This window comes from Pseudomonas helleri, from assembly GCF_009600315.1.
GTDB lineage: Bacteria > Pseudomonadota > Gammaproteobacteria > Pseudomonadales > Pseudomonadaceae > Aquipseudomonas > Aquipseudomonas helleri_A.
On record NZ_WIWC01000016.1, the window covers coordinates 1 to 57,142 of the forward strand.

The window sequence follows — 57,142 nt, forward strand, 5'->3', positions numbered from 1 at the left end:
CAGAAAGCCTTGGCTATGCAATATGATGCTCCTGCGTCAATTCAATAACCGTGTTGCACTCAGCTCCTGCAACCGCCTTGGTCCGCAGGCGACTTATGGCTTTCTCCAGGGCTCTTAGATCATGAAAAGCTATGGTGGAGGCCAGCGCTTTCAGAATGTGTTCATAACCCATCACATGGTGTGGCGCGCTCAGCAAGGTGTCGATAATCATCATTTCGGTGTGTGTGAGTTCGAGTGTGATTGTGGCGCTGCACAAGCGTAACTTTGTGCGGTCCAGCCTTAGCTGAAGAGGGGGGTGGTTCCAGCGAGATTCTTCAAGCGTGCGCACTAATAAGTTTGTTTTATCCTGTACATTACCCGGTAACTTTATGCAGTAATCAGCACCGGCAATATGATAGTCAACGCTTGATAACGCGCTGGGGCGCGTCACCAGTACAAAGATGCAGGCACCTTGATTGACGGTGCGCACCTGTTTAATTAGCCCAAGACTGTCGTGAATACCCGCTTCGATAAAAACGGCTTTGACACCGTTCAAATCATCGTCCGTCCCCGTGATTCTATTAAAAGCACCCAACGGCATAATGTCTGGGCTGATAGCTTCTTCAAGGTGATTAAGCAGTGCTTCGCTTTGCACGAAACTGATCACCGGGGGCGGGGATATGCCGGTTCGGTATATTGAAAAAAGCATAGATCTCACCTCACATACCGAGAGGCGGCCCTGTCTGGCATTTCCGCCTGCGCTGAATCAATGAATGGCGAGAATGTAATATCATATTTCATGGCTGGGCAGAAAGGTTGTTGTCTGCCGCACGGACCTTGTTTATGGCTGTTATAAGCGTCCGTATTTATCCTCAAATCGAACGATGTCATCTTCGCCCAAGTAAGAACCCGATTGAACTTCAATGAGTTCCAGTGGGGTCAGGCCCGGATTTTCCAGTGCGTGCACCTGTCCAATGGGTATATAGGTCGACTGGTTCTCACCAATAAGGTAGGTTTGCTCGCCATTGGTCACTCTGGCTGTACCGCTGACCACGATCCAGTGCTCGGCCCGGTGTCGGTGCATTTGCACGGACAGTTTGGCACCCGGTTTTACGGTGATGCGCTTGACCTGATAGTGATGCCCATTGGCCACGCACTCATACAGACCCCACGGGCGGTACACGGTGCGCTGGTTTATGTGCTCGGTGCGTGAGCTACTTTTGAGTTGCTCGACGATGTGCTTCACCTCTTGCACATTCTTCTTGTGGGCCACCAACACCGCATCAGGTGTTTCAACAATCACCAGGTCATCTAGACCCACTGCCGCGACCAGCCTGCTGTTTGCATGCACATAGGTGTTGCGCGACTGCTGATTCAGTACGTCACCCGTGAACACATTGCCTTGGTCGTCCTTGTCGCTGACCTCCCAGAGCGCCGTCCAGGAACCGATGTCGCTCCATCCGGCATTGAGCGGGACGACCACCGCGTTAGCGGTTTTTTCCATCACGGCATAATCAATCGAGTCATCCGGGCAGGCCATAAATGCGGATTCATCGACCCGTGTGAAGTGCATATCGCGCGTGCTCCCTGCCAGCGCTGCTCGACACGCGGCCAGAATGTCCGGGCGATAACGTTCGAGCTCTTGCAAGTAACGTTTGGCATGAAACATGAACAGACCGCTGTTCCACAAATAACCGCCGTGGGTCAAGTACTCGCGTGCTGTCTCCAGGTCGGGCTTTTCTACAAAGCGCTTTACGCTAAAACCTCCCGCACCCGTGGTTTCGCCTTGTTCGATATAGCCGTAGCCGGTTTCAGGATGGGTGGGAACAATCCCGAACGTCACCAGTTTGCCCGCGTGCGCCAAAGGCAAAGCGCTTTGAATGCTGGCCTCAAAGGCGGGCACATCTTTAATCAGGTGGTCCGCCGGCAGTACCAGCAAAATGGGGTCTGCATGCTCATTGCACGCTTGCAGGGCCGCCAGCGCAATGGCCGGCGCGGTATTGCGGCCCACCGGCTCCAGCAAAATATTGGCCTGCTCAAGCCCCATCTGGCGCAGTTGCTCGGCTGCAATAAAGCGGTGTTGCTCGTTGCAGATCAGTTGTGGCACTGCGGTGTTGAGCCCCCGTAATCGCTCAAGGGTGACTTGCAGCATCGACAGTTCTCCCGTCAAGGGCAGAAACTGCTTGGGGGTGAGTTGGCGTGAGAGGGGCCAGAGCCTGGAGCCTGAGCCTCCAGACAGAATGACAGGCAAAATTTGGGTCATCATTTAGAGCGTCCTGAGCCGGAAAAAATCCAAGGACTTTTCTTCCACGAATACGTTGGTCTGAATGAAGTCAACAGCACTTATCAGGCTGTCGAACAGTCAGCGGCGCTCAGTTGAACTCAAATCCATTTTTTTTTACAGGGCCTTGTACACAAAGGCCGCCTGTCAGAATACCTGTCAGAAGAATTGACCAGATGCGTCCTACAAAGTTAACTGTATATTCATACAGTTAACTGAAGGGCGCGTATCATGAGCTTCACTCTTTTGGGTCCTCTTGCAAGTGGGGGGATTCGCTTGCCGCTGTGTGGGTTCAAGATTCCTGCCGGATTTCCATCGCCCGCGGCGGATCATATGGAGAAGCAGATCTCGCTGGATGAAGTGCTTAACGTTCGCGCCCCGCATGTTTATCTGGTGACCATCGACGGTGACAGCATGCAGGGGGTGGGTATTTTTGCCGGTGATCTGGCGGTGGTTGATCGCTCAATCGAACCGGCACATGGTCATGTCGTCGTGGCGCTGCTCAATAATGATCCGCTGTGCAAGCGCCTGTGCCTGCGCGGCAAGAGCGTCATTTTATGCTCGGAGAACCCCAGATACCCCGACCGCCATGTGATGGAAGGGGACGACCTGTCGATTTGGGGGGTCATTACCTACAGCGTGCGCAGCCATGGACATTAAGACGACGCCAGTGTTTGCCCTGATCGACTGCAACAGTTTTTATGCCTCCTGTGAGCGAGTGTTCCGGCCTGATTTGCGCAAAACGCCAATAGTGGTGCTCAGCAACAACGACGGGTGTGTGATTGCCCGCAGCTACGACGCCAAGCCGTTTGTGAAGATGGGTGAGCCGTACTTCCAAATCAAACACAAACTCAAGCAGCATGGCATCGTGGCCTTCTCGTCGAACTATGCGCTGTACGGCGACATGAGCCTGCGCGTGATGAGCGTGATCGAGTCGCTTGTCCCTGCTGTTGAGGTATACAGCATTGATGAAGCCTTTGCGGATCTGGCCGGCGTGCCAGGTGACATCGAAGCGCTCGGGCGGCAAATCCGTGCCCAGGTGTATCGCAGCACTGGTATCCCGGTCGGTGTTGGTATCGCCGGCACGAAAACGCTCAGCAAACTCGCGAATCACTCGGCCAAGAAATGGCAAGCGCAGACCGGAGGTGTCGTTGATCTCCGTGACCAAACCAAGCGCGATTGGGTGCTGAAAAAATGCTCAGTTTCAGATGTTTGGGGAGTGGGGCGCAAGATGACGCTTCATCTGGAAGGTATGGGTATCAAGTCCGCTTGGGATCTCTCACAGGCTGATGCTTGGATGCTTCGAAAGAAATTTAGCGTGGTCATCGAGAAAACAGCTCGTGAGCTAGCCGGAACCCCATGCCTTGAACTCGACGAGCCTGATCCACCTAAACAGGAAATTTGCTGCAGCCGGATGTTCGGAAAGCGGTTGTCCCACATTGCGCCTATCAAAGAAGCTGTAGCCACCTACATGCAGCGTGCTACGGAGAAACTCCGGGCGCAGAAATCGCTGTGTAAGAAAGTCCGGGTGAGCATTCGCACCGGGATGTTTAATCCTGAGGAAGCGAAATATGCCAATGGCGTATTGGTTGAACTGCCTTATCCGACTGACGATGTGCGATTGATGACCAAGGCTGCTGTAGACGCGGTGGACAGGATCTTTCGACCAGGCTTCAAATACAGCAAAGCAGAGGTTCTCCTTGTAAATCTCTGCCAGAAGGGTGAATACACCGACGACCTTTTCTCTGGTTCTCAACCTGAAGCTACCGAGAAAGTCATGAGCGTGTTGAATGCAATTAACGGTAGGTGGGGCAGGGGGACACTACGTGTTGCCAGCGTGCCCTCGGATCCTGATTGGGGCATGCGCAGGGAAATGATGAGTCAGAGTTTCACTACGCGTGCTGACCAGCTTTGGACGGTGTATTGCAAATGAGGCAACGGAAACGAACGGGCAAAATACCGTCTGAAAGGAATCACCGCTGAGCTATTCGAGTCAGGGATCAAGCGTTCAAGTGAGCAGTTTATTGAACAGCCATTCACGATTGCGTACCCGATTTTCCGCCATTGACGCGGTTGAACCGCCGATGTTTGGAACGACTCGCTACGCCTGAAAGTCTACCTGTCTCTACTCATTGGTAAGGTACAGCGCAATGGATAAGACAATAACCGTCGATCAACTGGCTACAACCGACCTTAGATCAATTAACGAGATATGGCTTGGCGGAACTCATACCCAATTATGCCTATGGCGTGGCGAACAAGTCTTCACACACGAGATGATGAGCGAGGGTACCCACGATCAGAATGTCCGACGCTTGTGCTTACAGTTGGTTAACCCTGACGAACAAGCTGCAGTGGCCCGCGTTGAGAAAATGGTGCGCGAACGGCTGAAAAAGATAGGTAAGGAAGGCGAGTTTTATCCCGCAGAGGAGACGGATACTCATCAATAAAATAAGGCGCACCATTAAGAGGGAGTCAATCCAACACCTATTGTCGTTTTGAAGTAGAGGCTCATAAGGTGATCTTGGAACGGTTGCCTTTCAAAAGCGAACCAGCGTCGGCGGGCAATGGGAGGGGCCGACGTTGAGAGCTAATTCCAGAGCCCAGGTAGATGAACTTCACGCGGCTGGTTTAGCCTGCGCAAGCTCAGACGCGGGTATACCCGGCATTCGAGAGGTATATGCCACCGATTTATATGTCGGCTGCCGGGCACCCTCGTGATCCTATCGGGAACAAAGTCCCTGTTTTCTTTAAAGACTATGACAGGATAAATGGGCGCGCCAGCATAAGACCCTCATCTCGCTTTCGTAACCGCAAGGGATTCATGCCACTCAGAATAGGGCGTGTTTTCAACGTGACGCTGATTGAAGTCGGGGGAACCATCGACCCACCACACTGGGCCGCGCTCACCCAGCTGAACCTTGACCTTTTGTACATTGGCCCTCGCGCGCTTCAATTGGCCCGGATCACCTGACGCTTTAGCGGTCTTTACCTCACGACGTGCGGCCATCAGTTCGTTAACAAAGTTTTGCCGAACGTCTGCAGGTAGTGAAGGGTTACTGCACCGCCAGAGTTTGCCATTGACTACGAAATAGCGGCCATCGGGTGTAGTTGGATACATCAGTGCAGCTCCTGAGGCCTTGCTACGCGGTCGGACACGTCCTTCGCGTCAGTTTGGATGGGTGCAAAATGGCAGCGCAGGCCGAGCTGATAGGTATTTCCAGCGAACGCTAGGTTGAACGAGTGGGTGGTGTCGACGTGCAATTCGTAATATCCCCCACAACATGGAAAGTACTATGGACATCCACGCGGTGATGATGCTGAAAATTGTCATTGCAAGGCTCATAAGCTCTCCCGTTGCTTTGTCGACTTCTAATAGTGACCTTGCTCCCTTACGTGGAATTCAATTTATTAGTCTGGGCGTTCGTCAACAGATCCATCAGTTCATTAATGTGTCTTATGGACTGTGCTAAGGGCTTCGCCCGTCGATGGCACCTACAACATGATCATGGCATCCGAGTGCCAGTGGAATGACTGCCTGCGCGTAGTTATCACTGGCCGAAGCTATCGAGGGGGCGAGAATAGTGCTCAATATGCGGTTCTTGTCAGAATCTTACCTGACGCGTCGAGTGCTCAGCGCCGTTGACCAGAGGTTATGACCGCATCGTAAGCAGCGTGCTTCTTGTTCCTTATCGATAGATTGCACGAAACCGCACTTCACGCAGCAGTAGAGTGTTGATGCGGGCATTTTCAGAAATTCAGGTCGATGCTCTTCAGGGAGGACTGACAGTCCAGGGCAGAGGTCTTTCTCGTCAAAGAAATAAAGACTGATGTCCCCATCAGTTTCTACTAACCCTAATCTCACTTGTCCTAAATGTTCGACGCCTTGCTGTCTAAGCTCCATCAATAATTCGCTATTTGACATGTTGAGCGTTTCGAATGCCTTCATTTCGAACATTCCATTGCTAATGACGGTAACAGGCGAACCATCGATCCAGGCTTCAAATTTCTTGCTCTTGGTCATGGCCAGAACAATCAGGCGGTAAAGCAGCAAAAGAGTGAGGAAGACTACTGCAACCGGTAAAAGGGGCACGTCATGATAGAAAGATACATCTCCCGCAGCTGAACCCAGCGTCAGAATAACAACTAGCTCAAACAGTGATAGTTGCCTAATGCCTCGTCTGCCACTTGATTTTAGAAAAAGAAACACTGCTAAAAAAGCAAAAGTAGCCCGGAAGCCTACTTCAAGCAAATAAGACAGTGGGAATTCGTCTATCAACATTCGCTGTATATCAAAAGGGGACATATTTACCTCTGTTTTATTTTTGTGAACGGCCAGTATCGCCTTACAGTTTCCCTAAAACAGCTGCTTGGATAGCCAGTGTGGAGGGGATGTTCTTCCTGTGCATGAAAGAGTTCGTCGTATAGGAATTTCTGACCTTCAAGCCATCCGACCGCAGTCAGGAGTTCGGGGGCTAAAGAGTATTTTCCATCAAGAAAAAAACCTGGAAAATTACGAGTTCGCTGTGCGCTCTCGATTAAATATCGTTCCCCTGGTTTCATGCCGGTTGCTGACTCGATCATGATCACATCCTCCCTTCACTGGTTTGCAGTAGAGGAAGGGCTCTTACTGATCGTTCAATCGAAGTGAACGGGAGGTCGCCAATCTTCGCGATCACTGATTATGGGCAATGAAGTTAGTGCTGATGCGGTGTATGCGTCGGATCCGTTATCTGGAAAACCTTACCCTGACTCCACGCATCCGCTCCAGGTGCAACGACGGGCGTCGGTATGTCGGCGCGAGCTTTCTTCTTCTGCGCGCTATCTATACCGAATCGACGATCCCGATCTGCAATCATCTTTGGGTCGGCCTGCCCATCTGCCGTGAATCCCATCATTAGCTGAGGCACGCCAAGGGGCAGGTCTTTATTGAGGTCGGAATGCCAGGTATGCCATGTCTTGCCATAGGTATGAACGAGTTTTTCCATCAAAGCATGCTCGGCTACCTCTGGGATGCCAGGAGCCACGAGCTGACCTGACTTCACTTCGTGAACATGACTGTGCCAGAGTGCCTGCTCGGCTTTGGGCAGGCCAGCGAACAATTGTTCGCTAATAATGTACTCGACCCCCATCAACTTGGCGTCCTTACGATTGCCATCGTAGATCACGCACTGGATGACTTCCTCGTTGAGAATCGCGCAGTAGTGGTGGGCCTCCATCTGAGCATTCATGTGGCCGTTGTAAAAATGAAAGCCATCCAGGTAGGCACTCAACGCGTCTATCGGCGGACGTGATTGAAGGAGTGCAGCACCGGCCTCAAGTGATTGCGTGGCTGGGGATTTGGCATCGCCAGGCGTGATTACGTTAGAGGGCGAATTATTACCCGCACAGGCGGCGAGTAGTTGAGCTAACAACACCATGCTCATCGTTTTAACCCCGTAGGATATGCGTATTCCACTCATCGAAAGTCCCTTAAGTCGATATGATTTAATGCGTGCGTTGTCACTTCAATAGCTTTTTCAGCACGCCCTACAGTGGCAGCGATATGGATATCCGCGGAGCAAGGTAAGTTTATATCCGCGCGGAATTTCCGACGATAGGAGCTATTTCAATCATTTTTCGTGCGCTTTATACCGCCGGTCGCGACAGAAAAATCTTATTAAACTATTGTGCCGCGCAGTGTTTCAGATGATCGTGGATGTCGCATTGGGTGAGTTATCGAATGAGTATCGATGCCTGTCAGGCCTGAGGAGAATCGTCATGTTCGTAGATAACAAACGACTTCAATACATCGTTCGAGTTGCCCAATCTAATCCTGGGTCAGGTCGACGCCGTTCTCTACAACGGAGGAAGTAGTGCCTGAACCATCGACACCACCCGACACATCCTCACGAAACTGGCTGAAGCGTGCATCCCGTCAGGGATGGGCGGGAGCTGTGTTCTGGACTTCGACTTTAGCTCTAACGCTGCTGCTGCTGGTGAGCGGGTACAGCGCTATCGTCAAAGCCGATGCATCTAACCTGCGCTTTGCCCTGCTTGGCGGGCTCAGTGGGTTTGGAGCAACGGCCTTGGGCGCCCTGGCAGCGATAGCGCTTCGCGATATCAGCTCTCGCAAGCAAGACATCATGCTCGGCTTTGCGGCAGGAATGATGCTTGCCGCCAGCTCCTTTTCCTTGATTCTTCCGGGTATTGAAGCGGCACAGGCCATCACGGGTAGTCAGTTATGGGCTGCCTGCGTCGTAGTTTTGGGACTAGGGCTAGGAGTCGCGTTGATGGTAGGTCTTGACCGATTCGTTCCACATGAACATGCAGAAATCGGACGTAAGGGGCCAGAGACTGAGCGCTTCAACCGCGTTTGGTTATTTGTACTCGCGATCACATTGCACAATCTCCCAGAGGGCATGGCCATCGGCGTCAGCTTTGCCAATGGCGATCTACGCGTCGGCATGCCCCTGACTACAGCGATTGCAATCCAGGACATACCTGAGGGTTTGGCGGTAGCCTTGGCCTTACGAGTCACTGGCATCTCTGCAATTCGCGCCGTACTGATAGCGATAGGGTCAGGGCTAATGGAGCCATTGGGGGCTGTGGTGGGGCTTGGCATATCAAGCGGGTTTGCCCTAGGTTATCCAATCGCTTTAGGACTAGCAGCAGGAGCAATGATATTTGTCGTCTCACATGAGGTGATTCCGGAGACACATCGAAACGGTCACGAAACGCCAGCGACCTTGGGATTGATGATCGGCTTTGCTGTAATGATGTTTCTAGATACCGCTCTGGGCTAGGCGTCGCGAACGAAACTCACCCGCTCAAAATTTTGACCGGTAGGCGGGGTTATTCGGTAACCAGTGATGGGGTTCGAGCTTAAGTGTCTTCAGGTGACTTACCTGCTGGCGAGTGCCTTTCATCAAAGCATCACGCACGGGCAGTCACACTACTAACGCTCGTGGGTTCAGGAAAAATCGGCACGGTAGCCAGGCTTCCGGATAAGTGGCGACTACTGACTCTGAAAATTCTTTTTAAACCCACGCAGGTTCATCGAGCAAAGGCAGATCTGCAGAACGATCAACGCGTAAGCCTCAGCATGAGCACCCCAAATAACCCACAAGATATTGCTGAGAATGAAACAGCAAAACCCCACCATCCTTCTTGCGGGCCGCAGAGACCCGATCAGCCAGGCCGCGATCACTGTGACGACCATGGCAGGCCACTGAACCCAATCCAGATAACTCAAGGCAACCCTCTAAATCTCCCAGCGATAAAGAAGAGAGAGATTCAAGGAGGATTAATTCAGTTTTTTTGAAGGGTTTTGGCGTCTGGCTGTGGGCATCAGAACGGCAATGGATCTGGCGCGCGCGGACCCACTCGGCTGGACCCGTTATGGCGGGTTCGTGAGTGCCCCTCAGGGGACTGTAAAGTTAGGTAAACGTTTGCCTGCTGCGGCGTAGGCGTTGGTATAAGGGCGACGTTTTTTCAGTTGAAAGTGAGTACGCAGTAATGATGTTGAAGTCTTTGGTTAAAGCCCTGGTTGTAGCGATGGCGGTGTCGTCGTTGTCGGGCTGCTGGATGTTTATGCCGCCAGGTGGTCATGGCCACGGTGGTGGTGGTGGTGGTGGTGGTGGTGGTGGTGGACACTTCGGTGGTGGCGGTGGCGGTGGCGGTGGCGGTGGCGGTCAGCGCTAATAAGGAGTCTGTGGCGGGCTCTGCAAGGCAGATGAGTCGGTAATCCGGGATGCACCGTGCCAGCAATCCGCGCCGGCAAGAGCGGTAGCTCGCTTGCATGGTGCAATCCGTATAAGAGTGCTTTACTCAAACCGCCTGTTCCACCGTCCTATGCCAGTAGCCTTTATACGAGGGCTTTACATGTCCGCTACGCCCGCCACGCTGTTGATCGTTGATGACGATGTGAATGTTCGCCAAGTGCTCGAGGCTTCCTTGCAGAGCCAAGGTTACCTGACCTTAACAGCTCGCTCGGGCGAAGAAGCGCTGGTGACGGTCGCACAGCAAACGCCGGATTTGATCCTGCTCGATATCATGATGCCGGGCTTGAGCGGCTACGAAGTGGCCCGCCAGCTCAAAGGCAATTCATCCACCGCACCTATCCCGATCATCATGCTCTCGGGCCTGGGCGACCCCGGTGCCCGCATTCTGGGGCTTGAAGCAGGCGCCGAAGACTTCCTCAATAAACCAGTGGGCAGTGATGAGCTCTGGCTAAGGGTACGTAACCTGTTAAGGCTCAAAGCCTTTGGTGATTATCAGAGCGATCACACCTTGCTGCTGGGCGACCAGCGCGTCGATCAGGAAAGGACACGTTTGGCTCTGGAGTCCGAGCAGCAGCGGCTGCAAATGGCCCACTACGACACGTTGACCGGCCTGCCTAATCGGACCCTGTTTTACACCACCTTGCACATGGGGCTGACACAGGCGGAACTTCGAGGCTGGCATTTGGCTGTGGTCACGGTCAGTCTCAACGAATACAAGCCGGTCAGCGAGACATGGGGGCCACTCGAAGTCGATCAGATGCTGCTGGAGCTGAGCCATCGCCTGGTCAACTGCCTGAATGTCAGTGATACGCTGGGCCGTATGGACGGTGACGAATTCGCCATGATCCTGATAATCCGCGAAGGCCAGCCTGACGCGCAGCAGATGGTTGATCGAATCCGTGAGGCGCTGCGCCAACCCTTTGATGTGCATGGTCATGATGTGCCCATGACGGCCAGCCTCGGTATTGCCTTGTTCCCCAATGACGGCGCTGATGCCCATCATCTGGTCAAACAGGCCCATACCGCTCTGAGCCGGGCCAAGGAGGTGGGCAGGGACACGTACCGTTTCTACACCCCGCAAATGAACGTCGAGGCCTTGGCACGCCAAGAGTTGGAAAACATGCTGCGTGCTGCGGTATACAAACAAGCGTTCGAGTTGTTCTATCAGCCGAAGATTGGCCTGGCGGACGGCCAGATATGTGGCGTTGAGGCGCTGTTGCGTTGGAACCGGCCGGGGATGGCGCCGATTTCTCCGGCGCTGTTCGTGCCCGTTCTTGAAAGCCTGGGGCTTATTGCAAAAGTAGGCCGCTGGGTCATCGACACCGCCTGCCGCCAAATCGCTGATTGGCAGCGTTCAGGCCTGGGGCTGGTGCAAGTGGCTGTCAATGTCTCGGCACTGCAACTCGCGCAAGACGATCTGATCCAGGAGATTGAACGCTCGCTTAATGAACATCAGGTAGAGGGTCAATGGCTTGAGCTGGAGCTGACTGAAAGCTCATTGATGGTCAGTACGCCGCATACCATTGCCAGTTTGCTGGCGTTGAAAGACATCGGGGTCAAGATCTCGATTGATGACTTCGGCACGGGCTATTCGAGCCTCGCATATCTGAGCCGTTTTCCGATCGACAAACTGAAAATCGACATCGCATTTATCAAAATGGTGACCGAAAATCCTCAGGACGCTGCTATTGCCCGAACCATCATTGAGCTGGCGCACAGTCTTGATTTACAAGTGATTGCCGAAGGGGTTGAGACCCGTGAACAGCTGGAGTTTTTGACCGACAACCGCTGTGATCAAGTGCAAGGGTTTTTGTTCTGCCGTCCGTTGCCGGCCATAGAACTGGAAAGGCTGTTACGTGAGCCTCGCAGCTTTATCTAACGTAACGTGTAGTCGCTGCCGAGGAACGAAGGCTGCGATCGGCGTCAAAGCCGTCGTAAAACCTGAAACACCGAGTCGTTCCATGTGCGACCGCTTCGCGCTCGATCGCACCCTTCGGCAGCGGCTACAGGTCAGCGTGCGGTATTGCGTTGCGGGTAGTTGAGTACAAACTGCACATGAGCTTTCACCCCAGTTGCCAACGTTGCATCATCGGCGGTGAAGTAGGGGCTGTGATTGTTGGGCGCTTTGCTCATGTCTTGATCGGCGGGGGTGGCGCCGAGAAAGACGAACAGCCCCGGGACTTTTTGCGCGTAGTACGAGAAGTCTTCGCTGGGCGACAGCGACGCCGGCAGTTCTTTTACCTTACCCGGTGCAGCCAGCTCCAGTGCTTTGACCATCGAACGGGTCAGGTCAGGATCATTGGTGGTGACGGGCGCATGGTTGACCACTAGCACATTGGCTTCAGTCTCATAGGCCGTCGAAATCCCCTGCACCAGTGGCGGCATTTTCTTCAGCAAGGTATCGCGAATGGCCGGGCTGTTACTGCGAATGGTCCCGGTCATTTCCACCGTCTCGGGGATGATATTACTGGCCGCGCCACCGTTGATGGTACCGACACTGATCACGCCCATGCCCTGACTCAAATCGACACGACGACTGACCAGCGTTTGCAGACCGTTGACCACCGCTGCACTGGCTACTATCGGGTCCACGCCACTCCATGGTGCCGAACCGTGGGTCTGTCTGCCCTTGAGTGTGATGCGAAAGCCGTCACTGCTGTTGAGCACGGTCCCGGCCTTGTAATACAGATGCCCGGTGGGATAACCGGCCATTACGTGCACGCCGAAAATAGCTTCCACCTTGGGTGAGTCCAGAGCGCCGTCGCGGATCATGGCCTGTGCGCCGATCAGGGTGTCAGTCTGGAAATCGTCAACATCTGCCGCGCCTTCTTCAGCAGGTTGAAACAGAAATACCACGGTTCCCGCCACTTGATCGCGATGTTGGGCCAGTACCTTGGCTGCGCCCAGCAACATGGCCGTATGCGTGTCATGACCACAGGCGTGCATCACCGGCACGGTTTTACCCAGACGTACACCGGTGGCTGTGCTGGCGTAGGGCAGGCCGGTCATTTCCTTGACTGGAAGCGCATCCATATCGGCCCGCAGGGCCATCACCGGGCCGGGCAGGCCGCCTTTAAGCACGCCAACAACGCCGGTTTTGCCCACTTGAGTGCGCACATCAATACCCAGGGCCTTGAGATGATCGGCGACCAATGCAGCTGTTTTGACCTCTGTATTGCCCAACTCCGGGTTCTGATGAAGGGTGTGGCGTACATCGATGACTTCTTGATTGACCTGGGCAACCGCCGGGTCGACCCAGCTCACGTCTGCCGCATGGGCGATGTTGGCGGTCAGAGCTGCGAGGAGGGCAATAGACAGGGGCGTGGCACGAAAGCGGTTGGACATGATCGGCTCTTATGATTGTTTTGGACGTGGCAGGGTAAGTCGACCCGCTGCGGCGACAAAGGGTGGGCAGGATAATAGTGTGCGGTTATCGGGCACTGGATGCGTGGCTAATTGATATGGCCCTGGCGACATGGGTACTCTTGCGGACGTGACAACCACAATAATTAAAATATCGATTGAGTGCCTTGCCGATGGATAGCCGCCTGCTGAGTGAACGCAGTAGCGTGTTCCGACACGCAGATCCCCATGCCGTGTCCGACTATGTGAACCAGCATGTCGGGCAACATTGTATTGGCCTGAGTCGCACGACCCGTCCGCAGGCCAGCCTAAATCACCGTAAATTTGCCGAGCTGGACTTGTGCCGTATCAGTTATGGCGGCAGCGTGCGCGTGACCTCGCCTGCGCTTGAGAGCATCTTTCATTTGCAAGTGCTGCTTAACGGTAATTGCCTATGGCGCGGGCCCAAGCGCGAGCACCATTTGCTGCCAGGAGAGCTGCTGGTCATTAACCCGGACGATCCGGTTGACCTGACGTACTCGCAGGACTGTGAAAAATTCATCCTCAAACTGCCGGTCAAACTGCTCGAAGAAGTCTGCGACGAACAGCGTTGGCGGCGGCCGGCGGGCGGAGTGCGCTTTATGCGCAACCACTATCGACTGGACGAACTGGAAGGGTTTCTCGGTTTGTTGGGCATGGTGTGTCAGGAGTCGGAGGCCAGCGACCCGGTGCTCAAAGTGCAGGAGCATTACACGCAGATTATCGGCAGTAAATTACTGACCCTGATGCAGACCAATATCAGTCGAGAGAACCTTGCCTCGGCGAGCGTGAGCCTGGAACGCATCCTCGATTACATCGAGCGCAACCTTAAGCACGAACTCAGTGCGCAAGACCTGGCGGTGCAAGCGCGCATGAGTCAGCGCTCGCTGTATACGCTGTTCGAGCGCCAGCTTGGCGTAACGCCGCTGCATTACATCCGTCAACGCAAGCTGGAACGCATTCACGCCTGCCTGAGCGATGCCAGTTGTACGGTTCGCAGCCTGACCGAACTGGCGCTTGATTATGGTTTTTTACACTTGGGACGTTTCTCTGAAAGTTATCGTCTGCAGTTTGGCGAGTTGCCCTCCAGTACGCTTAAACGACGGCATTGAATGGGTTTGCGAAACGTGCGACGCCGCTCGCAGCCTTCTTCAGCAGTGTGTATCTCGCCGACTCCACTTCAGGGGCGATAGCTCTACAAAATGGCGCTGATCTTTGCGCTCGACAGCGCTGAGCCCTAACGCTTAGGCCAGTGCGCGAGCGGTTACGGCGAGATGAACATTGCGCCACGACTGTGGTGCCACGGGGCACCTCTGGTGCGCGGCGCGGTCAATGCTGTTATGGGCGCATGATTGCCCTTTAAGGAGGCTCGCCATGAGCGATGTGCTGCCCGCCGATCTGCACTATGTCGATGACACGCAACCCGGCATTACTCGCAAAAAACTTCGCAAGGGTTTCAGTTACTTTGAGCCTTCGGGAAAGCGCATCACCGATACGGATCAGATCAAGCGTATTAACGCGCTTGCCGTACCGCCGGCCTATGTCGATGTGTGGATTTGCCCGGATCCCCGTGGCCATTTGCAGGCCACTGGACGTGATGCCAAGGGCCGCAAGCAATACCGCTATCACGCCCGATGGCGTGAAGTACGTGACGCAACCAAATACTCGCGTTTGAGAGATTTCGGCTTGGCATTGCCTAAACTGCGCAAACACCTGGACGCACTATTGGCCGCGCCGGGCATGAGCCGCGACAAAGTGATGGCCACAGTCATCACCTTGCTGGATGCCACATTGATCCGCGTAGGGAACAGTCAATACGCCCGCGATAACCGCTCCTATGGCCTGACCACGCTGCGCAGTCGTCATGTTGCGGTCACGGGTACGACCATCAAATTTCAGTTCCGTGGCAAAAGCGGTGTAGAGCACTGTATTTCGGTCAAGGATCGCCGGATGGCACGAATCATCAAACGTTGCCTGGAAATACCCGGGCAGAGCCTTTTTCAGTACCTGGATGAAGACGGGGTGCGCCACTCAATCAGTTCTTCTGATGTGAATGCCTACCTGCATGAGTTGACGGGTGCTGACTTCACGGCCAAGGATTACCGCACCTGGGCGGGCAGTGCGCTGGCCTTGTCAGTGCTGCGTGAATTGCAATGGCAACCCGAATCTGATGCCAAGCGGCATGTGGTCGATATGGTTAAAAACGTCGCTAAACAGTTGGGCAATACGCCGGCAGTTTGCCGCAAGTGCTATATCCACCCGGCTGTGTTGGACGGTTTTGCCTCGGGGCATTTGGCAAAGCTGCCAAGGCCGCGTGTACGCAAAGGATTAAAGGCCGAGGAAGTGGCGCTGGCCATGTTTCTTGAGCAAATGATTGCTGCCTCCCCAGCTTCTGATTCGCCCTAAAAATGGAACGTTTCGGCTACCAAAATTGTCCACTGTGTCTGTAGTACATCGCCGGCCACTTGGCCGGTAACCATGACGAGGTGATTATGCGCAATGTTATTTCTGCATCAATAATGGCGTGTTTGATGTGCGCCGTACCCTTTGCCGCTCAAGCCGAGAATGAAACCCCTAGCGACTGCAAGGCCGATCAGATACTGGTGAAGTCCATGGACAAGTTCAGTTGCTACGGGATCGGCGACAAGGCACCGGATCAATTTATTCGTGACAAGGCGGCGATAAACAACTGGAAAGAGTTAGGACTGACCGAGCCTGTTAAAGACGAGCAATGGGTGCAAATAGACAACCATTATGTATTGCTCAACGGGGTCAATAACGTGATCAAGGAAATCCGCACCAAGGGTGGAAAAGTAGTTAGCCAATAAACCAGGCACAGCGGATCGGCCTGCAACGATCCGCTTTGCACATGCCAATGAGATCATCGCCGTAAAACGTGTTGCGAGCTGTCGAAGCACGTCACAATGCGGCGGTTCTCCTTCTGCCAATTGAACATACGATCATCGGTGGCCTCCAGGCATTAATAGCGGCGGATTTTAACCGGGTCAATGTTTAAAGGGATTTAATATAAAGCCTAAGTTGGCGAAGTACTTATTTTAAAGCAATACTTATTTCCAGAGCGCGGCATTTTAAGCGAGACGCCCCAAGAATATCTCACGTACGTTAAGTTTAAGATTCTGCGTCCGTGTTTATCATAGGTAAAAGTTTCTCGACGTTCTGCGTCAACGCACACCTTAAGAACCCATTTTTTATCGGAATCGATCGTTATTTTGCGCTGATATATCTCATGAAAGGAGATTAAATAATGGGCCTTTTATCTCGTGAAATTATGAGAACAACTGCAGCATTAGCGTTGACGACTATTGTCACGCCACTGCTCGCAGTGGAGGGTGTGCCCCACGCAACAGGGAGCCCTGTTCAGGACAGAGCCACGGTTCTTGGGTATTGGACGGATGACTTGATGAAACAAGCCGAAATAGCGGATGGGATGGAGCAGTCCCCCGGAGAGGTTATTACTGAGAATGGTGATCTTCTTGGGTATGCGCCTGTGCCTATGCCCTATGTCAACAGTAAAATGGCGAGAGTCAACGGGGTTTTGTTTATCCGCCAACCCGATGGAAGTCATGGACACTGTTCTGCCTCCGTCATAAATTCGGACAGCAAGAGTCTAATTGTCACCGCCGCGCACTGTGTGATGGGCACTGAAAATAAATGGAAAGAGCTAATGATGTTTGTTCCTGCCTACAATGGCAGCGCAAAAGAAGGTGAGCGGACACCTCTGGGGCGATGGCCCGTAAAGCAAGCATTTGTGCCCTCATCTGTTCCAGAAGGACAAACGATTGATAACGATATTGCCGTGGCCCGTCTCTATTTATTGTTACCTGCACAGCCCATTGGCCCTGAAGAATCCGTAGAACAAAAGGTGGGTGGGGGATTAAAACCCAAAGTAAATGAAAGCGGGTTGTTTGGTGTAACCAGGATTGTTGGTTATCCGGGAATTGATAGATATTCTGGAATGCAACAACTGTGTGACAGTTTTACTTCCGTCGTTGAGGGTACTACAGGACTAGGAGCTAAAAACTGCTGCGCTTTTAGTGGGAATAGTGGCGGCCCTATTGTTTTATCTTCATCGCAAGAGCTTGAGGTTGTTGCTGTGGTTCACAACAATGTTTCTCATGCGCGGTTGAGAGCGTCGACTTTTAATCCGGTTTACCAAGCTGCCGATGCGGGCCATTAACATGGTTAATGAGGGGGCCGGGCAACGCGGCTGTACCTGACCGTGACCATGATCAGGGAGTTATCACAGTAAGCTTTTACGATATAGGTGTTATGACAAAAAGCCGCCATCCACATTCAACGAAACACCCGTGGTGTAAGTGGACGCGTCACTGGCCAGGTACAGCACTGCCCCGGCCATTTCACTGGGGGCGGCCACGCGTTTAAGCGGGATATGTTGCAGGGCCGTCTGCAAGATGGCGTCATTGCTGACCAGCGCCGAGGCAAACTTGGTGTCAGTCAGGCCCGGCAGTAAGGCGTTGCAGCGAATGCCGAACGCCGCGCACTCTTTGGCGAACACTTTGGTCATGTTGATCACGGCCGCTTTGGTCATCGAATAAACACCCTGATACTCACCCGGTGACACACCGTTGATCGACGCAACGTTGATCATACTGCCGCCGCCGTGGGTGCGCATCAGCTTGCCGGCCTCCACCGACATAAAGAAATAACCGCGAATGTTCACATCAACTGTTTTCTGGAATGCATTCAGGTCAGTGTCCAGGACATGGCAGAACTGGGGATTGGTGGCGGCGTTGTTGACCAGTATGTCGAGTCGTCCAAACTCCTCGCGAATACGGGCAAAGGTTCGGGTGATGTGCTCCATCTCGCCAATGTTGCAGGCAATGGCACTGGCTTTGCCGCCTTCGGCGATGATTGCATCGGCGACAGGCTGACATCCTTCGAGTTTGCGGCTGGAGACAATCACGTGGGCGCCTTGCTGGGCCAGCAGTTTGGCGATGGCTTCACCGATGCCGCGACTGGCACCCGAAACAAATGCAATTTTGCCATCAAGGTCGAAAAGTTGAGTTCTGAGCATGCTGATTCCTTACTGATGGCGCGGTTATAGGCTGGACTGGGCAATGACCTTGAGACTCATGTGCTCCAGCAGTTCATTCATTTTGACGAACGCAGCAAAGCGTTTGTCTTGGGTTTGGCCGTGGTAGTAGCGGTAGTAAATTTGCTGAACGATACCGGCCAGCCGGAACAGTCCGTAGGTGTAGTAAAAATCATAGTTGTCGATCCGAATGCCAGAGCGGTCGGCGTAGTAATCGACAAATTCGCGGCGTGTCAACATGCCCGGTGCATGACTGGGTTGGCGCCGCATGTGTTGTATCGGTGCAGGATCGTCAGCTTCGATCCAGTAGGCGAGGCTGTTCCCCAGGTCCATCAGTGGATCGCCCAGCGTGGTCAATTCCCAATCCAGCACGCCGATGATCTTTATGGGATCGTCAGGATCAAGTATCACGTTATCAAAGCGGTAGTCGTTATGGACAAGGCTGGGAGTAGGGTAATCGGCGGGCATATTGGCCTTTAGCCAGTCCGTGACCTGCTGCCAGTGAGGTGCATCCGGGGTGAGGGCTTTATCGTATCGCTCGCACCAGCCGCTAATCTGTCTTTGGACATAGCCCTGCGGTTTACCTAAATCACCCAAGCCGCAGGCGTTGTAGTCGACCTTGTGCAACTCGACCAGCGTGTCGATAAAGCTATGGCAGAGCGCTCGCGTGCCTTCAACAGTGAGGTTTAGTTCAGGTGGCAAATCTGAGCGCAGAATGATCCCCTTGACGCGCTCCATGACATAGAACTCGCTGCCGATGACCGATTCGTCCGTACAGTGGGCATAGACGCTTGGGCAATACGTAAAGGCGTCCTTGAGCTGGTTGATGATGCGGTATTCGCGCCCCATGTCGTGAGCCGACTTGGCTTTGCGCCCAAAGGGCGGACGACGCAGCACCAGCTCTACACCGGGGTATTCGATCAGATAGGTCAGGTTGGATGCACCATCTGAGAACTGGCTGATCACGGGATTGCCGGACAGGCCTGATACCTTCGCTTTGAGATAGCCATCGACTGCGCCGGCATCGAGCTCTTCTCCGGTGCGAATACGGGTGGATGAGTCAGTGAGCGCCATGGTTATCTCTTCTACTTATAGTGTGGGCGGGTCAACATTGGCTAATTTAAGGGGCACTCGTGGCGGCTACAAGCCAGTGCAACCTTTTATAGGTGCGGTAATTAGCGGGCAATCAGCGTGCTTGATAACCCTTGAGTAAAATTCAGAGCAAAAAAAACCGAAGCTGCGTGGGCTTCGGTTTTCTGTGATGCGTGTGGCTTAAGCCGGGAACAGTTCGCTCAGCTTCATGGCCAGCATCATGTCGCCTTCAGCGCGCAGTTTGCCGCCCATGAAGGCTTGCATGCCGTCGGTCTCGCCGCTGACGATGCCATCAAGGGTTTCACCGTCCATAACCAGCGTCACCTGAGCGTCCGGGTTCTCGCCTTCTTTCAGCTCGCAGGTGTTGTCTTTAACGATCAGCGAAAAATGTTTGTCTTCATCAATGCGAAAACCGAAAACCAGATCCAGGCCATCAGCAGCGGCTGGGTTGAATTTGGCTTTCATTGCTTGAACGGCATCAGCTACAGAAGTCATGGTTCGATCCTTTTAGGGTGAGTACAGCGACCGGAAGGTCGCGGTGGCCGTTACTCATCGGTAGGTAATGAGTGACGGCGTCTTTAACAGTTGCAAATGCGCATGACTGTTAAAGGAAGCCAGCGTGACCTCGCGGCCACTGAATTTAAGTCGGCTCAGCGAGGTGTTCGCGATGTGCCAGGTCAGCTTGAAAGCGTCATTGGCAGGAATATGGGTCAATAGATGCAGCAGCGCAGTCAGGGTGCCGCCGGACGTAAACACAACGATATTTTGTTGTTCATTACTTGAATCCAGCAGTCGATCAAGCCCGCCTCGAACGCGTGCAACGAAGTCTAGCCAGCTTTCCAGTTCTGGCGTGTCATAAGCCCCTGTAATCCAGCGCTTGATAATCAGGTCGAAGAAATGCTGAAACGCGACGGGATGGGCGCTCGGGTTATTGAACACCGCGAGCGCCTCAGGCTGTTCTGGCAACAGGGCTGGAACCAGCGCTTTGACCACGGCAAATGCATCGAATTCATTAAAGGCGGTGTCAATCTCCAGCGCGGGAGCGCTATCGAACTGGGCCATCGCATGCTGCGCGGTGTGCTGCTGGCGTAGCAAGTCGCCTGAAAGGCAGCGATCAAATTCCAGTCCCATATCCACCAGATGTTGACCCACAATGCTGGCCTGTTGCACACCCAGAGGCGACAGGACGTCATAGTCGTCTGCACCGAATGAGGCTTGGCCATGTCTGATCAGATAGATGCTGCCCACGTCCGCTTTATCCCGGCACGCTGAAAGTCTGGCGAGGTTAGGAGGATGGCAAGAACCTGTCAATAAAAAAACATACGCTCGTTTGAATCGTTCGTTGGGTGTGCTGAGCATTGTGTTTCGCGGCTGGCAGGTGGGAGGTCGCGTCGGTATGCTGGGCGTCATTTCCCGGCCCGAACTCAGGGCCACTCGGACATTTAAGGAGAGGCTGTGGAATTTCTTGCCGATTACGCCAGTTTTTTGGCTAAAACCGTAACGCTGGTCATTGCCATTGTGGTGGTGTTGGTCGCTGTCGCCGCAATGCGGGGTAAAGGTCGGCGCACGACCGGGCAGTTACAGATCATTAAAATGAATGAGTTTTATAAGGGATTGCGCGACAAGCTCGAACAATCCTTGTTGTCCAAAGATCAGCTCAAGTCAATGCGCAAGCAGCAGGCTAAAACCGACAAGAAGCTGAAAAAACACCCGGAGCAAAAGCCGCGGGTATTTGTGTTGGACTTCGACGGCGATATTAAAGCGTCTGCCACCGAAAGCCTGCGTCACGAAATCACGGCTTTGCTGACGCTGGCGACACCTGCTGATGAAGTGGTGCTACGCCTTGAAAGTGGTGGTGGCATGGTTCACAGCTATGGTTTGGCCTCCTCGCAACTGGCGCGCATTCGTCAGGCAGGCATCCCTCTGACTATTTGCATCGACAAAGTCGCTGCGAGTGGGGGCTACATGATGGCGTGCATTGGGCAGAAGATTATCAGTGCGCCTTTTGCGATATTGGGGTCCATTGGCGTGGTGGCGCAGTTGCCTAACGTTCACCGCCTGCTTAAAAAGCACGATATCGATTACGAAGTACTGACCGCCGGTGAATATAAGCGGACGTTGACGGTGTTTGGCGAAAACACAGAAAAAGGCCGTGAAAAATTCCAACAGGATTTGGACATTACCCATCAATTGTTCAAGAACTTTGTCGCTAAATACCGCCCACAATTGGCGATTGATGAAGTGGCCACTGGTGAAGTTTGGCTTGGGGTTGCTGCCATTGAGAAAGACTTGGTCGACGAACTTAAAACCAGTGATGAGTACCTTGTGGAGCGTGCGCAAACGGCCACTCTGTATCACGTGCACTATGCCCAGCGCAAAAGCTTGCAGGAGCGAGTAGGGCTGGCTGCTAGCCAGTCGGCAGAGCAAGTTGTTGACTCTGTATGGCGTCGCTTGACGCAATCGCGATTCCATTAAAGTGATCGGCATTGTTACAGCCTGAGAGGTGTAATAATGCCGGTTAATCCGGTACATATAATTCTGTTTTAGGGTGATATTTATATGTTGACTAACTGCTAATTTTAAATAGGTATCTCCTTTTTCTATCAACTATTTGATCTGTGATACCTGAGTTAACGCTGTAGGCTGAAGGCAAGATTTTTTATTGAGCCTTTGCTATGACAGACACCTCTGATTATGTAATGACGACTGCTGAGAGTTCGGCAATTAGCCGTGGTCGCGACTTAGCCAATCTGCCGGTCGAAAACCTTCACCAATCCTATCTAACGTTCTCTCTGGCACCCTGGTTCAAAAGGGCTTTGCCCTCTGTTCGTGAAGCCTTGCGTATTAACTTTGAACGCGGTCAGGAGACGCAGCGTGAAGTGGCGCGTGTTTATGCCCAAGTTCAGTCAATCGAAAATTTTGCCGAGCCCCTGTTGAACGCTGCGCTTGCAGCGCGCGGGTGGATCGATGCCAACCCGAGAACCTATGGAATCAAACATGTTCGTCTGCTCAGCAATCTGGTTCTTTTTTTTGCGGAGCAACAAATAAAGTTGGTGGACCCCCTTATACAGTTGGTATGGCCCGGGCTTTTGACGCCTGAATCGCTTGAGTTGAACTTGGTCGAGAGCATCACGCATCAAAGTTTGCTTCAGGCCGCCTTGCAGAACTTTGAACTTTCGGAAACCATTGAAGGTGGCTTCGATGCTGGCTCTTGTACCTATGAAGTTGTAGGGTCGCAGCAATTCAAGCAGGAAGCTCTTAAACCTGAAGAATTCGCACAGATTTGTCGAGATCTGGATTTGGGTATGCAGTACCAATGGCATTTGAATCGTGTATTTGATCCCGTCGATGAACACTACTCGATGGAGGACACCCATTCAAAAGCTTTTAAGTTGCATCAAAAATTCAGTGAGAATTTACACCATGAATTTATGTGTGCGCTGCATATTGCTTTTATGAAAGGTGAAATGATCCCGACGCACTACAAATTTTTACTTAAGCTTTTAGGCAGCACTGTCTCTTTGTTGTCAAATTTCAGCTTGGCCTACAGCACGTTACAGATAATGGCATTTGAAGTCCCCGGAGTACTTGTTTTCTGGCCACAGCGCCGGCCGATTGGGCAATCACAAACCTGCCTGCTGTATTTGCCCGGCAGCCCCATCAGAACGTTTCAGGCATTTGACTCTTTCGATCTGTTAAAAGCCACGCTGCGACAATGGTTAAATAATCGCGAATTTTCTCTGTACTTTTTTCAATTGGTCCCGTTGCGTCATAGAGCTGAGTTTATGCGGCGTACGGATGCGAAAAATATGACGTGGGATTCATTACTGTTACGTCGCCCCCCCATTATCAATGAACCTGCATTGATGTCCGAAACAGGGCATCGGTCCCAGACGAAGGATCCCTTTATTGTCACTTGGGGTTTACAACTGGCAAAGATCAAAGATGACGCAACCCTGTTGATTGTCCCTACGGAAGAGGAAGACTCCAAAAGCCGTTTGTCGCGACAAGCGTCCTTTCTCAATCTGGGCCTTAGTTTGTTGACACTGACATTGGGTTTTGTTCCTGTCCTAGGTGAACTTTTACTGGTGATCAGTGTTATTCAACTGGGTGAAGAAATCTATGACGGGATAAAGGCTTGGCAGCGGGGCGACCAGGTGGCAGCACTGGAACATCTATTTGATGTTGCGCAAAATGTTGCATTGGCAGCGGGCACGGGCGCCATTGCCAAAGTGTTGAAGCCTTCACCGATTGTAGATGCTTTGGCGCCGATCAAGTCAGTCAGTGGGCAAACACGCTTGTGGCGGCCAGACTTAGAACTTTATGCACTTAAAAATGTTTCGCTTGAAGGTGTCGAACCCAACGCACAAGGGATTTACACCATCAGAACCAGCCAGTTTATAAAACTGGATGGTCAAGTATTCGAAGTGACAAACGATACGACGTCTCAACAATGGCTTATCAAGCATCCCAGTGATTCAGAAGCCTATCGTCCAAGGCTGAACTATAACGAGAGTGGTGCCTGGACGCATGAGCTGGATAACCCCATGCAGTGGTCGCGCCTTGAGTTATTCCGCCGGCTGGGTCCTGAGGCTCAAGGATTTTCGGACACGTCGGCCGAACATATTATGGCGGCGTCAAATACGGGCGATGATGTACTGCGCAAAGTGTATATAGATAACCTTGAGCTACCGCCATTGTTGGCAGACAGCATGGAGCGTGTTCGCATCATTGAAAAGATTGAGCGTTTCATCGTAGACATGAAGCAGGGGGTAGCGCGGGGTGCAGACTATGCTGCATTGCAATTGGAATTGTTAACCCAGCTTCCTGGTTGGCCTCCCAGCAAGGTGTTACGTGTCGTGGATGAACACGGTGCTGTAGTCAAAGAGTATGGGAGTGATCTGCTGGCCACCCACCCGCGTTTGCAAATGGCGGAGGCACAAATAAACAATGGTGACTTGCTGACAGCAATACTTGAAGCTTTATCAACTGAACAAGTTCATACATTGTTGGGGCGATCCCTTGATGTGCAACAACAGCAGGTCAAGGCGTTAGTACAACAATTGGGTGAGCTGGCCCAGTCTAAAAAGACAGCGATATTTGCGCTCATCTATGCCCGCGATGAGGTATTGACTCCAGAAATGAGCAGTTTACGCGCTCAGTTTCCATCTTTGCCGTCCCGTGTTATGGCTGAGTTAATAAAACACATGACTGCGGCTGAATTATCAACCTTGCAAAGCAATGGTCGTTTTCCTATGAGTGTGTTGGAAGAAGCTCGCCGCCATGTGCAGATGCTGCGATTGAACCGGGCACTTGAAGGCCTGTATTTTCAGGGGCTGAGCAGTGCTGACAGCAATTCACTCGTGTTTCACACGATTACAGGTCTGGAGGGGTGGCCCACCAATGTGCGTCTGGTTTTACGTGATAAAGCGACAAGCGCAGTCCTGGAGAGTGTGGGGGGTACTTCGGCTTTATACAGTCGGGAGTTTTTCAAAACGGGCGAGGAGTACGAGTTTTATTTGCCCACTATTGACAGTGTTAAAAGCAGCTCCCATCTTTCTGAGTGCATTGCTCAATCCTTATCCACTACGGAGCTACAATCGCTTGGCCTTCCTGCACCAGAATCCAGCAAGAGGCTCAGCCATAAAATTGCTGATTTCGCCGCAAGCCATCGAACTCTCGGTGCAAAAGCATTAGGGCTGCAGCGCATAAAACCCTGGTTTAAATCCCCTTTACGTTTGGCTGATAGCCGGGTGGGTTACACCTTGGGAGGCCGATCAAGCCATGTGTCGAGGGAGAGCCGAGCCTTAATGCTCAGAGATCTTGTTAGCCAGCTGTATCCGCAGATGAGTGAGGAGCAGGTCGGTCAGTTTCTTCTTACCCTTAATATGACGCCAGAGTTGACCGCCGGTGCTTTGGGCAGACTCAAGGCCGAACTGGATAAGCTGCATAACGACCTCAATAACTGGATGGCCAAGCCGGTCTGGAGTCAACCGCGTATTGGGCCAGCCGTGCTTGTGCCACTGCGCGACAAGCGTGCCATGAGCCTTGCCCTGATTCAGGCCTGGCGCAGGCAGTCTGAACGCACGTCATTCGGCGATCGCTTGGGGTACGTCTTGAATCTCAATGCCTGGCCTGTCGACAGCCTGCCAACCTTGTCAGCAAATTTCGATCACGTCACTGAACTTCATCTGTCCCATTCGCCAAGCGGTAAATTTCCGGCTGGTTTTCTGCAAAAGTTTCCTCAGTTGCGAGTTTTATCGCTCAGAAACAATCAGCTTAGCGAACTTCCTGCTGAGGTTTCAGGCATGACAGAGTTGTTGGATTTGAATTTGCAGGGTAATCAGATTGTATTGACTGATCGGTCTAGCGCAGTGCTGTCAGGATTGACCAAGCTTAAAACCTTGAATCTGACGGGTAATAATCTCGGTAGGCGTATTTCTGTGCGACGTATGACTGCACTGGAACATCTCTATCTACGCTATACCGAGTCGCAAACCTGGCCAGAAGGGGTTGAGGCACTTGTTCACCTGCAAACGCTGGATTTACGTGACAACGCTATCAGTCGAATTCCTTTGGAGGTATTGACTGCCGAGCGCAATCCGATAAATCGCATCACTCATTTACATGACAACCCATTGAGCGCGGACTCTTTACGTCGACTGGATATTTACCGACGTGAACAACGCATCGACTTCGGTATCGCGCCGCGGCGTCAGCATACCGTGCAAACACGGAGTATTTACCATTGGGCCAATCAGCCAACATCAGAAGAGACTGGCATCTGGAATGATCTGAGTGGCCATGATGGCTCGACCGATTTTTTTCGTGTTCTGGAAGACCTCAGTACCTCTTCGGATTATTTGCATGGTCGAGCCAATTTGAGTCAACGGGTTTGGCGGATTTTAAACGCGATGCACGACAACAGTGAATTGCGTACGCAGTTATTTGAGGTTTCAGCGAATCCCAATACCTGTGCAGATGGAGTTCCTATGATTTTTTCGGATTTGGAGCTGCGCTTTCAGATTTTTACAGCGCTGTGTGCTCCGAATGCTGAAGAAGAACTACTGAAACTGGCGCAAGGTCTTTTTCGGATCGATCTACTCAACACACATGTGCAGGGCATTATTGATGCACGTGTTGCTTTGGTTCATAGCGAGCAGCAGGGATATGTTCAAGAGTTGCAACGTCTGATCGACGCAGACAGTAGAAATCTTGCGCCTAGGCCGTTGGCGGATATGACGCCGCAGGAGCAGCAAGAGGTTGCCTATAGGCTTGGGACACAGCAAGCATTGCGTTTGGCGCAGCGGTTAAGCCCTATTGATTTGCAGGCCAGGATTGACCGCGTAGAACCCTTGGAAGTGCAAATGTATTATCACGTCAAGTTAGCCCGGGAGTTAGGATTGCCAGCGCGGCCCAAAAGCATGATTTTTGAAAAAATAGCCAATGTGACTTCTGAACAATTAAAAGCCGCGAAACAGCACGTATTGAATGAAGATACGGCCCCTGCAAAAATTGCCTTCATCGAAAAACAATCCTTTTGGGAGTCCTTCCTGGAGAAGAAATATCCGGGGGAATTTCAGGTGATAGATTCACCGTTGCATGCGCGGATGCAAGTGTTGTATGTGGCGAGAGAGAAGTTATCAAGCCAACAATACGTTTCACAAACCGAGAAAGTGGGGAGAAACCGTCTTCGCGAGAGGGAAGCGCTTGTTAGACGGTTAACGCGTATGGAAATTGACGAACATCCTTTGGCAGAAGTGCTGTCGTCCTCTTCCAGCGACATCTGAAAGGGAGGGCAGGGTTGGCCATGGCGTTTTTCCAGGGCCAACCTGGCGGTCAACGACGGCGGAACAGAGGCATCGGTTCGTCGGTAGAAGACTGGTAGGTCACCGAAAAATCCTTAAGACCTTCCAGTGCTTCATACGGGTCCTTGTCCGGACGAATTGCAAATGCATCAAAGCCGCAGCGGTGCAGGTAGAACAATTGGTCGCGCAGTACATCGCCAATGGCCCGTAGTTCACCTTTGAAGCCGTAACGGTCACGCAGTAGACGGGCGTTGGAGTAGCTGCGGCCATCGGTGAAGGCCGGGAAGTTCAAGGCGATCACCTGGAAGTTAGCCACGTCCTCGCCAATTTCTTCAGCTTCTTCATCGCTGTCCAGCCATACACCCAGGCCACCATCACGAGCTTTGAGTGCGTGAGCGTGTTCGCGCCACATTGCCAATGGCACGATCAGGTCGTCGCAGTTGGAAATGTCGTCAAAGCTCGCATCCTTGGGCAGCAAATGCCAGGTTTCGTCGATGACTTCGTTGTTCTTAATGATTCGCTGCATAGACGCGCTCCTTAAAAGGGTCGATGCCGATACGTTGATACGTGTCGATGAAACGCTCGTCTTCGGTGCGTTGTTCAACATACACGTCGATCAGCTTCTCAATGACATCCGGCATGGCGTCCTGAGCGAACGAAGGGCCGAGGATTTTACCCAGGCTGGCATCGCGACTGGCGCTACCGCCCAATGAAACCTGATAGAACTCGGCGCCTTTTTTGTCGACACCCAGAATGCCGATATGACCGACGTGGTGGTGACCACAGGCGTTCATGCAACCGGAAATGTTCAGGTCCAGTTCGCCAATGTCGAACAGGTAGTCAAGGTTTTCAAAACGACGCTGGATCGATTCGGCAATCGGAATCGATTTGGCGTTGGCCAGCGAACAGAAATCCCCGCCCGGGCAGCAAATCATGTCGGTCAGCAGGCCAATGTTAGGCGTAGCAAACCCTTGCTCGCGCAATTCGCCCCACATGGCGAACAATTGGTTCTCTTCAACATCGGCCAGGATGATGTTTTGCTCGTGAGACGTGCGCAACTGACCGAAACTGTAGCGATCTGCCATGTCGGCAATACCGTCCCACTGCTTGTCTGTTACATCACCCGGCGCAACGCCAGTAGGTTTCAGTGACAGGGTGACAGCTACATAGCCTGGCTTCTTGTGAGCCAAGGTATTGCGCACGCGCCAACGGGCAAAGCCCGGGTGCTGCTGATCGAGTTCAGCCAGTTCAGCGCCGAAGTCGGGCAGGGCTTTGTAGTCCGGGTCAACGAAGTGCTTGGCAATGCGCTGCACTTCAGCTTCGGTCAGGGTGTTTGAACCGCCGCGCAGGTGAACCATTTCGGCTTCGACGCGTTCAGCGAACACTTCCGGGGTCAGGGCCTTAACCAGAATCTTGATGCGCGCCTTGTACTTGTTGTCACGACGGCCGTAGCGGTTGTAGACCCGCAAAATGGCTTCGAGGTAGCTTAACAAGTCCGGCCACGGCAGGAATTCGTTAATAAATGCGCCGATCACCGGGGTACGGCCCAAGCCGCCACCGACCAGTACGCGGAAGCCCAGTTCGCCGGCTTCGTTGAACACGGGTTCAAGACCAATGTCATGCACTTCGATGGCCGCGCGGTCAGAAGCGGAGCCGTTGATCGCAATTTTGAACTTGCGCGGCAAGTAGGCGAACTCAGGGTGAAAGGTCGTCCATTGACGAACGATTTCACACCACGGACGCGAGTCGATCAGTTCATCGGCGGCTACGCCGGCAAACTGGTCAGTGGTGACGTTACGCAAGCAGTTGCCGCTGGTCTGGATGGCGTGCATTTGCACGGTAGCCAACTCTTCCAGAATGTCCGGAATGTCTTCCAGGGCTGGCCAGTTGAACTGTACGTTCTGGCGGGTACTGATGTGGGCATAGCCCTTGTCATAGTCGCGAGCAATCTTTGCCATCATTCGCGCCTGGCGCGAAGTCAATTGGCCATAGGGCACAGCGACCCGCAGCATCGGAGCGAAACGTTGAACATACAAGCCGTTCTGCAAGCGCAGAGGGCGGAATTCTTCTTCGCTCAGCTCACCGGCCAGATAGCGTCGGGTTTGATCTCGGAACTGCTTGACGCGGTCCTCGATGATCCGCTGATCGTACTCGTCATATACGTACATATAGGTCCTGTTCTCAGGCTGCTAACAGCTTATCTGCGCGCACGGCCGCGCACTCCCCACGGAGCTGGGCACGATACCAGTTTGTAGTTATGCGCAAAAGTGATGTTTAAGCATATGGAAAGAACGAAAACGACTATAAGCGGTTGATTCTCAATCCCTTACTTGTGAGAAGGGCATTGCTGAACTTAACTCAGTGAAGTCTTTAAGCATTCACCCATAAAACCGAAAAAAAGGCGATGCGATGAGTACTCCAGTCAAAGTGCGTAAAAGCGACAGCAAGGTCGATGCGTGGGCCATTCTTTTTTTGATCATTCTGGTCGTGGCGACAGCCGTATTCTGGGTCAGTCACCAGTAGTCAGACCCCTGCGAAATACAGCACCAGCTTGACGATAGCGAACAGCGTCAGGGCAAATACCACCGTAAACAGCAAACCCAGCAGCATGAACTGGGCGGGTTTGCCGTGGGTGAAGTCGCGTGTTCTGTTTTTTGCGCTCTGCACGCCAAAGGCGGCGGCCATCACGCTGTGCAGGACTTGCCAGAAGGTAGGTGGTTTGTTGTCAGAAGGGTCGCTCATGTCACTCACTCGCGCGGATGGCAGTGACGTGAGTGTAGTTCAGAGCACTTGGTGCTGTAGTCGCTGCCGCAAGCTGCGATGGGTTCGTAGCGACTCTGCAATGACAGAGTCTGCGGCAGCGCTCATACGTTATTGTGCAGGCTTAGTTGTCATACCCCAGATTAGGGGCGAGCCAGCGCTCTGTGACGGCCAAATCCTGGCCTTTACGCGCCGTGTAACTGTCGATTTGATCCTTATCGACTTTGCCCACCGCAAAGTATTGCGCTTGTGGGTGTGCAAAGTACCAACCACTGACTGCGGCAGCCGGGAACATAGCGTAGTGCTCAGTCAGGAACACGCCACTTTGGCCCGCGCGCATTTCTTCGGCTTCAGGGTCGAGTAATTTGAACAGCGTGGCTTTCTCGGTGTGATCAGGACAGGCCGGGTAGCCGGGAGCAGGGCGGATACCGCTGTATTGCTCCTTGATCAACTCTTCGTTGGCCAGTTGTTCGTCCTTGGCGTAACCCCAATAGTGTGTGCGAACTTGCTGATGGAGCCACTCTGCGCAGGCTTCAGCCAGTCGGTCTGCCAGCGCTTTGACCATGATCGAGTTGTAGTCGTCGCCTGCGTCCTGATAAGCCTTGGCCACTTCTTCGGCGCCGATCCCTGCCGTGGTAATAAAGCCGCCCACGTAGTCCGTTACGCCACTTTCTTTTGGCGCGACGAAGTCGGCCAGCGAGAAGTTCGGTTTGCCATCGGTCTTGATGATTTGCTGGCGCAGGTGATGCAGTTTGGCCAACGGCTGGCCATTGTCGTCGTACAGTTCCAGATCATCGTCGTTGATCTGGTTGGCTGGCCAGAAGCCGAAGACCGCACGGGCGCTGATCAGCTTCTCGTCGATCAGCTTTTTCAGCATTTCCTGGGCGTCCGCATACAGTGCAGTCGCCGCCTCTCCGACCACTTCATCGGTGAGAATGCGCGGGAATTTGCCTGCCAGATCCCAGGAAATAAAGAACGGTGTCCAGTCAATGTATTCGGCCAGTACCTTGAGGTCGATGTTATCCAGCACCTTGGCGCCCGTGAACGTGGGCTTGACCGGCTGGTAGTTGGCCCAGTCGAACTGCGGCTTTTTGGCGATAGAGGCCGCGTAGCTCAGGCGTTCAGTACGGGCGCTACGGTTGGCGGTGCGCTCGCGTACTTCAATGTATTCTTCGCGGGTTTTCTGGACGAATGCCGGTTTCAGTTCCTTGGACAGCAACTGTGTGGCCACGCCCACGGCGCGTGAGGCGTCAGTGACGTAAATCACGGCGTCGTTCTGATACTTGGGTTCGATCTTGACGGCCGTGTGCGCCTTGGAAGTGGTCGCGCCACCGATCATCAGCGGCAGGTGGAAGTCCTGGCGCTGCATTTCGCGGGCTACGTGGACCATTTCATCCAGCGAAGGGGTGATCAGGCCAGAGAGGCCGATAATGTCGCACTTCTGTTCCTTGGCCACTTGCAGGATCTTCTCGGCTGGCACCATTACGCCCAGATCAACGATGTCGTAACCGTTACAGCCCAGCACCACGCCAACAATGTTCTTGCCGATGTCATGCACATCGCCTTTGACCGTGGCCATCAGAATCTTGCCTTTGGCCTCGGGTTTGTCGCCTTTTTCCAGTTCGATAAATGGAATCAGGTGCGCAACTGCCTGTTTCATCACACGGGCAGATTTAACCACTTGCGGCAGAAACATCTTACCGGCGCCAAACAGGTCGCCAACGATGTTCATGCCCGACATCAACGGGCCTTCGATCACTTCGATCGGGCGCTTGAAGGACAGGCGCGACTCTTCGGTGTCTTCCACGATATGCGTGGTGATGCCCTTGACCAGTGCGTGCTCCAAACGCTTGTTGACGTCCCAGCTGCGCCACTCTTCGGTCTCCGCTTCTTTGACGCTGCCATCGCCCTTGTACTTGTCGGCGATGGCCAGCAAATTGTCGGTGGCGTCGGGGGTGCGGTTGAGCACCACGTCTTCAACGGCATCGCGTAGTTCAGTCGGGATTTGGTCGTAAATTTCCAGTTGCCCGGCGTTGACGATGCCCATCGTCAGACCATTGCGAATCGCGTACAGCAGGAAGACTGAGTGAATGGCTTCACGTACCGGGTTGTTGCCACGGAACGAAAACGAAACGTTGGACACGCCGCCCGAGGTCAAGGCGTACGGAAGTTCGTCGCGGATGTAGGCACAGGCGTTGATAAAGTCCACAGCGTAGTTGTTGTGTTCTTCGATGCCGGTGGCCACGGCGAAGATGTTCGGATCGAAGATGATGTCTTCCGGCGGGAAGCCCACTTCATTGACCAGAATGTCGTACGAGCGTTTGCAGATTTCCTTTTTGCGCGCCTCGGTGTCGGCCTGTCCGGCTTCGTCGAAGGCCATCACGACCACGGCGGCACCATAGCGCTTGCACAGTTTGGCGTGCTGGATGAACTGCTCGACGCCTTCTTTCATGCTGATCGAGTTGACGATGCCCTTGCCCTGAATGCACTTGAGGCCGGCTTCGATCACTTCCCATTTGGAGGAGTCAATCATGATTGGCACACGGGAAATGTCAGGCTCGCCGGCGATCAGGTTGAGGAAGGTGACCATCGCCTTCTTCGAGTCCAGCATGCCTTCGTCCATGTTGATGTCGATGATTTGCGCACCGGCTTCAACTTGTTGCAGAGCCACTTCAAGGGCTTCGGTGTAGTTATCTTCACGGATCAAGCGGGCAAAACGCGCAGAGCCGGTGATGTTGGTCCGCTCGCCAACGTTGACGAATAACGAGTTGCGATCAATGGTGAACGGTTCCAGCCCCGACAGGCGACAGGCCTTGGGAATGTCCGGGATCTGGCGCGGCGCGTAACCGGCCACAGCGTTGGCGATGGCCTGAATATGGCCCGGCGTGGTGCCACAGCAACCACCGACAATGTTCAAAAAGCCGCTTTGGGCGAACTCTTCAATGACCTTGGCGGTTTCGGACGGCAGTTCATCGTACTCGCCGAACTCGTTGGGCAAACCCGCATTGGGGTGAGCCGAGACGTAGGTGTTGGCCTTATTGGACAATTCTTCGAGATAAGGGCGCAGTTCGCTGGCACCCAGTGCGCAGTTCAGGCCCACCGAAATTGGCTTGGCATGGCTCACCGAGTTCCAGAACGCTTCGGTGGTCTGGCCGGACAGGGTACGGCCGGAGGCATCGGTGATGGTGCCGGAAATCATGATCGGCAGCTCGATGCCCAGCTCCTCGAATACGCCCTGTACAGCGAAGATCGCGGCTTTGGCGTTGAGGGTGTCGAAAATGGTTTCGATCAGGATCAGGTCGGCGCCGCCTTCGATCAGGCCTTTAGTGGCCTCGGTGTAGTTCTCCACCAGCTCATCGAACGTCACATTGCGGTAACCGGGGTTGTTTACATCCGGCGACAGCGAGCAGGTGCGGCTGGTCGGGCCCAGTACACCGGCAACAAAACGAGGCTTGTTTGGCGTCTCAAGGGTTTTGGCATCGGCCACCTTGCGTGCCAGGCGTGCGCCTTCTACGTTTAGCTCGTAGGCAAGGGCCTGCATGCCGTAGTCGGCCTGGGAAACCTGAGTGGCGTTAAAGGTGTTGGTTTCGAGAATGTCGGCACCGGCATCCAGATACGCTTTCTCGATAGCACCAATAACGTCCGGGCGTGTGAGGACCAACAGGTCATTGTTGCCCTTGATGTCACTCGGCCAGTCTGCGAAGCGTGTGCCACGATAGTCGTGTTCCTCCAGGCGGTAGCTTTGGATCATAGTACCCATGCCGCCATCGAGAATCAGAATGCGCTCTTTGAGGGCTTGCTGAAGTGCTTGGAGACGAGCGCTGCGGTCAGACATAGGACTACCTGTTTAGAGCCATGCAAAAGATGCCAAAGCATAACAAACCTGCGTGGTATTTGATCATCCGACGATTTACATGAATTTAGCTCATGTTGAGGCGGGCGTTCCATGGGTAGAATCGCGACATTCTAATATCAGGACAATGGCACATGTTTTTTCGCCTACTCACCGGCGCCGTGACGCTGGTGATGTGCAGTACAACGTTCGGGCAAGTCCCGCTCGTCAGCCCGGCTATTTCTTATACCCGGGATATCCAACCGATCCTTACTGAAAAGTGCGTTGCCTGCCACGCGTGCAACGATGCTGCCTGCCAGCTCAACCTCGGCAGTGCCGAGGGGGCTACACGGGGTGCCAGCAAAGTACCGGTCTATAAAGGCGACAGAACGACTGCCGTACCGCCGACGCGAATTTTTTATGATGCCAACGGCCCGACGGAGTGGCGCAACAAGGGTTTTTACTCGGTGCTCGATGCTCAAGGCGCACAAGCAGCTCTAATGGCGCGCATGCTCGAGTTGGGGCATAGCGCACCGTTAACCCCCAACGCCAAGCTGCCTGAAGAAATCGTGTTGGGCCTTAATCGTGAAAACTCATGCCCGGCGCCGGGCGAGTTCAACGCCTATGCACAAAGTCATCCCAAAGAAGGTATGCCGCTGGCCGTGACCGGGCTGACTGATCAGCAATACAGCACGTTGCAGGGCTGGTTGGCGGCAGGCGCCCCTGTTGACCAAAATGCCATCAAACCAACGGCGGGCGAAGCCGCACAAATTGCCGAGTGGGAAGAGCTGCTCAACCGTCCTGGCTCCAGCCAGGCGCTGGTTGCGCGCTGGTTATACGAGCACTTGTTTCTCGCCCATGCTTATTTTGACAACGGTGTGCCGGGCCATTACTTCCAGTGGGTACGTTCCCGTACGCCCAGTGGCCAGCCTGTTGATCTGATTGCGACACGTCGTCCCAATGATGACCCGGGCACTACGTTTTACTACCGCTTGATGCCCGTACAGGGTGTGATTGTGCACAAAACCCACATCACCTATCCGATGGGTGAGCGCAAGCTGGAGCGGGTCAAACAACTGTTTTACAGCGGTAATTGGCATGCCTCACGTTTGCCTGGCTATGGCCCGCGTGGTCGCGCCAACCCGTTTGAAACTTTTGAAGGCATTCCGGCCGTGGCGCGTTATCAATTCATGCTCGATAACGCTGAATACTTCGTGCGGACCTTCATTCGCGGGCCAGTATGTCGTGGTCAAATTGCGACGGACGTGATCCGTGACAATTTCTGGGCGGTGTTCCAGGAGCCTGCTCGTGATCGCTATGTGGTAGATGCCGCGTATCGCGGAGAAGCAACACCTTTGCTGGCGATGCCTGGTCAAATCGACGACGTTGGCAGCGTTATTACGCTGTGGCACAACTACCGTGATAAACGCAATGACTATGAAAAGTTGCGTCAGGACGCGTATGCGAAAATGCCGCCGCCCAGTTGGTCGACGCTGTGGGCGGGTAACGATAATGCCTTGCTGACCATCTTCCGCCACTTCGACAGTGCCAGTGTCACCAAAGGCCTGGTGGGCGAGGTGCCGCAAACCCTGTGGTTATTCGATTACCCCTTGCTGGAGCGTACCTATTATCAGTTGGCGGTCAACTTTGATGTCTTTGGCAACGTGTCCCACCAAGCGCAAACGCGTTTGTACTTTGACTTGATCCGCAACGGTGCCGAGGTCAACTTCCTGCGTTTGATGCCCGCAGATTCGCGGGCTGCAATCCTCGGCGATTGGTATCAAAACAGTGGCAAGCTGAAAATGTGGATGGACTATCAGAAAATCGACACGGACACCCCGACCGGGATGAAGCTCGATCCGGTAGACCCCAAACGAGACTTTGCCCTCAAGTTGATCGAGCGCACCGGCACGCTCAATGCCCGGCCCGATCCAATCAACCGTTGCACGGGAGCTTACTGCTCACGGTCCAATATCGCCCAAGAGTTTCAGTACGCCGAGCAGTCATTGAGCCGTTTGACGTCGCGTCCTGCGGCGGGGCTGGTGGTCATCAATCAGCTGCCAGAAGCGACCATGCTGCGCATCGAAGGCAGCGACGGCAAGCGTGAGATGTACAGCATGCTGCGTAACCGCGCGCACACCAACGTCGCCTTCATGGTGGGCGAGGAGTACCGCTTGCAACCGGGGTTGGACACCCTGACCATCTACCCGGGCGTGCTGAGCAGCTACCCCAACTTTATATTCAACATCCCTGCGGGTGAGGTTGAAGCCTTTGTTCAGGCGATGGAGAAGTGCCAGGATCAAGCGGCTTTTGATGCCATTGTCGAGCGTTGGGGGATTCGTCGCAGCAATCCCGAGTTTTGGCATTATTTCCATGATATTGGTCAGTACATCAATGAAACCGACCCGGTCGAGGCGGGCGTGCTGGACATGAACCGCTACGAAAACCTGTAATCCATGACTCGTGGGGGGTGGCTTTCCTGACAAAAATACTAGGACTTTGTCAGGCGCGCCGATTGGCGTAAACTGCCCCCCATGTCTGTGAGGAGATTCCATGAGCGCCATAACGATTACCGACGCCGCCCAAGATTACCTGGCTGATCTGCTGTCCAAGCAGAACTCCCACGATATTGGCATTCGCGTCTTTATCACCCAGCCGGGTACTCAGTATGCTGAAACCTGTATTGCTTACTGCAAAAAGGAAGAAGTTAAGCCTGAAGATACGGTGCTGGGCCTGAAAAGCTTCACGGCTTATATCGATCAAGTCAGCGAGCCGTTTCTGGAAGATGCAGTGGTGGACTACGCCACTGATCGCATGGGCGGCCAACTGACCATCAAGGCACCGAATGCCAAAGTGCCAATGGTCAACGAAGACAGCCCGATCAACGAGCGCATCAACTACTACCTGCAAACCGAGATCAATCCCGGTCTCGCCAGCCATGGTGGTCAGGTCAGCCTGATTGAAGTGGTTGAAGACGGTATTGCCGTGTTGAAGTTTGGTGGCGGTTGCCAAGGCTGTGGTCAGGCTGATGTGACGTTACGCGAAGGTATTGAGCGTACGTTGCTGGAGCGTATTCCTCAGCTTAAAGGTGTACGTGACGTGACAGACCACTCGCAGAAAGAAAACGCTTACTACTGAGTGGCCTCGGTAAAAAAGCGTTCGCTGCCAGTTGCATAAAAAAACGGTGCCCCGTGAGCACCGTTTTTTTATGCCTGTCGTTTGAGGTGCTGCTTAGTGGCGATACAGATGCGCATGCCCGGCACGGTACAGCGACGAGTCCGAAAAATTGTCACTGGCCAGCACTCGGCCCACCAGAATCAGCGCTGTGCGTTTAAAACCCTTGGCTTGCACCTTCACTGCAATGTCCGCCAGCGTACCCGTCACCCAGTCCTGATCCGGCCAGCTGGCCCGGTGAATGACGGCAATAGGGCAGTCGCTGCCATAATGCGGGGTTAAATCGCGGACGATGTTCTCGAGGTTCTTAACCCCAAGGTGAATCGCCATGGTCGCTTTATGCTGCGCCAGGCTGCTGAGTTCTTCACCGGCGGGCATCACGGTTTTTTCCGCATAGCGGGTCAAAATCACGCTTTGCGAAATGTCCGGCAGTGTCAGCTCAGTCCCCAGCAGCGCAGCGCAGGCTGCAGTTGCGGTGACTCCTGGAATGATCTCAAAAGGGATGCCCAGTTCCCGCAAGCAGCGGATTTGCTCGCCGATAGCCCCATATAGACTCGGGTCGCCGGAGTGCACGCGGGCGACATCGTGGCCTTGGTCATAGGCGGTTTTGATCACTGCAATGATTTGTTCAAGGTGCAGCTCGGCGCTGTTGATGACGAGTTCCGCCTGATGCCCCTGCAGCACCGCTTCAGGAACCAGCGAGCCCGCATAAATAATCACCGGGCAGCTACGGATCAGACGCTGGCCTTTGACGGTAATCAGCTCTGGATCGCCAGGCCCGGCACCGATGAAAAATACAGTCATGGAAGTCTCTTGAAAGGGTCGTGATAGAGCTGTTCGTGAACGTTGCTCATAGTGAGGCGGGGGATTATCGCGGCTTTTGCCTGGCGCACGCCAATGCAAAGGTTGCAGCTGAAGATTTTTGTCGGGTTATTAGCACGCTGGCAGGTCCATCGCCGAGTTGTTCAGCCAGTGCCAAAGCCGCGCTTTCGGCCACGCCATAACAACCCGTATGCTCAAACGCTATCGTGGAATGGTGGCTGAGTCTGGAGGAAAACGGTGCCAATTGCTCGGCGCTGAAAACCTCAAGCCTGAAATTGAGCTGCGCGGCCACCTGCAATAACCCGGGTTCGTGCTGCTTCGTCTCGATGCTGGCCAAGGCGCTGATCGCGCTGAGCGCGAGGCCGGCCTTGTCCAGTGATTGTTCAATCAGGGCGATTAAATGTACGGCGCTGCACCCTTGTCGGCAGCCCAGGCCAATGACCAGAATTGGCCCTGGGGCTACCTCTGTCATGCCGTGTACTGAGGCGTGTCAGATTTGCGACGGAACAGCCAGGCGCTGATCACCCCCAGTGCCAGCCAAAACACAAGGTTGGTCAGTTGTGCGGCTATTTTGAATTGGGACTCAAGCGCTTCTGGTGCCAGGCTTGAGTGAACCAAAGGCTGTGGAGCGCCAAAGAGATGCGGCACCGCCAAAATGGCAAGGCCAAGGACCTTGAGCGCCCAATGCTTGCCGAACACCAGCAGGGCGATACCGACTGCTGTAGACGCGGCCGTAGTGACCCACCACAGCTGACGTTGCAGCAGGTCGGCAGCGGCTGTGCCCGGCAGTTCCGGCGGCAGGCCCATTGTGGGGGCGAGGCAAAATACGGCATAGCCAGCCAATCCCCAGAGCAGGCCCTGAGACGTTCGGGTGGGCGCACGCAAGGTGTACAGGCCCGCCAGCATCAAGGCGAAACCGACCGCAACGACCAGATTGCCACCCGTGGTAGACAGTACACGCTGCCAGCCATCTTCGGGCTCCCAGGCCTCGGCGTCATGTTCGTGAGCGGGCATGGCCATGTCGGCGTGGGCATGACTTTCGCTTGCGGCGGGTTTTTCGAAGGTCTCTGCCTGCAAAATTAGTGGGGCAACCCAAAAACTTTGCAGCAGCGTCAGCAGCAAAGCTGCCAGCAAGCCAGCGAAGCCTGCGGTTTGAGCAATACGCTTAATCATGGCAGACGCTCTCAATGGCACGGAAATGCAGAGCTGTGACGGGTGTCATGGGCAGCATTGTGAACTGCATCGATGTGTGAGAAACCGGCAAAGTAAACGAGCAAAGCCCCCAGCACAGCGGCGCCCACAGCGGCTACGATGCGTTGGCTTTGGGTGGTAGGGGTAGCAACTGCATGGGTGCGGCTGATGCGAGTGGACATGGCGCTTGCCTCGGGTCGGGCGGCGGGCATGTGAGCGCAAGAAAACCCCGCGAACGAAGCTCGCAGGGTTCAACAGCGCCCGCCCACCGCGGGTTTGTCAGTCAAAAAGAACCAGGCCGGTCTCCGGGCTTGCGAGGTGCTCAATGGGCTTGAGCCTGTAAGCATCTCCTTCCCACGCACTGGGCGCAGTGGATTTGATGCTTCTCTCGCTTACCGTTGCGGGGGCAGCGCCGGACTTGTCAGCAGATCAATGCCTGACGCACCGGTTTCCCGTTTCACCCTGTGAAGGGCACCTGATACAAGGCGCTTAGGAAAACACAGCAATACGGGAAGGTCAATTCAAGGAAGGGCGCGTGTTTCAGAATCGAGGATGCCTGTCACCTTGTCGCGTAACTGGTTAATGGAGAAAGGTTTGCCAATCAAATGCACCCCCTCCGACAGTTCAAGGGTTTCTGCCAGGCCACTGGCAACCAGCACCGGTAAGTCTTGGCGCAACTGACGGGCTTTGGCTGCCAATTCCTGGCCGTTGAAACCGGGCAGACTGAAATCGGTCATGAGCAGATCGATGCGCGTGTCCAGATTCTCAAGAGAAATCAGGGCCTCTTCAGCGCAATCGGCATCAATCACGTTGAACTCCAGCTCTTCAAGCACGTCTACGATCAGCATTCTGACAATGCTGTCGTCTTCAACCACAAGAATCGTGGAGGCTGTTGCGGGCATAGTCATGATCTCTTCAAGAATTTAAGCGTTGGGCTCATTAGGTGTCGCTCAGGCCTCAACAATGTCAGCAAGAATAGCCTTGTGAAGGTTTAAATTGAATATTTTTGTACGAAATTTCTGTCTTGTGCGTAAGAAATTGGAACTACTCACCGCTAATCCTGCACACTCTCGTTTTTGCTCCCAGTACGGACTCGACACATGAAATCCCCCGCATCCATTGATGAGCGAAGCTTTCGCAAGCTTTTAACTCGAAACATAGGCTTGCCCTTGGCCGTCGGTGTGCTCAGTGCCGTGCTGTTTGTGGTGATGATCAGTTACCTGTTGTCGGTGATCCGCTGGGTCGAACACAGCGATCGCGTCATTACCAATGCCAATGAGGCCGCCAGACTCACGATTGACCTGGAAACAGGGATGCGTGGCTATCTGATCACCGGCGACGAGCACTTTCTTGACCCTTATGTCGTTGCCAAGCCGCAAATCGTTGCGCAATTACAAAGCTTGCAAGAATTGGTCAGTGATAACCCGCAGCAAGTCGACCGTCTCAAGCGCCTGGAAGCCTTGCAGCGGGAATGGGCTCTTTACGCACAGTCGATGGTCGACTTGCGTCGTCAGAGCGGTGACTACAAGGCGGCAGTACAGTCCGGTCGGGGCAAGCGCCTGACCGACGAGATACGTAAGGAATACGACGATTTTATCGGGATGGAACAGCAGTTACGGGTGGCGCGCAGCGATGAGGTCAGCCAGACAACCGTTATCAGTATCAGCCTTTATCTACTTTTTATTCTAGGACTCAGTGTCTTTCTTGCGTATGTAGGTCGTCGCGATTTAATTAATCTTTCAGAAAGTTATAAGAGAAACTTCGAGTCATACATTAAGACTGCTGAACGTCTGGAGCGCCAAGCATGGTTGCGCAACGGGCAGACTGAGCTGGCTGAGCAAGTGCTGGGGCGTCTGACCCTGAACATGCTGGGACGTAATATTTTGCAGTTCTGCGCTCAGTATCTGGGCAGTGTGGTGGGCGCCGTTTATGTGCGCGAAGACCATGGCGGACTCAAGCGAGTTGCCAGTTATGGCCTTTCCAATGAGCAAGAATCCCGTGATCAGGTGATTCACAATGATGAAGGGCTAGTGGGTCAGGCGGCTCAACAAGATCAGTTGATTCGCTTGGACAATGTGCCGCAAGACTACTTTTTGAAGGTGAGTTCCGGTCTGGGTGAAGGTTTGCCGCGCAGTGTGCTCGTGGTGCCCACCAGCGATGATGATCGGGTTAATGGCGTGATTGAGCTGGGCTTCCTCAGAACGCTGACCGAGCGCGATGTGGAGCTGTTTGAGTTGATCGCTGACAACATTGGCACCTCAATTGAGGCCGCGCGCTATCGCCAGCGCCTGCAAGAGGTGCTGGCCGAGACACAGCAGCTCAATGAAGAACTGCAAGTGCAGCAGGAAGAACTTAAAACGGCTAACGAAGAGCTGGAAGAGCAGTCGCAAATCCTCAAGGAGTCGCAGACTAATCTTGAGACCCAGCAGGCTGAGCTGGAACAGACCAACGAAGAGTTGGCCGGCCAGCGCGACGCGATGGACCGCAAGAATAAAGAACTGAATGAGGCTCAAATACAGCTTGAGGAACGCGCGCAGGAGCTGCAGCGTTCCAGCAAGTACAAGTCAGAGTTCCTGGCCAATATGTCCCATGAGCTGCGCACGCCGCTGAACAGCTCATTAATTTTGGCAAAACTGCTGTCTGAAAACTCTCACGGCAACCTTTCCGGTGAGCAGGTCAAATTCGCCGAGTCGATTTACTCGGCCGGCAATGACTTGCTTAACCTGATCAATGACATTCTGGATATTTCAAAAGTCGAGGCTGGCAAGCTTGAAGTGTTGCCCGAGAACACCAGCGTGGCACGGGTGGTCGAGGGCTTGCGCGGGATGTTTGAGCCGTTGGCCGGGGACAAGGGGCTGACGCTCAAGGTTGAAGTTCAACCCGGCACGCCGCCCATGCTCTACACCGATAGCCAGCGTCTGGAGCAAATCCTCAAGAACTTACTGTCCAACGCGATCAAGTTCACCGAAAAAGGTCAGGTCAGCCTCACCGTTGCGCAGGCTCCGGGCGAAAGGATTGCTTTCATCGTGAAGGATTCCGGGATTGGTATTGCCGAGGATCAACAGGAAAGCATCTTCGAGGCATTTCGTCAGGCGGATGGCACCACCAATCGTCGTTATGGCGGCACCGGCCTGGGGTTATCGATTTCACGTGATCTGGCGACCTTGCTTGGCGGCACCATCAGTGTCAGCAGTACGCCGGGGCAGGGCAGCGAATTTACCCTGAGCATGCCCGAGCAATTTGTCGAACCTGACGAACCAATGGCGCCCAAGGTTGCGCCGCCGGCCAGAGCCGTCTCGGCCAGTGCTGTGTCCAAGCCTGTCGACGTTGCGCCTGTACAGATTCCTCGGTTTGCCGATGACCGGGAAAAAGCGCCGTTCAGCACGCGCTGTATTTTGGTGGTTGAAGACGAGCCGAACTTTGCACGCATCCTCTTCGATCTTGCGCACGAGCTCGGCTATAACTGCCTGGTGGCCCATGGCGCGGATGAAGGCTTTGGGTTAGCCGTCGAGTTCATTCCAGACGCCATTTTGCTGGACATGCGCTTGCCTGATCATTCCGGGTTGACGGTGCTGCAGCGTCTTAAAGCGTCGGCGCCGACCCGGCATATTCCGGTGCACGTGATTTCCGTTGAGGACCGTGTTGAAGCGGCGATGCACATGGGCGCGGTGGGTTATGCGGTCAAACCGACGACCCGCGAAGAACTGAAGAATGTCTTTGCACGGCTTGAGGCAAAGTTGACCCAGAAGGTCAAACGCGTGTTGTTGGTCGAAGACGATGATCTGCAGCGCGACAGCATCGCGCGCTTGATCGGTGATGATGATATCGAAATCACCGCTGTTGGCTTTGCGCAGGAAGCGCTCGATCTGTTGCGCAGCAATATTTACGACTGCATGATCATCGATCTCAAGTTGCCGGACATGCTCGGTGGCGATTTGCTCAAGCGTATGTCGACTGAGGATATTTGTTCTTTCCCGCCTGTCATTGTCTACACCGGGCGCAACCTGACCCGCGATGAAGAAGCTGAACTGCGCAAGTACTCGCGCTCCATCATCATCAAAGGCGCGCGTTCACCTGAGCGTTTGCTCGATGAAGTGACATTATTTCTGCACAAAGTCGAATCTCAGTTGTCCCATGAGCGGCAAACGATGCTCCAGACGGCTCGCAGCCGCGACAAGGTGTTTGAAGGACGCAAGATTTTGCTGGTGGATGACGATGTACGAAACATCTTTGCGCTGACCAGTGCGCTGGAGCACAAAGGTGCCGTCGTCGTGATTGGCCGTAATGGCCGTGAAGCCATCGAACGCCTGAATGAAGTGGAAGACATCGACCTGGTGCTGATGGACGTCATGATGCCGGAGATGGATGGCTATGAGGCCACTATCGAGATTCGCAAAAACCCGCGTTGGCGCAAGCTGCCGATCATTGCCGTGACGGCCAAGGCGATGAAAGACGATCAGGAGCGTTGCCTTCAGGCGGGCACCAACGATTACCTTGCCAAACCGATTGATCTGGATCGTTTGTTCTCTCTGATCCGGGTCTGGCTACCGAAAATGGAACGACTTTAAGTGCATCGAAACACCGACATTGAATTAAGGTTGCTGATCGAAGCGATCTACCTCAAATACAGCTACGACTTTCGTGACTACTCCGGCGCTTCGGTCAAGCGCCGGGTTCTGCACGCAATGCGTCAGTTCGACTGCAATACCATTTCGGCCTTGCAGGAGCGCGTGCTGCATGATCCGACTGCGTTTATGCAGTTGTTGCAGTATTTGACGATTCCGGTCAGTGAGATGTTTCGCGATCCTGAGCACTTCCTGGCCATCCGCCAGGAAGTGGTGCCTATTCTCAAAACCTACCCGTCGCTGAAAATCTGGATTGCCGGGTGCAGCACCGGCGAAGAGGTCTACTCTATGGCCATCTTGCTGCGCGAAGAAGGGCTGTTGGATCGCACCATTATTTATGCCACTGATATCAATCCGCGTTCGCTGGAAAAAGCCAAGCAAGGCATTTTTTCGATGGAAAGCATCCGTGGCTACACCAGTAACTACCAAAAGGCCGGTGGTCAGCGCTCGTTTGCCGATTACTACACGGCGGCTTATGACTACGCCATTTTTGACAAGAGTCTGTGTGAGAACGTGACCTTCGCTGATCACAGCTTGGCCACCGACAGTGTATTTTCAGAAACTAATTTAATTTCATGTCGTAACGTATTGATTTACTTCAATAAAAATCTCCAAAACAGAGCCTTTGGCTTGTTCCATGAGTCGCTCTGTCATCGCGGTTTTCTGATGCTGGGCAGCAAGGAAACCCTGGATTTTTCGGATTACAGCAAAGCGTTTGCACCAGTGCTCAAGCAAGAAAGGATCTACCGAAAGCTATGACCACAGAACTCAGGGCTGTAGACGCGGTAGTGATTGGCGCATCGGCAGGTGGTGTCGAGGCTTTGCTGACACTTTTTGCCGATGTACAACCTGGCTTCAAGTTGCCCGTTATTGTGGTCTTGCATGTGCCCGATGAGCGTCGCAGCCAACTGGCCGCCGTGTTTAACAGTCGTCTGTCGTTGCCGGTCAAGGAAGTCGACGACAAAGAGCCTATTGCGCCGGGCACCTTGTACTTTGCGGCTCCCGGCTATCATGTATCCATAGAACAAGATCACAGTTTTTCATTGAGTCGAGAGGAGCGGGTGCATTATTCCCGTCCCTCGATTGACTACCTTTTTGAGTCTGCAGCTGATGTGTACCAATCGCGTCTGGCTGCGATATTACTCACGGGTGCTAATCAGGACGGAGCTCAGGGGCTGTTATCGGTCAAGTTGCAAGGCGGCTTGACCATCGTGCAAGACCCAACAGAAGCCCATGTGGCCACCATGCCGCATGCCGCGCTGGAGCGCTGCCATCCGGACTTCATCCTTCCTTTGCACGGCATTGCCCGATTGCTCGTCGAGCTGGAACGAATCGAATGCTACTAAGTGAAATTCAAGCCAAGTTGCTGATCGTTGACGATCTGCCAGAAAACTTGCTGGCGCTGGAAGCGTTGATCACACGCGAGGATCGCACGGTTTACAAAGCCCTGTCCGCGGACGAGGCACTGTCGTTGTTATTGCAACATGAGTTCGCGATGGCGATTCTCGATGTTCAGATGCCGGGTATGAATGGCTTTGAACTGGCCGAGTTAATGCGTGGAACCGAAAAAACCAAAAATATCCCCATTGTGTTTGTCAGCGCCGCCGGGCGCGAGATGAACTATGCCTTTAAGGGCTACGAAAGTGGCGCTGTAGATTTCTTGCACAAACCGCTGGATATCCATGCGGTCAAGAGCAAGGTCAATGTGTTTGTCGAGTTGTATCGCCAAAGCAAGGCCATGAAGCACCAGGTCGAAGCACTGGAACAAAGCCGACGTGAGCAGGAAACGCTGCTTGCGCAGCTAAAAGTCACCCAGGGCGAGCTTGAGCATGCAGTTCGCATGCGTGACGACTTTATGTCGATTGTCTCTCATGAGGTGCGTACGCCTCTCAATGGACTGATTCTTGAAACCCAGCTGCGCAAAATGCATCTGGCCCGCGACAATGCTGCTGCATTTTCGATGGACAAAATGCAAGCGATGGTCGACCGCGACGAGCGCCAGATTCAGAGCCTGATCCGCCTGATTGAAGACATGCTGGATGTGTCGCGCATACGCACAGGCAAGCTTTCGATTCGTCCCTCGACGTTTGATTTATCACACACTGTGGCCAATCTGCTGGAAAGCTTCGCAGCGCAAATCAGCGCAGCACAATCGCAGGTCAATTTTACGGTTTGCCAATCGGTGACAGGCCAGTGGGATGAGTTCCGGATAGAGCAGGTGGTATCCAACTTGCTGACCAACGCATTGCGCTATGGCGCCCGCAAACCGGTAGATGTTTCGGTGTATGTCGAGGGAGGCAATGCCATCATTGATGTGAGAGACCAGGGCATTGGCATCAGCGAAGAAAACCAGCAACGCATTTTCCATCAGTTCGAACGGGTTGCCGGGAGCGACGTGGTGAGCGGTCTGGGGTTGGGGTTGTTTATTTCCGAGCAGATCATCGCCGCTCATAACGGCACTATCAGCGTTCACAGCACGTTGGGCGAGGGCGCCCTGTTCAGGGTTAGCCTACCGTTGGTGCAAAAGTCATGAAATGGCCGCAACCTCTGGCTCTGTGTGAGGTCGTAATGGCAGCGATTGTACGGATTAGGGTTTCCCATGAGTGAAGATGCGCAAGATGTTGTTTTGATTGTCGAGGACGATCCCTCGATTCTGATGGTGTTAAGCGCCTATCTGTCGGGTGAAGGCTATCGGGTGTTGCAAGCGGAAAACGGCAAGCAGGCGTTTGATATTTTGGCGAGCAAACCGCACCTGGATTTGATGGTCACCGACTTTCGACTGCCGGGAGGTGTTTCCGGGGTTGATATTGCCGAGCCTGCACTGAAATTGCGCCCTGACCTAAAGGTGATATTTATCAGTGGTTACCCGGCTGAAATTCGTGAAACGGGCAGTCCGATCACTCGCACAGCACCGATTCTGGCCAAACCGTTTGACCTTGATACCTTGCAAGAGCAGATACAAAAACTGTTGGCCTGAGGTGTGCCCCCTTTTTCGGCGAGTGTGAGAGGAATGGGGCGAACTCAACGACCCCGGTAATCTGCGGCCCTGCTACAGGAAGTTGAGTCCAGTAGAGCGAAAAGGGCCGCTGAGCATTTATTTGGGGGGATTACTCGCTAACAGCTTGCTTGATCTGCTTTGAAGCAGACCAAATGCGATAGCGCACTTCAATGTCCTTGGGCACATACACCACAATCGGCAACTTGCTGTTGTACCGCAGCATGAAACCTTCCCCCACTACCGGCACAAATTCAGGGTGCGCCTTGCCTTCCGGGCAGGCCATCATCGTACTCGCCGGGCCTGTCACCTTGTTCAGCCGATACATCGGGTAACCCCAGCCCTCGAGAGTTTTTTCTTCCAGCTTGCCGCCCAGTCGCTGCTGGTTGCAGTCCACCTGCAGGGTTTTTCCTGCAATGATTTGAACCTTGTAATCGTCTTCGTTCTTCTGCTTGGGCAGATAGATAACCTGGCGGCTGAACCCGGTTTCGGCTTTGGGGTAGGGGGCCACGTCTTCCAGTTTGGCCGCGTGGGCTACGCTGCACAGCGCACTCAGTACAAGTGCTGCGCTGATGACGAGTGGTTTCATGGGGTTTCCTTATTCCAGAACATAAATAGGTGATCGACATTAAAAATGTAGGCAGAACGCGGGTGTATTTTCGTCGGCGTGGTGCAGTGAGGCAACGATAAGACTATTTAAGTGCAAAACTCGCCCGTTGTCGGGATAGTTTGCTTTTCGCCAATGTCGAAGTGCCAGTAAACTGTTTTTTTCCTCCGAATCATTATTTTCCCGAGGTTTTTGCATGACACTCAGTCCTTTTGCGGGCAAGCCGGCTCCAGCTCAACTGCTGGTCGATATACCGCGACTGGTGACCGCTTATTACACCGGTCAACCCGATGCCAGCGTTGCCACACAGCGTGTTGCTTTTGGCACATCGGGGCATCGCGGCAGCTCATTTGAGCTGAGCTTTAATGAGTGGCATGTGCTAGCTATCAGTCAGGCTATTTGCCTGTACCGCCAGATGAAAGGCATTGATGGCCCGCTGTTTGTCGGCATTGACACCCATGCGCTGTCGACCCCGGCCGGTGCCAGCGCACTGGAAGTGTTTGCGGCCAATGGTGTCGAAACCATGATTGCGGCGAACGACGAGTACACGCCAACACCCGCTATCTCCCACGCGATCATTTGCTACAACCGTGGCCGCACGTCAGGCCTGGCCGACGGCGTTGTGATTACCCCGTCGCACAACCCGCCGGAAAGCGGTGGTTTCAAATACAACCCGCCTAACGGTGGCCCGGCTGACACCGATGTCACCAAGTGGATCGAAGCCAAGGCCAATGAGTTGCTGGCTGCCCGACTCGCAGGGGTCAAGCGCATCAGTTATGAGCAAGCCCTGAAAGCGGGCACCACGCACCGTCACGACTACCTCAATACCTATGTGGCCGATCTGAAAAACGTAATCGACATGGACACCTTACGGGGTGCCAATTTGCGTTTGGGTGTCGATCCGCTGGGTGGCGCGGGTGTGCGGTACTGGTCAGCCATTGGCGAGCACTATGGGTTGAACCTTGAAGTCGTCAATACCTCAGTAGATCCAACGTTCCGTTTTATGTGTGTTGACTGGGATGGACGCATCCGCATGGACCCGTCTTCCAGCTACGCGATGCAAGGCTTGATTGGGCTTAAAGAGCGCTTCGACGTGGCGTTCGCTTGCGACCCGGACCATGACCGCCATGGCATTGTCACGCCATCGGGTGGCTTGTTGGCACCCAACAGTTACCTGGCAGTGTCGATCGACTACCTGTTCAACCACCGCCCACAGTGGCGTTCGGATGCCGCCGTCGGCAAAACCGTGGTCAGCAGTGGTTTGATTGATCGGGTGAGTACGCGCCTCGGACGTCGATTGTATGAAGTGCCGGTGGGCTTTAAATGGTTCGCTGATGGTTTGTTCGAAGGTTCGCTGGGTTTTGGTGGAGAGGAGAGCGCGGGTGCTTCGTTCTTGCGTCTGGACGGCAGCGTCTGGTCGACCGACAAGGATGGCTTGATTCCGTCACTTCTGGCCGCTGAAATGACCGCGCGGACGGGACGTGACCCTGCGCAGCTGTATCAAAAAATGACCGAGGATCTGGGTCGGCCGTTTTCGACGCGAGTGGATGCCAAAGCCACCCCGCAGCAAAAAGCCCTGCTCAGCAAGTTATCGCCCGAACAAGTCAAGTCGACTCATTTGGCAGGCGAAACCATTACGCAAATCCTCAGCCATGCGCCCGGCAACAATCAGGCGATTGGCGGTCTGAAGGTGATGACTGAAAACGGTTGGTTCGCGGCACGACCGTCAGGCACTGAAGATATTTACAAGATTTACGCCGAAAGCTTTATTGGCGATGAGCACCTCGCCCGCCTGGTCGAAGAAGCTCAAGTGCTGGTGGATGCGGCCATCTCCTAACGCTCCTGCTCAGTCTGTCCCTGGCAACAGGGTCAGGCTGTGCCTGGAACTGTTATGTCCTGACAGACATCGACCCATTGCGCCTCAACCAGCTCTGCCATACGGTTTGGGCAAATACGCACAGCCGTATGAGTGGCGCCTGCTGCGGGCATCACTTCATCGAAGGCCTTGAGTGAGATGTCGCAATAAATGGCCAGTTCAGTCGCCAACCCGAAGGGGCAGACACCGCCCACCGGGTGACTGGTAAGGGCTACGACGGTCTCGGCATCGAGCATTTTTGCTTTGCTGCCCAAGGCGTTCTTGATTTTCTTGTTATCAATGCGGGCGTCACCGCGTGCGACCAGCAGCACGTTGCGATCCCCTGCGCGAAAAGCCAGAGTCTTGGCGATTTGACCGGGTTCAACCCCGTGGGCCTCCGCCGCCAAGGCCACTGTGGCGGTGCTGGTGGCCAACTCGATGATGTGCAAGTCTGGGGCATTGGCGTTAAAGAACGCGCGGACCGATTCAAGGCTCATAGACAATCTCGGGTAAAAGCCGAAATCTAAAGAAGAGGGTGGCGCACTGTCAATGCGCCACCTGTGTCGCGGTATCAGATGTCCAGCACGATTTTGCCGAAGTGCTGGTTGGTTTCCTGATATTTGAACGCTTCTACCATGTCGGTCAGCGGGAAGTGACGGTCAATGATCGGGCGCATGCCGTTGGCATTGATCGCGCGGATCATGTCCTGCTGCTGGGTGCGGCTGCCGACCAGCACGCCTTGCAGGCGCACTTGCTTGACCAGCGCCGGAACAAAGTCCATTGATCCGGATACGCCACTCAAGATACCGATCACCGAAATATGCCCGGCCACTCGTACGGCAATCATCGACTGCTCAAGGGTCGAAGGCCCGCCCACTTCGATCACATGGTCAACACCACGGCCGCCGGTAAGTGCGCGTGCGGTCGCGCCCCATTGGGTGTCTTTGCGATAGTTGATGACGTGATCAGCGCCCAGGGCTTTCAGGCGCTCAAGTTTTGCGTCGCTGGAGGAGGTCGCAATGACAGTGGCGCCCGCCATTTTGGCGAATTGCAGAGCGAATATCGAAACCCCGCCAGTGCCCTGAATCAACACGGTGTCACCCGGTTTGAGGGAGTCATCGGCCATCAGCGCACGCCAGGCAGTCAAGCCAGCCGTGGTCAGGGTGGACGCTTCGGCGTGGCTATAACCCACCGGTGCCAGGGTGAAGGCGGTGGCTTTAGCAGTGACTTGTTCACGGGCATAGCCGTCGATCCCGTCGCCGGGCACGGTCACAAACCCTTCAACCAGCGGTGTGCCGTCGATCCACTCCGGGAAGAAGGTGCTCACGACTGAATCGCCCACCTTGAATTCAGTGACGTCGCTGCCTACCGCAATGACTTCGCCCGCACCATCCGCCATCGGGATCCGCTGTTCGGTCGGTCCCCACATGCCGCTTACAACAGCAAAGTCGTGGTAGTTCAGAGAGTTAGCGTGCAAACGTACAGTGATTTCACCATTGGCAGGGGCGCGAACCTCGCTGCTGCCTACGACAACATTGTCATAGCCGCCACCGGGTTTAACGAAGATGGTTTTAGTGTTCACAGGATTTCCTCTGTTTTTTCACATTACGCAAAATGACGAAATGAAAGGGTAAAAGTTACAACTCGATTTTCAGCCTAGCCGCAAAGTCATCAATCGCCTGCTCGTTGCGTCGGTAGTACGTCCATTTGCCAATGCGGGTGGTCAGTACAAAACCGGCCCGTTGCAAGATGGCCAAGTGCGCAGAAGCGGTTGACGGTGATAGACCTGCCTTGTGCTGCAAATGGGTGACACACACACCGATGGCAGGATCACCGTGATCCTGAGGCGGGAAATTACTGAGTGGGTCTTTGAGCCACTCCATCATTTGCATGCGAGTGTCATTGCCCAGCGCTTTGAGCTGTTCGAGTATCATGGGTGGCGATGCTACGCTTTTTTACGAAATGTTCAACGTCCATGCCGTGCCCCGTGACAACCCGCCGCAGCCAGGGCGGATATTTTGCATTTGCAGGTTCAATCCTGTATTTGTTGCGCCATCAAGCCTTCAACCTGCCCATCAGGAACCATGATGCCTAGCCAGTTCCCTTCTGTTCGTCCCCGCCGCCTGCGCCGCACACAAACACTGCGCGACCTGTTTCAGGAAACCGAATTCAGCCTGAACGATCTGGTGCTGCCGATCTTTGTCGAAGAAGAAATTGACGATTTTGTGCCGATCACCAGCATGCCGGGTGTGATGCGCATCCCCGAGTCGAAACTGGCCGGTGAGATCGAGCGTTATGCCCGTGCCGGTATCAAATCGGTAATGGCCTTTGGCGTGTCGCACCATCTGGATGCCACCGGCAGTGACGCGTGGCGTGAAGATGGGCTGGTCTCGCGTATGGCCCGTATCTGCAAGGATGCGGCGCCTGAAATGATCGTGATGAGTGACACCTGCTTTTGCGAGTACACCTCTCACGGCCATTGCGGCGTTATGCACGATCACGGCGTTGACAACGACGCGACCCTGATCAATCTTGGCAAGCAAGCGGTGGCCGCGGCAGCGGCAGGGGCCGACTTCATCTCTCCATCGGCCGCGATGGACGGTCAAGTTCAGGCCATTCGCAGCGCGCTCGATGCGGCCGGTTTTATTGATACCTCAATCATGGCGTACTCCACCAAGTTCGCATCGGCCCTCTATGGCCCGTTCCGCGAGGCGGGCGGCAGCGCATTGAAGGGCGATCGCAAGTCTTACCAGATGAACCCGCTCAATCGTCGCGAAGCCATTCGCGAGTCGCTGCTTGATGAGCAGGAAGGCGCAGACGTGCTGATGGTCAAACCGGCAGGAGCGTACCTGGACATCATCCGTGACGTGCGCGAAGCTTCGCGCTTGCCACTGGCGGCGTATCAAGTGAGCGGTGAGTACGCGATGATCAAATTCGGTGCCATGGCCGGTGCTATCGATGAAGCCCGCGTGGTGCGTGAAACGCTGGGTTCAATCAAGCGTGCAGGTGCGGACATGATCCTCACCTACTTTGCAATGGATCTGGCGTTGCAGGGGATTTAAGCCCCTCAAGCCCAGTGCGCCGGGTCATCGACGATGGCCTGGTGCTGCTCTAGTACCTTGGGTATTTCCTGCTTCAAGAACTCGACCCACGTGCGGACTTTGGCATCCAGAAAGCGACGAGAAGGGTAGAGCGCGAAGATGCTTTTTTCGTGCAATCGGTAGTGTGGCAGCACACGCACCAATGACCCTCGCTGATAGGAATCCACAGCCACATAATCGGGCAATAGACAGACTCCCAGACCGGCTTGAGCCGCCTGAGCCATGGCTTCGGCAACGTTAACCTGAAACACATTCCCCGGGCGAATTGACTGCTCGCCGTGTTCATCGCGAAAGGTCCAGCTGTCGGTGAACAGAGGGTCAACCAGGTGCAGGCAACGATGCTGATTCAGGTCTGCGGGCGTTTGCGGCACTCCGTGACTCTGCAGATAAGAAGGGGCTGCGCTGATCACGCTGAAGATGCTGCCCAGCGGCTGGCCAATCATCTCTGAGTCGGGCAGTTCCCCCGACAATGTAATCACTACATCGTGACCTTCCTCCAGCAAGTCCGGTTGGCGTTGAGACAGCGTCAAGTCAATGTTGACCTGCGGATACAGCTTCACATAGCGGGCCACCAGGGGTGCGAGCAGTTGAATTCCCAAGCCTGTGGTGGACTGCACTCGCAAGTGCCCGCGCGGTATCAAGTGGGCGCCTGCGGCTTCGGCATTGGCATCCTCGATTTCGCCGAGAATCAAGCGGCATCTTTCCAGATAGCGTGTGCCCACCTCGGTCAGTGCCAGGCGTCGAGTGCTGCGTTGCAGCAAGCGTGCCTGCAGCGAGGACTCCAGCTCCGAGAGCAAGCGTGATGTCTGCGCTGTTGAATAGCCAAGCGCCTGTGCCGCAGCCGTAAAGCTGCCGGTCTCGACTACGCGTACGAACACGCGCATCGCCTGGTGAATGTCCATGCTAATGATGACTCCGCGAGAAGCTTTATTTTTTGTGGCGGCGATCATTACACAGACTGTAGAAGGATGCCCCTTTCCCGAGTGTATTCTTGCGCCGGTTCAGCGCGAAGCAGCGTACGGATGCACTGGAAACAACTCACTAATGCTCAATGGGTAACAACTCGAATGGGTGTTTTTCAACCCATGAAAAACGTTAGCAACCCCACAGCGGATGTGTAAAAAATATCCTAAATTAATGTAGGAAATATCATTGAAAAATGTGAGATTAAGACTTTAATAAAATAAGGGGTGATATCACTGTGATATTGCTTTGTTGTGCTGCCAAGTGATTGATTGTTAACTCAGGGACTTTTTTAGCGCTTTCCCTGTCTGACATGTACTTGAATTTGCTTGCCCTTTTCTTTTTAGAACAGCCAAGCTCTGAACGTGCCAAAACGGTTCACATACAGGGAGCTATTTTTGAAGACTACTGAACATCCGCGTGCTCACGCAGAAATTGATGTGCTGGACCTGTTTCACTCGTTTTGGCAACAGAAGGTATTGATAGCCGCTACTACTGCCGCCGTGGCAGCGATTGCTGTGGGTTATGTCCTTGTCGCACAACCCGTTTATCAGGCCAGTACTCTACTGCGCCCTGCAGCCATCAATGAGCTTGATGCCCTGAACCGCTCTGAGGTCTACACCCTTCCTCCGGCAGAGGCCCTGCTCAAAGTCGGTGCATCCCTGGACTCTTACGAGACGCGGCTTAATTACTTTCGCGCACACCCGGACTTATTTGAGCCGCTTGAAAAAAAGGGCCTGTCGCCTGAGCAAAGCTTTGAGTTGTTTAATCGGGATGCCATCAACTTGATTCGCCCTGATCCCAAGTCGGGGGACGTGAGTTCTTTTTTAAAGTTACAGCTGACTTATCCTGATTCTGTTAATGGTCCGCAGATTCTAAACGGTTTTGTTGAATACGCGATTAATGACCAGCGTGCGCAAATCAGTGCGGATCTAAAAGTAATTATTAATAACCGGCTGCGTGAGCTGGAAGAAAAAATCAACGCTGCCCGTTCCGCCTACCGTTCAGACAAGGATGCCGAAATTGCCGGCCTGGTAGAGGCTGACACCCTGGAAACGGCAAAGCTCAAAGATGAGTTAAAGGCCCTGCGACTGCAGTTAAAGACTGAACGGGAGGATCGTATCGCGCAGTTGCAAGAGGCGATTGCGATTGCCACTTCGTTGGGTATCTCCCAGCCGACAACCCCAGCCGCGATGGCCGCGGCTTCGCAAGGTTCTACTGCGCGAGGTATGCGTACCGAGATCACCTCACAAACCTTGCCCCTGTACTTTATGGGTAGCAAAGCCCTGGAGGCCGAACGTGCCGCTTTGCTCAAGCGGACATCTGACGACTTTACCAACAAAAAAGTGTCGGATATCGCCAAAAAATTGCAGCTGCTGGAGGTTAACCGTCAGGTCGAAATGCTCGGCAAGCGCATGAATGAAGATCTGTTTCTTAAAAATATCGAGCCGCTGCGCGCCGAGGTGGCCCGACTGGGCGGCCTGAATACGGACATGAGCCGATTGGGGCTGGCCAGCATTGATCGCAAGGCGCAAACCCCGCTTGATCCAATGAAGCCGAAAAAAGGACTGATTATAGGAATGGCCGTTGTGCTCGGCCTGCTGTTGGGAATGGGAATTGCAACCGTGCGCTATTTCGTCCGGCTGCGCCGCGAGACCTTGTGAATCTTCGACTCAGACCAACACTGCCGCCGATTTGACCTGCGCCCAGAGCCTTTGACCTGGCTGCAGGCCGAGTTGGTCACGCGAGTAGCGAGTGATACGAGCCAGTAGCGCACTGCCATCTACGTCCAGACGAACCAGTACGTGGGCTTGATTATCCGTCGCCGTTTCGCTGATCACGGTCGCCTGCAAGCTGTTGAGAATGCTGCTGTGCTCGATGCGGTCAAGGCTCAAACTAATATCGCGGGCTTGTATTTTGATGCGCATTGGCCGGCCGATGGCCAACGCCTGGTGCGCGACTTTCAACTGCTGGGCGCTGTGTGGCAGTTGCAGGGTCAGTAGGTGATAGTGCGCATCAAAGGCCGCTACGGTGCCTTGAAGGACGACGCCGGCGTCATCATCGAACGCGAGAGGCAAGTCCAGTCGGGCCAATGTTTCGCCGATAGGGCCACTGGCCAGCGCCTTGCCATGACTGAGCACCACAATATGATCTGCCAAGCGAGCGACTTCATCCTGGGAATGACTGACGTAGAGCACAGGAATATCCAGCTCGGCGTGCAGGCGTTCGAGATACGGGATAATTTCGCGTTTGCGTTGGCTGTCCAGTGCTGCCAGCGGCTCATCCATCAACAGCAGTTTGGGGTTAGTCAGCAGGGCTCGGGCGATTCCGACCCGCTGGCGTTCACCGCCAGATAAGTGCGCCGGATCGCGTTGCATCAGATGAGTGATGCCGAGCAACTCGAACGCACGATCCAGGTCAACCTTACGTTCATGCCGTGGTATCCGCCCCAGACCGAACTCCAGATTGCCACGCACGGACAGATGAGCGAACAGACTGGCCTCTTGAAAGATGTATCCCAGTGCACGCTTGTGTACGGGGACAAACGTGCGCTGTTGGGTGTCTTGCCAGATTTCACCATTGATCTGTACAAACGCCTGAGTGGCGCGCTCAAGCCCGGCGATGCAGCGTAAGCACGTGGTCTTGCCGGAGCCGGAGTGACCATAAAGCGCTGTGACGCCCCGACCCGGTAGTTGCACGTCCAGATCCAGCGAAAAGCCGGGGTAACTCATTTGCAGCCGAACATCTATCTGCGACGCCACATTCAGCTCCAGGTGCTTTGCGATTTGCGACTTGAATAGAGCGCCAACAGCACCAGAAATGAGAACACCAGCATGGCACCGGCCAGCCAGTGCGCTTGCGCGTATTCAAGCGCTTCAACGTGATCGTAAATCTGCACAGAGACCACCCGTGTTTTCTCGGGAATATTGCCGCCGATCATCAGCACGACACCAAATTCACCCACCGTATGGGCAAAGCCCAGAATAGCGGCCGTGATAAAGCCCGGACGTGCCAGTGGCAGGACAACGTTAAAAAAGCAGTCCCAAGGGTTGGCCCGCAAGGTTGCCGCGACTTCAAGCGGCCTTGGCCCGATGGCCGTAAATGCGTTTTGCAAAGGTTGCACGACAAAAGGCATGGAGTAGATAACCGAGCCAATGACCAGCCCGCTGAAGCTGAAGGTCAATGTTCCCAACCCCAGCATCTGCGTCAGTTGCCCGACATAGCCGTGCGGGCCCATTGCCAGCAATAGGTAGAAGCCGATGACGGTCGGCGGTAATACCAGTGGCAAGGCGACGATGGCGCCGATCGGGCCACGCAAGCGTGACCGGGTGTGTGCCAGCCAGAGGGCGATCGGCGTGCCGACCAGCAACAAAATGACGGTGGTCAAAGAGGCCAGTTTGAAGGTCAGCCAGATCGCCGAAAAGTCGGCACTCGAGAGCGGCATTTACAGGTGATAGCCGAAGGATTTGATAATGGCGGCGGCTTTTGGTCCTTTCAGGTACTCGGTCAGCGCTTTGGCAGCTGGGTTGTTCGCGCCTTTCTTGAGAATCACCGCGTCTTGTTTAATCGGATCATGCAAAGCCTCAGGAATGATCCAGGCGGAACCACTGCTGACCTTGCCGTCCTTGTAAATTTGCGACAGAGCCACAAAGCCCAATTGCGCGTTGCCTGTCGATACGAACTGATAAGCCTGGGTAATGTTCTGGCCTTCGACCAATTTGTCTTTGACCTTCTCGGTCAGGCCCATTTTTTCCAATACCTGCGTTGCGGCAAGTCCATAAGGGGCTGCTTTGGGGTTGGCAATAGCCAGATGCTGGTAAGTGCCTTCTTTGAGCACC

At 54.0% G+C, this 57,142-nt stretch carries 50 protein-coding genes, 1 pseudogene and 1 riboswitch (1 of these 52 cut by a window edge); of the genes and pseudogenes, 21 read left to right on the forward strand and 30 right to left on the reverse strand.

Annotation, left to right across the window (positions count from 1 at the left end):
• Nucleotides 1–13: 13 nt before the first annotated feature.
• Nucleotides 14–688: a winged helix-turn-helix domain-containing protein gene (locus tag GHN86_RS11690; protein WP_153386636.1), complete on the reverse strand. Its 675-nt coding sequence runs from the start codon at nucleotides 686–688 to the stop codon at nucleotides 14–16.
• 141 nt (nucleotides 689–829) lie between these two features.
• Nucleotides 830–2,245, reverse strand: a complete 1,416-nt coding sequence (locus tag GHN86_RS11695; RefSeq protein ID WP_153378840.1) for a mannose-1-phosphate guanylyltransferase/mannose-6-phosphate isomerase — start codon at nucleotides 2,243–2,245, stop codon at nucleotides 830–832.
• 246 nt (nucleotides 2,246–2,491) lie between these two features.
• Here GHN86_RS11695 and GHN86_RS11700 point away from each other — a divergent pair, with 246 nt between their 5' ends.
• The 3 genes from GHN86_RS11700 to GHN86_RS11710 all read left to right on the forward strand — a co-directional run bounded on the left by GHN86_RS11700 (nucleotide 2,492) and on the right by GHN86_RS11710 (nucleotide 4,710).
• Entirely contained in the window at nucleotides 2,492–2,920 is a 429-nt protein-coding gene (locus GHN86_RS11700; RefSeq protein ID WP_153378839.1) for a LexA family protein, read from the forward strand.
• Entirely contained in the window at nucleotides 2,910–4,193 is a 1,284-nt protein-coding gene (locus tag GHN86_RS11705) for a Y-family DNA polymerase (RefSeq protein ID WP_153378838.1), read from the forward strand. Before GHN86_RS11700 ends, GHN86_RS11705 begins: the two co-directional genes overlap by 11 nt.
• Nucleotides 4,194–4,410: 217 nt before the next feature.
• On the forward strand, nucleotides 4,411–4,710 hold the full coding sequence (locus tag GHN86_RS11710; protein WP_153378837.1) for a hypothetical protein: 300 nt from the start codon (nucleotides 4,411–4,413) through the stop codon (nucleotides 4,708–4,710).
• A gap of 344 nt (nucleotides 4,711–5,054) precedes the next feature.
• Here the strand turns inward: GHN86_RS11710 and GHN86_RS23640 are convergent, their stop codons facing one another.
• From GHN86_RS23640 to GHN86_RS11725, 4 genes and pseudogenes are all read right to left on the reverse strand, one after another.
• A complete protein-coding gene (locus GHN86_RS23640; protein WP_153427664.1) occupies nucleotides 5,055–5,381 on the reverse strand; it encodes a hypothetical protein in 327 nt (108 codons plus the stop codon).
• Nucleotides 5,382–5,873: 492 nt separating this feature from the next.
• A complete protein-coding gene (locus GHN86_RS11715; RefSeq protein WP_153378836.1) occupies nucleotides 5,874–6,566 on the reverse strand; it encodes a DUF421 domain-containing protein in 693 nt (230 codons plus the stop codon).
• A 107-nt stretch (nucleotides 6,567–6,673) separates the two neighbouring features.
• Nucleotides 6,674–6,844 (reverse strand): annotated as a pseudogene (locus tag GHN86_RS23960) (short-chain dehydrogenase); the annotation flags it as partial.
• Nucleotides 6,845–6,957: 113 nt separating this feature from the next.
• The gene (locus tag GHN86_RS11725) at nucleotides 6,958–7,686 is read right to left on the reverse strand and encodes an OBAP family protein (protein ID WP_228384878.1); all 729 of its coding nucleotides are present in this window, start codon (nucleotides 7,684–7,686) and stop codon (nucleotides 6,958–6,960) included.
• 510 nt (nucleotides 7,687–8,196) lie between these two features.
• On the opposite strand from GHN86_RS11725, the gene GHN86_RS11730 reads away from it, so the two are divergent.
• Nucleotides 8,197–9,045, forward strand: a complete 849-nt coding sequence (locus GHN86_RS11730) for a ZIP family metal transporter (RefSeq protein ID WP_397462498.1) — start codon at nucleotides 8,197–8,199, stop codon at nucleotides 9,043–9,045.
• A 212-nt stretch (nucleotides 9,046–9,257) separates the two neighbouring features.
• Here GHN86_RS11730 and GHN86_RS23650 read toward each other — a convergent pair whose 3' ends face one another.
• A complete protein-coding gene (locus GHN86_RS23650; RefSeq protein ID WP_153378894.1) occupies nucleotides 9,258–9,461 on the reverse strand; it encodes a hypothetical protein in 204 nt (67 codons plus the stop codon).
• Between the two features lie 272 nt (nucleotides 9,462–9,733).
• The gene (locus GHN86_RS23655) at nucleotides 9,734–10,042 is read right to left on the reverse strand and encodes a hypothetical protein (protein ID WP_228389614.1); all 309 of its coding nucleotides are present in this window, start codon (nucleotides 10,040–10,042) and stop codon (nucleotides 9,734–9,736) included.
• A gap of 81 nt (nucleotides 10,043–10,123) precedes the next feature.
• On the opposite strand from GHN86_RS23655, the gene GHN86_RS11745 reads away from it, so the two are divergent.
• On the forward strand, nucleotides 10,124–11,902 hold the full coding sequence (locus GHN86_RS11745) for a putative bifunctional diguanylate cyclase/phosphodiesterase (RefSeq protein ID WP_153378834.1): 1,779 nt from the start codon (nucleotides 10,124–10,126) through the stop codon (nucleotides 11,900–11,902).
• A gap of 131 nt (nucleotides 11,903–12,033) precedes the next feature.
• Here GHN86_RS11745 and GHN86_RS11750 read toward each other — a convergent pair whose 3' ends face one another.
• Nucleotides 12,034–13,368 carry an amidohydrolase gene (locus GHN86_RS11750; protein WP_153378833.1) on the reverse strand — a complete coding sequence of 445 codons (1,335 nt, stop codon included), beginning with the start codon at nucleotides 13,366–13,368 and terminating at the stop codon, nucleotides 12,034–12,036.
• 191 nt (nucleotides 13,369–13,559) lie between these two features.
• Between GHN86_RS11750 and GHN86_RS11755 the strand changes: the two genes are divergently transcribed.
• From GHN86_RS11755 to GHN86_RS11770, 4 genes are all read left to right on the forward strand, one after another.
• The gene (locus GHN86_RS11755; protein WP_153378832.1) at nucleotides 13,560–14,516 is read left to right on the forward strand and encodes an AraC family transcriptional regulator; all 957 of its coding nucleotides are present in this window, start codon (nucleotides 13,560–13,562) and stop codon (nucleotides 14,514–14,516) included.
• Nucleotides 14,517–14,778: 262 nt separating this feature from the next.
• A complete protein-coding gene (locus GHN86_RS11760; RefSeq protein ID WP_153386638.1) occupies nucleotides 14,779–15,810 on the forward strand; it encodes a DNA topoisomerase IB in 1,032 nt (343 codons plus the stop codon).
• 86 nt (nucleotides 15,811–15,896) lie between these two features.
• Nucleotides 15,897–16,232 (forward strand): RcnB family protein, encoded by a 336-nt coding sequence (locus GHN86_RS11765; RefSeq protein WP_153378830.1) that lies wholly within the window; start codon nucleotides 15,897–15,899, stop codon nucleotides 16,230–16,232.
• Nucleotides 16,233–16,669: 437 nt separating this feature from the next.
• Complete coding sequence (locus GHN86_RS11770; protein ID WP_153378829.1) at nucleotides 16,670–17,602, forward strand: trypsin-like serine peptidase; 933 nt, start codon at nucleotides 16,670–16,672, stop codon at nucleotides 17,600–17,602.
• Nucleotides 17,603–17,692: 90 nt separating this feature from the next.
• Here the strand turns inward: GHN86_RS11770 and GHN86_RS11775 are convergent, their stop codons facing one another.
• From GHN86_RS11775 to GHN86_RS11790, 4 genes are all read right to left on the reverse strand, one after another.
• Nucleotides 17,693–18,460, reverse strand: a complete 768-nt coding sequence (locus GHN86_RS11775; RefSeq protein ID WP_153378828.1) for an SDR family oxidoreductase — start codon at nucleotides 18,458–18,460, stop codon at nucleotides 17,693–17,695.
• A 24-nt stretch (nucleotides 18,461–18,484) separates the two neighbouring features.
• Nucleotides 18,485–19,552 (reverse strand): phosphotransferase family protein, encoded by a 1,068-nt coding sequence (locus GHN86_RS11780; RefSeq protein ID WP_153386640.1) that lies wholly within the window; start codon nucleotides 19,550–19,552, stop codon nucleotides 18,485–18,487.
• A gap of 198 nt (nucleotides 19,553–19,750) precedes the next feature.
• Nucleotides 19,751–20,065, reverse strand: a complete 315-nt coding sequence (locus tag GHN86_RS11785) for an SCP2 sterol-binding domain-containing protein (RefSeq protein WP_153378826.1) — start codon at nucleotides 20,063–20,065, stop codon at nucleotides 19,751–19,753.
• 54 nt (nucleotides 20,066–20,119) lie between these two features.
• Entirely contained in the window at nucleotides 20,120–20,818 is a 699-nt protein-coding gene (locus GHN86_RS11790) for a histidine phosphatase family protein (RefSeq protein WP_323369298.1), read from the reverse strand.
• A 207-nt stretch (nucleotides 20,819–21,025) separates the two neighbouring features.
• Here GHN86_RS11790 and sohB point away from each other — a divergent pair, with 207 nt between their 5' ends.
• Both sohB and GHN86_RS11800 read left to right on the forward strand, forming a co-directional pair.
• Complete coding sequence (sohB, locus tag GHN86_RS11795) at nucleotides 21,026–22,045, forward strand: protease SohB (RefSeq protein ID WP_323369970.1); 1,020 nt, start codon at nucleotides 21,026–21,028, stop codon at nucleotides 22,043–22,045.
• Between the two features lie 200 nt (nucleotides 22,046–22,245).
• Complete coding sequence (locus tag GHN86_RS11800) at nucleotides 22,246–27,360, forward strand: NEL-type E3 ubiquitin ligase domain-containing protein (RefSeq protein WP_153378824.1); 5,115 nt, start codon at nucleotides 22,246–22,248, stop codon at nucleotides 27,358–27,360.
• 49 nt (nucleotides 27,361–27,409) lie between these two features.
• Here GHN86_RS11800 and GHN86_RS11805 read toward each other — a convergent pair whose 3' ends face one another.
• The 4 genes from GHN86_RS11805 to metH form a co-directional block, all read right to left on the reverse strand.
• Complete coding sequence (locus tag GHN86_RS11805) at nucleotides 27,410–27,904, reverse strand: DUF934 domain-containing protein (protein ID WP_153378823.1); 495 nt, start codon at nucleotides 27,902–27,904, stop codon at nucleotides 27,410–27,412.
• Entirely contained in the window at nucleotides 27,888–29,546 is a 1,659-nt protein-coding gene (locus GHN86_RS11810) for a nitrite/sulfite reductase (protein WP_153378822.1), read from the reverse strand. Before GHN86_RS11810 ends, GHN86_RS11805 begins: the two co-directional genes overlap by 17 nt.
• A gap of 355 nt (nucleotides 29,547–29,901) precedes the next feature.
• Nucleotides 29,902–30,120, reverse strand: coding sequence for a DUF2970 domain-containing protein (locus tag GHN86_RS11815; RefSeq protein ID WP_153378821.1), 219 nt, complete (start codon nucleotides 30,118–30,120; stop codon nucleotides 29,902–29,904).
• Nucleotides 30,121–30,262: 142 nt separating this feature from the next.
• Complete coding sequence (metH, locus tag GHN86_RS11820; protein ID WP_153378820.1) at nucleotides 30,263–33,973, reverse strand: methionine synthase; 3,711 nt, start codon at nucleotides 33,971–33,973, stop codon at nucleotides 30,263–30,265.
• 152 nt (nucleotides 33,974–34,125) lie between these two features.
• Here metH and GHN86_RS11825 point away from each other — a divergent pair, with 152 nt between their 5' ends.
• A complete protein-coding gene (locus tag GHN86_RS11825) occupies nucleotides 34,126–36,423 on the forward strand; it encodes a fatty acid cis/trans isomerase (protein ID WP_153386642.1) in 2,298 nt (765 codons plus the stop codon).
• Nucleotides 36,424–36,523: 100 nt separating this feature from the next.
• On the forward strand, nucleotides 36,524–37,108 hold the full coding sequence (gene nfuA, locus GHN86_RS11830) for a Fe-S biogenesis protein NfuA (RefSeq protein WP_153378818.1): 585 nt from the start codon (nucleotides 36,524–36,526) through the stop codon (nucleotides 37,106–37,108).
• A gap of 93 nt (nucleotides 37,109–37,201) precedes the next feature.
• On the opposite strand, the gene cobM is transcribed toward nfuA, so the two are convergent.
• The 5 genes from cobM to GHN86_RS11855 all read right to left on the reverse strand — a co-directional run bounded on the left by cobM (nucleotide 37,202) and on the right by GHN86_RS11855 (nucleotide 40,059).
• Complete coding sequence (cobM, locus tag GHN86_RS11835; protein WP_153378817.1) at nucleotides 37,202–37,948, reverse strand: precorrin-4 C(11)-methyltransferase; 747 nt, start codon at nucleotides 37,946–37,948, stop codon at nucleotides 37,202–37,204.
• Between the two features lie 64 nt (nucleotides 37,949–38,012).
• A complete protein-coding gene (locus GHN86_RS11840; protein WP_153378816.1) occupies nucleotides 38,013–38,438 on the reverse strand; it encodes a cobalamin biosynthesis protein in 426 nt (141 codons plus the stop codon).
• The gene (locus GHN86_RS11845) at nucleotides 38,435–39,139 is read right to left on the reverse strand and encodes a CbtA family protein (RefSeq protein WP_153378815.1); all 705 of its coding nucleotides are present in this window, start codon (nucleotides 39,137–39,139) and stop codon (nucleotides 38,435–38,437) included. The genes GHN86_RS11840 and GHN86_RS11845 overlap by 4 nt, the downstream gene beginning before the upstream one ends.
• Nucleotides 39,140–39,150: 11 nt before the next feature.
• On the reverse strand, nucleotides 39,151–39,339 hold the full coding sequence (locus GHN86_RS11850) for a CbtB domain-containing protein (RefSeq protein ID WP_153378814.1): 189 nt from the start codon (nucleotides 39,337–39,339) through the stop codon (nucleotides 39,151–39,153).
• 96 nt (nucleotides 39,340–39,435) lie between these two features.
• Nucleotides 39,436–39,651: riboswitch (cobalamin riboswitch) on the reverse strand.
• Nucleotides 39,652–39,678: 27 nt separating this feature from the next.
• A complete protein-coding gene (locus GHN86_RS11855) occupies nucleotides 39,679–40,059 on the reverse strand; it encodes a response regulator (protein ID WP_153378892.1) in 381 nt (126 codons plus the stop codon).
• A gap of 198 nt (nucleotides 40,060–40,257) precedes the next feature.
• Here GHN86_RS11855 and GHN86_RS11860 point away from each other — a divergent pair, with 198 nt between their 5' ends.
• From GHN86_RS11860 to GHN86_RS11880, 5 genes are all read left to right on the forward strand, one after another.
• Nucleotides 40,258–43,725 carry a response regulator gene (locus GHN86_RS11860; RefSeq protein ID WP_153378813.1) on the forward strand — a complete coding sequence of 1,156 codons (3,468 nt, stop codon included), beginning with the start codon at nucleotides 40,258–40,260 and terminating at the stop codon, nucleotides 43,723–43,725.
• Entirely contained in the window at nucleotides 43,726–44,541 is an 816-nt protein-coding gene (locus GHN86_RS11865; RefSeq protein WP_323369294.1) for a protein-glutamate O-methyltransferase CheR, read from the forward strand.
• Nucleotides 44,538–45,128, forward strand: a complete 591-nt coding sequence (locus tag GHN86_RS11870; RefSeq protein ID WP_153378812.1) for a chemotaxis protein CheB — start codon at nucleotides 44,538–44,540, stop codon at nucleotides 45,126–45,128. The genes GHN86_RS11865 and GHN86_RS11870 overlap by 4 nt, the downstream gene beginning before the upstream one ends.
• On the forward strand, nucleotides 45,119–46,315 hold the full coding sequence (locus GHN86_RS11875; RefSeq protein WP_153378811.1) for a hybrid sensor histidine kinase/response regulator: 1,197 nt from the start codon (nucleotides 45,119–45,121) through the stop codon (nucleotides 46,313–46,315). The genes GHN86_RS11870 and GHN86_RS11875 overlap by 10 nt, the downstream gene beginning before the upstream one ends.
• Nucleotides 46,316–46,381: 66 nt before the next feature.
• The gene (locus tag GHN86_RS11880) at nucleotides 46,382–46,759 is read left to right on the forward strand and encodes a response regulator (protein ID WP_153378810.1); all 378 of its coding nucleotides are present in this window, start codon (nucleotides 46,382–46,384) and stop codon (nucleotides 46,757–46,759) included.
• 130 nt (nucleotides 46,760–46,889) lie between these two features.
• Here GHN86_RS11880 and eco read toward each other — a convergent pair whose 3' ends face one another.
• Nucleotides 46,890–47,366, reverse strand: a complete 477-nt coding sequence (gene eco, locus GHN86_RS11885) for a serine protease inhibitor ecotin (RefSeq protein ID WP_153378809.1) — start codon at nucleotides 47,364–47,366, stop codon at nucleotides 46,890–46,892.
• Nucleotides 47,367–47,580: 214 nt separating this feature from the next.
• On the opposite strand from eco, the gene pgm reads away from it, so the two are divergent.
• Nucleotides 47,581–49,221 (forward strand): phosphoglucomutase (alpha-D-glucose-1,6-bisphosphate-dependent), encoded by a 1,641-nt coding sequence (pgm, locus tag GHN86_RS11890; protein ID WP_153378808.1) that lies wholly within the window; start codon nucleotides 47,581–47,583, stop codon nucleotides 49,219–49,221.
• A 32-nt stretch (nucleotides 49,222–49,253) separates the two neighbouring features.
• Here the strand turns inward: pgm and GHN86_RS11895 are convergent, their stop codons facing one another.
• The 3 genes from GHN86_RS11895 to GHN86_RS11905 all read right to left on the reverse strand — a co-directional run bounded on the left by GHN86_RS11895 (nucleotide 49,254) and on the right by GHN86_RS11905 (nucleotide 51,173).
• Complete coding sequence (locus GHN86_RS11895) at nucleotides 49,254–49,736, reverse strand: YbaK/EbsC family protein (RefSeq protein ID WP_153378807.1); 483 nt, start codon at nucleotides 49,734–49,736, stop codon at nucleotides 49,254–49,256.
• Nucleotides 49,737–49,810: 74 nt separating this feature from the next.
• The gene (locus GHN86_RS11900; RefSeq protein WP_323369292.1) at nucleotides 49,811–50,821 is read right to left on the reverse strand and encodes an NAD(P)-dependent alcohol dehydrogenase; all 1,011 of its coding nucleotides are present in this window, start codon (nucleotides 50,819–50,821) and stop codon (nucleotides 49,811–49,813) included.
• A 55-nt stretch (nucleotides 50,822–50,876) separates the two neighbouring features.
• The gene (locus tag GHN86_RS11905) at nucleotides 50,877–51,173 is read right to left on the reverse strand and encodes an ArsR/SmtB family transcription factor (RefSeq protein WP_019822791.1); all 297 of its coding nucleotides are present in this window, start codon (nucleotides 51,171–51,173) and stop codon (nucleotides 50,877–50,879) included.
• Between the two features lie 153 nt (nucleotides 51,174–51,326).
• On the opposite strand from GHN86_RS11905, the gene hemB reads away from it, so the two are divergent.
• Nucleotides 51,327–52,301 (forward strand): porphobilinogen synthase, encoded by a 975-nt coding sequence (gene hemB / locus GHN86_RS11910; RefSeq protein WP_153378806.1) that lies wholly within the window; start codon nucleotides 51,327–51,329, stop codon nucleotides 52,299–52,301.
• Between the two features lie 5 nt (nucleotides 52,302–52,306).
• On the opposite strand, the gene GHN86_RS11915 is transcribed toward hemB, so the two are convergent.
• A complete protein-coding gene (locus tag GHN86_RS11915) occupies nucleotides 52,307–53,242 on the reverse strand; it encodes a LysR family transcriptional regulator (RefSeq protein WP_153378805.1) in 936 nt (311 codons plus the stop codon).
• 426 nt (nucleotides 53,243–53,668) lie between these two features.
• Between GHN86_RS11915 and GHN86_RS11920 the strand changes: the two genes are divergently transcribed.
• Nucleotides 53,669–54,967 carry a Wzz/FepE/Etk N-terminal domain-containing protein gene (locus GHN86_RS11920; protein ID WP_323369971.1) on the forward strand — a complete coding sequence of 433 codons (1,299 nt, stop codon included), beginning with the start codon at nucleotides 53,669–53,671 and terminating at the stop codon, nucleotides 54,965–54,967.
• A 9-nt stretch (nucleotides 54,968–54,976) separates the two neighbouring features.
• Here the strand turns inward: GHN86_RS11920 and modC are convergent, their stop codons facing one another.
• The 3 genes in view from modC to modA are tightly spaced (at most 32 nt apart) and all read right to left on the reverse strand, a layout consistent with a single transcriptional unit that may run on beyond the window.
• The gene (modC, locus tag GHN86_RS11925; RefSeq protein WP_153378890.1) at nucleotides 54,977–56,035 is read right to left on the reverse strand and encodes a molybdenum ABC transporter ATP-binding protein; all 1,059 of its coding nucleotides are present in this window, start codon (nucleotides 56,033–56,035) and stop codon (nucleotides 54,977–54,979) included.
• 32 nt (nucleotides 56,036–56,067) lie between these two features.
• A complete protein-coding gene (gene modB, locus GHN86_RS11930) occupies nucleotides 56,068–56,748 on the reverse strand; it encodes a molybdate ABC transporter permease subunit (protein ID WP_153378803.1) in 681 nt (226 codons plus the stop codon).
• Nucleotides 56,749–57,142, reverse strand: partial view of a molybdate ABC transporter substrate-binding protein gene (gene modA / locus GHN86_RS11935; RefSeq protein WP_153378802.1) — the 3' portion only. It continues 374 nt past the right edge of the window; only the last 394 of its 768 coding nucleotides appear in the window; the start codon falls outside the window, past its right edge; it ends in the stop codon at nucleotides 56,749–56,751.

What these genes read in the sequence shown, in the direction of transcription:
- GHN86_RS11725 (WP_228384878.1), bottom strand. Translation starts at nt 7,686, where the DNA reads ATGAGCATGGTGTTGTTAGCTCAACTACTCGCCGCCTGTGCGGGTAAT.
- GHN86_RS11775 (WP_153378828.1), bottom strand. Translation starts at nt 18,460, where the DNA reads ATGCTCAGAACTCAACTTTTCGACCTTGATGGCAAAATTGCATTTGTT.
- GHN86_RS11705 (WP_153378838.1), top strand. Translation starts at nt 2,910, where the DNA reads ATGGACATTAAGACGACGCCAGTGTTTGCCCTGATCGACTGCAACAGT.
- GHN86_RS11815 (WP_153378821.1), bottom strand. Translation starts at nt 30,120, where the DNA reads ATGAGCGACCCTTCTGACAACAAACCACCTACCTTCTGGCAAGTCCTG.
- GHN86_RS11840 (WP_153378816.1), bottom strand. Translation starts at nt 38,438, where the DNA reads ATGACAGAGGTAGCCCCAGGGCCAATTCTGGTCATTGGCCTGGGCTGC.
- GHN86_RS11745 (WP_153378834.1), top strand. Translation starts at nt 10,124, where the DNA reads ATGTCCGCTACGCCCGCCACGCTGTTGATCGTTGATGACGATGTGAAT.
- GHN86_RS11870 (WP_153378812.1), top strand. Translation starts at nt 44,538, where the DNA reads ATGACCACAGAACTCAGGGCTGTAGACGCGGTAGTGATTGGCGCATCG.
- GHN86_RS11880 (WP_153378810.1), top strand. Translation starts at nt 46,382, where the DNA reads ATGAGTGAAGATGCGCAAGATGTTGTTTTGATTGTCGAGGACGATCCC.
- GHN86_RS11915 (WP_153378805.1), bottom strand. Translation starts at nt 53,242, where the DNA reads ATGGACATTCACCAGGCGATGCGCGTGTTCGTACGCGTAGTCGAGACC.
- GHN86_RS23655 (WP_228389614.1), bottom strand. Translation starts at nt 10,042, where the DNA reads ATGCAAGCGAGCTACCGCTCTTGCCGGCGCGGATTGCTGGCACGGTGC.
- GHN86_RS11800 (WP_153378824.1), top strand. Translation starts at nt 22,246, where the DNA reads ATGACAGACACCTCTGATTATGTAATGACGACTGCTGAGAGTTCGGCA.
- GHN86_RS23640 (WP_153427664.1), bottom strand. Translation starts at nt 5,381, where the DNA reads ATGTATCCAACTACACCCGATGGCCGCTATTTCGTAGTCAATGGCAAA.
- GHN86_RS11755 (WP_153378832.1), top strand. Translation starts at nt 13,560, where the DNA reads ATGGATAGCCGCCTGCTGAGTGAACGCAGTAGCGTGTTCCGACACGCA.
- GHN86_RS11750 (WP_153378833.1), bottom strand. Translation starts at nt 13,368, where the DNA reads ATGTCCAACCGCTTTCGTGCCACGCCCCTGTCTATTGCCCTCCTCGCA.
- GHN86_RS11875 (WP_153378811.1), top strand. Translation starts at nt 45,119, where the DNA reads ATGCTACTAAGTGAAATTCAAGCCAAGTTGCTGATCGTTGACGATCTG.
- GHN86_RS11860 (WP_153378813.1), top strand. Translation starts at nt 40,258, where the DNA reads ATGAAATCCCCCGCATCCATTGATGAGCGAAGCTTTCGCAAGCTTTTA.
- pgm (WP_153378808.1), top strand. Translation starts at nt 47,581, where the DNA reads ATGACACTCAGTCCTTTTGCGGGCAAGCCGGCTCCAGCTCAACTGCTG.
- GHN86_RS11805 (WP_153378823.1), bottom strand. Translation starts at nt 27,904, where the DNA reads ATGCAGCGAATCATTAAGAACAACGAAGTCATCGACGAAACCTGGCAT.
- GHN86_RS11785 (WP_153378826.1), bottom strand. Translation starts at nt 20,065, where the DNA reads ATGACTTCTGTAGCTGATGCCGTTCAAGCAATGAAAGCCAAATTCAAC.
- GHN86_RS11850 (WP_153378814.1), bottom strand. Translation starts at nt 39,339, where the DNA reads ATGTCCACTCGCATCAGCCGCACCCATGCAGTTGCTACCCCTACCACC.
- GHN86_RS11895 (WP_153378807.1), bottom strand. Translation starts at nt 49,736, where the DNA reads ATGAGCCTTGAATCGGTCCGCGCGTTCTTTAACGCCAATGCCCCAGAC.
- metH (WP_153378820.1), bottom strand. Translation starts at nt 33,973, where the DNA reads ATGTCTGACCGCAGCGCTCGTCTCCAAGCACTTCAGCAAGCCCTCAAA.
- GHN86_RS11780 (WP_153386640.1), bottom strand. Translation starts at nt 19,552, where the DNA reads ATGGCGCTCACTGACTCATCCACCCGTATTCGCACCGGAGAAGAGCTC.
- GHN86_RS11710 (WP_153378837.1), top strand. Translation starts at nt 4,411, where the DNA reads ATGGATAAGACAATAACCGTCGATCAACTGGCTACAACCGACCTTAGA.
- hemB (WP_153378806.1), top strand. Translation starts at nt 51,327, where the DNA reads ATGCCTAGCCAGTTCCCTTCTGTTCGTCCCCGCCGCCTGCGCCGCACA.
- GHN86_RS11855 (WP_153378892.1), bottom strand. Translation starts at nt 40,059, where the DNA reads ATGCCCGCAACAGCCTCCACGATTCTTGTGGTTGAAGACGACAGCATT.
- GHN86_RS11695 (WP_153378840.1), bottom strand. Translation starts at nt 2,245, where the DNA reads ATGATGACCCAAATTTTGCCTGTCATTCTGTCTGGAGGCTCAGGCTCC.
- GHN86_RS11690 (WP_153386636.1), bottom strand. Translation starts at nt 688, where the DNA reads ATGCTTTTTTCAATATACCGAACCGGCATATCCCCGCCCCCGGTGATC.
- GHN86_RS11760 (WP_153386638.1), top strand. Translation starts at nt 14,779, where the DNA reads ATGAGCGATGTGCTGCCCGCCGATCTGCACTATGTCGATGACACGCAA.
- GHN86_RS11715 (WP_153378836.1), bottom strand. Translation starts at nt 6,566, where the DNA reads ATGTCCCCTTTTGATATACAGCGAATGTTGATAGACGAATTCCCACTG.
- GHN86_RS11765 (WP_153378830.1), top strand. Translation starts at nt 15,897, where the DNA reads ATGCGCAATGTTATTTCTGCATCAATAATGGCGTGTTTGATGTGCGCC.
- GHN86_RS11700 (WP_153378839.1), top strand. Translation starts at nt 2,492, where the DNA reads ATGAGCTTCACTCTTTTGGGTCCTCTTGCAAGTGGGGGGATTCGCTTG.
- eco (WP_153378809.1), bottom strand. Translation starts at nt 47,366, where the DNA reads ATGAAACCACTCGTCATCAGCGCAGCACTTGTACTGAGTGCGCTGTGC.
- GHN86_RS11825 (WP_153386642.1), top strand. Translation starts at nt 34,126, where the DNA reads ATGTTTTTTCGCCTACTCACCGGCGCCGTGACGCTGGTGATGTGCAGT.
- modB (WP_153378803.1), bottom strand. Translation starts at nt 56,748, where the DNA reads ATGCCGCTCTCGAGTGCCGACTTTTCGGCGATCTGGCTGACCTTCAAA.
- GHN86_RS23650 (WP_153378894.1), bottom strand. Translation starts at nt 9,461, where the DNA reads ATGGTCGTCACAGTGATCGCGGCCTGGCTGATCGGGTCTCTGCGGCCC.
- GHN86_RS11770 (WP_153378829.1), top strand. Translation starts at nt 16,670, where the DNA reads ATGGGCCTTTTATCTCGTGAAATTATGAGAACAACTGCAGCATTAGCG.
- nfuA (WP_153378818.1), top strand. Translation starts at nt 36,524, where the DNA reads ATGAGCGCCATAACGATTACCGACGCCGCCCAAGATTACCTGGCTGAT.
- GHN86_RS11845 (WP_153378815.1), bottom strand. Translation starts at nt 39,139, where the DNA reads ATGATTAAGCGTATTGCTCAAACCGCAGGCTTCGCTGGCTTGCTGGCA.
- GHN86_RS11905 (WP_019822791.1), bottom strand. Translation starts at nt 51,173, where the DNA reads ATGATACTCGAACAGCTCAAAGCGCTGGGCAATGACACTCGCATGCAA.
- cobM (WP_153378817.1), bottom strand. Translation starts at nt 37,948, where the DNA reads ATGACTGTATTTTTCATCGGTGCCGGGCCTGGCGATCCAGAGCTGATT.
- GHN86_RS11810 (WP_153378822.1), bottom strand. Translation starts at nt 29,546, where the DNA reads ATGTACGTATATGACGAGTACGATCAGCGGATCATCGAGGACCGCGTC.
- modC (WP_153378890.1), bottom strand. Translation starts at nt 56,035, where the DNA reads ATGAGTTACCCCGGCTTTTCGCTGGATCTGGACGTGCAACTACCGGGT.